Below are 57,671 nucleotides of genomic sequence, written 5' to 3'. Positions count from 1 at the left end.
ACCGATGAGCTTTTCGTCCACCAGCTGCTCGATGGTCTTGTCGCCCAGCCCTTCGATATCCATCGCCCGACGGGAAACGAAGTGAATGATCGCCTGCTTGAGCTGAGCGCCACAGGCCAGGCGACCGACGCAGCGGTACACCGCGCCCTCGCTGATGGTTTCCTTGCCCTTGCTGCGCTTGATCAGTTGCGTGCGTTCGACATGGGAACCGCACACCGGGCAGGTCTGCGGGATATGCACCGGGCGCGCATCCTGTGGCCGGCGCTCGGCCACCACCTGCACCACTTGCGGAATCACGTCGCCGGCGCGGCGGATAATCACGGTGTCGCCGATCATCAGGCCCAGGCGCGCCACTTCGTCCATGTTGTGCAGGGTGGCGTTGGAGACGGTGACGCCCGCCACCTTGACCGGTTTCAAGCGCGCCACCGGGGTCACCGCGCCGGTACGACCGACCTGGAATTCCACGTCCAGCAGCTCGGTCAGCTCTTCCATCGCCGGGAACTTGTGGGCGATCGCCCAACGCGGTTCACGGGCCCGGAAGCCCAGCTCACGCTGCGAAGCAACGCTGTTGACCTTGAACACCACACCGTCGATTTCATAGGGCAATCCATTACGGCGCTCGCCGATATCGCGGTAGTAATCCAGGCATTCGTCGATGCCCTTGGCCAACTTCAGCTCGCGACTGACGGGCATGCCCCAGTGCTTGAGCTGCTCCAGATTGCCGATATGGGTGTCAGCAATGTCAGCGGTGACCTGGCCAATCCCGTAGCAGCAGAATTCCAGCGGACGGCTGGCGGTGATCTTCGAATCCAGCTGGCGCAAGCTGCCCGCCGCGGCGTTCCGCGGGTTGGCAAAGGTCTTGCCGCCAACTTCCAGCTGCGCGGCATTGAGTCGCTCGAAACCGGCCTTGGACATGTAGACCTCGCCGCGCACCTCCAGGGTCGCCGGCCAGCCGCTGCCGTGCAGCTTCAGCGGAATGTTGCGCACGGTGCGCACGTTGACGCTGATGTCTTCGCCGGTGGTGCCGTCGCCGCGGGTCGCGCCGCGCACCAGCACACCGTCCAGATACAGCAGGCTGACCGCCAGGCCATCGAGCTTCGGCTCGCAGCTGTACTCCACCGCCGCCCCGCCACCGAACAGATCGCCCACCGGCAGGTCGAGCCCCTCGGTCACCCGGCGATCGAACTCGCGCATGTCGGTTTCTTCGAAGGCGTTGCCCAGGCTGAGCATGGGGATTTCGTGGCGCACCTGGGTGAAGACCGAGAGCGCCGCGCTGCCCACGCGCTGGGTGGGCGAATCGCTGCTGACCAGCTCCGGATGCTCGGCTTCCAGCGCCTTGAGTTCGTGGAACAGGCGATCGTATTCGGCGTCGGGAATGCTCGGCTCGTCGAGTACGTGGTAGCGGTAGTTGTGCTGATCCAGCTCAGCGCGCAGCTCAAGAATGCGGGTTTCGACGGCGGTCATGATGTTCTCTCAAAAAGCAAAAGAGCAGCCTAGGCTGCTCAATATTTGTCTGGAGGGTCTTGCGACCCTGTCGCGAGCCTGCTCCGGCAGGCCAAGGGTTATGCCGGAGCGGCTGGCTCGCGAAGCGCTCAGCGCTTCTGGGTCAGGGCGCGACGCTCGAATTCGACGATGCGCTGACGGTAGTGTTCGATGGTCTGGGCGGTCAGCACGCTGCGCTGGTCGTCCTTCAGTTCGCCGTTCAGCTCCTGGGACAGCTTGCGCGCCGCGGCCACCATCACGTCGAAAGCCTGCTTCGGATGACGCGGGCCTGGCAGGCCGAGGAAGAAGCTCACGGCCGGAGTGCTGAAGTGGTCGATGTCGTCCAGGTCGAATACGCCCGGCTTGACCGCGTTGGCCATGGAGAACAGCACTTCGCCGTTACCGGCCATGCTTTCGTGACGGTGGAAAATATCCATCTCGCCAAAACGCAGGCCGCTTTCCAGGATGTTCTGCAACAGCGCCGGGCCCTTGAAGCCGCCGGAATCACGGCAGATCACGCTGATCACCAGCACTTCTTCGGCTTGCGGCTGGTCCTTGTCGGCGTAACCGGAAGCCTTGGTTTCATCCGGGAAATCGTCGTCACGACTGCTGAAGCTCGGGCCGCCGTCCAGATCCAGGTTGAGGTTCAGGTCGCCCTGCTGTGGCTCGCTGGCACGTTTGCCACGCTTGGAACCGGATTCGCGCGGTTCGCGCACCGGCGCGCTCATCGACGGCAGGTCGTGCTCATCGAGTTGCGGTTCCTTATGGGTATCCAGCACGCGGGGCGGGCCCAGCAGCTCGGCACTGCTGTCGTCGTCCGGCAGGTTGGACAGGCTGCGATCCAGACGGAATTTCAACTTTCCTTTGCCGCCGCGCATACGGCGCCAGCCATCAAAAAGAATACCGGCAATGACAATGATGCCGATGACGATCAGCCACTCGCGCAGACCGATTTCCATGTAATCCCGTGCCTCTATGAAAAATGCTGAAAAATAAGAGGTTTAGCAAACTGCAAACCGCTTTAAAACGTGGCGCCAACTCTATGTTCTGACTGGCGTTTTGCCCACGTATAGGAAAAATTGACATTAAACTAGCACGACCAAAGACAACTTTACACCGTCTGTCGCAACGGCTTCATTCAATATGTCAATCAGCCAGTACTCGGCACAGGTAAAAACCTCTTACTTGTCACTTACATACCGGCTTTGGTCGCCCGGATATCAGGCGTCCACCATCGCCATCGCCTCCTCGACATCCACCGCTACCAGGCGCGAACAGCCAGGCTCGTGCATCGTCACGCCCATCAACTGATCGGCCATTTCCATGGCGATCTTGTTGTGGGTGATATAGATGAACTGCACCGTCTGCGACATCTCTTTAACCAGCCTTGCGTAGCGTCCAACGTTAGCGTCATCCAGCGGGGCGTCAACTTCGTCGAGCATGCAGAACGGCGCCGGGTTCAACTTGAAGATGGCAAATACCAGCGCCAGGGCCGTCAATGCTTTCTCACCACCGGACAACAAATGAATGGTGCTGTTCTTCTTCCCTGGCGGACGCGCCATGATCGTTACCCCTGTATCGAGTAGATCTTCGCCCGTCAGTTCCAAATAAGCGCTGCCGCCACCGAAAACTTTTGGAAAGAGCGCCTGTAAACCGCCGTTAATCTGATCAAAGGTATCCTTGAAACGATTACGGGTTTCCTTGTCGATCTTGCGAATCACGTTTTCCAGGGTTTCCAGGGCTTCCACCAGATCGGCGTCCTGGGCATCCAGATAACGCTTGCGCTCGGACTGCTGCTGGTACTCATCGATGGCCGCGAGGTTGATCGCCCCCAGGCGCTGAATGCGCGCGGCAATCCGCTCGAGTTCTTCCTCGGCTTCTTTCTCGCTGGCCTGTTCGGTCAGCGTGGCAAGCACGCCCTGCAAGTCGTAGCCGTCTTCCAGCAACTGGTCCTGCAAGGTCTTGCGGCGCACGCTCAGGGCCTGCCACTCCATGCGCTGCTGTTCGAGCTGACCACGGATCAATTGCGATTGCTGCTCGGCCTGGGTCCGACGTTTTTCCGCGTCGCGCAATTCGCGGTCGGCATCTTCCATGGCGATCTGCGCGCTCTTGAGCTCGACGTCGACGGTCATGCGTTTTTCCAGCAATTCCTCGAGTTTCAGGCGCAGCTCTTCCAGCGGTGCGGCACCCTCCTCCAGGTTCAGGCTGAGCTGTTCGCGCTTCTCTGTCAGACGCTCCGATTGCAGCTCCAGGCGCTCCAGGGCCTGACGGGTGGAGTCGTGCTGGGCCTTGAGCGAACCCAGGCGTACCGCCAGCTGGTGAGCATGATCCTTGTGCTGGCGCGCCTCCTGGCGCACCCGGTCCAGGCGCTCGCGCAAACTGTCGCGCTGGGCCAGCAGCAATTCGCGCTGCTCGGTGTCCAGGGCCATGCTGTCGAGGGCTTCCTGCAGTTGCAGACGGGCTTCGCCCACCTGCTCGTGTTCCACGGCGCGCTGCTCGCCCAGCTCCGCTACTTCTTCATCCAGACGGGTACGGCGCAGGGCCAGCTGTTCGGCCTTGGCCTTGCCGGCGGAAAGCTTGGCCTTCAATTCACCCTGCTGACGGGCTTCGTCCTGCAGCAGGCGGCGCAGGTGTTCGCGACCGTTCTCCTGCTGCCGCTGCTGGGCACGCAGGTTCTGCAAGTGGGTTTCCAGGTCTTCCACGCTGGCTTCGCGCTCATCGCGCTCCTGGCTCAGCTGCTCGATTTCCTGATTGCGCGCGAGCATGCCGCTCTCCGCTTCGCTGGCGCGACGCACCCGCAGGAAATGCCGGCCGACCCAGAAACCGTCGCGGCTGATCAGGCTCTCGCCTGCCGCCAACTGGCCGCGCAGAGCCAGGGCCTGCTCAAGGCTTTCCACCGGTTTGACCTGGCCCAGCCAGGGCGCCAGATCGACCTGGGCATCGACCTTATCCAGCAGGCTGCCGGGTATCCGCGCGCCCTCGCCCGCCAGTTGGAGCAGGCGCAGGTCGCCCTGCTCGAACCCGGCCAGGTCGAAGCCGGCAAAGTCGTCGACCAGCACCGCTTGCAGGTCGGCGCCGAGCACGGTTTCCACCGCCAACTCCCAACCCGCCTCGACCTTCAAGCCTTCGGCCAGACGCGGACGCTCGGCCAGCTGTTGCTCGCGCAACCACTCCGCCGCGCCGGTCCCCGGATTGAGCGCCGCCTGCTGCAAAGCCTCCAGCGAGGCCAGGCGCCCATTGAGACGCTGCAATTCGCCCTGGGCCTGCTGCTGGGCCTGGGTCGCCTGATGCAGCTCCTGACGCAACTGCTCCAGGCGCTCGACCTGACCGTCTTCGCTGGCCTGCAAATCTTCCAGGGTCGCCTCGCTGGCCGCGAGTTGTTCGTTGAGTTCGAGGATTGCCGCGTCTTCCGGATCGGCGGCCAGCAACGCGCGCTCCTCCACCAGACGCCGCTGGCGCTCACCCAGACGCTCCATGCTGCCTTCGAGCTGCTGGATGCGCGACTGCTGCACCTCGGCCTGGCGCCGCGGCTCGGCAGACTTGAGGTTGAAACCGTCCCACTGCTCCTGCCAGCCGTGCATGGTGGTTTCGGCTTCTTCCAAGGCCGCGGCAGCCTCTTCGGCGGCGGCGCTGCTGACTTCCTGCTCGGGCTCGAGCATTTCCAGCTCTTCGCCGAGGGTGGCGAGCAAGGTGCGGTCGTGGCCCAGGTGGGATTCGGTTTCCAGGCGCGCGCGCTCGGCCTCGCGCAGGTCGTCCTGCAACTGGCGCAAACGCTGCTGGCCGTGCTGGATGCTCTGCTCGACCCGGGCGATATCGCCGCCGACCGAATAGAAGCGCCCCTGCACCAGATTGAAGCGCTCGGACAGCTCATGGTGGCCATCACGCAAGCGCTCGATGGCGGCATCGGCATTGCGTTGCTCCGCCACCAGGGCTTCGAAGCCGACTTCCTGGTTGCCGATGATCGATTCGCGCTGCCCGACCTGCTCGTTAAGCTCCTGCCAGCGCAGTGCCGACAGTTGGGCCTTGAGCTGACGCTCCTCGGCTTTGTATTCCTGGTACTTCTCGGCCGCCTGGGCCTGACGGTGCAGGCGTTCGAGCTGGCGCTCCAGCTCTTCGCGCAGGTCGGTCAGGCGCGCCAGGTTTTCGTGGGTACGACGGATGCGGTTTTCGGTTTCCCGGCGGCGCTCCTTGTACTTGGAAATCCCCGCCGCTTCTTCGATAAAGTTGCGCAGGTCTTCCGGTTTGGCCTCGATCAGCTTGGAGATCATGCCCTGCTCGATGATCGAGTAGCTGCGTGGCCCCAGGCCGGTACCGAGGAAGATGTCGGTAATGTCACGACGGCGGCACTTGGCGCCGTTGAGGAAATAGCTGTTCTGGCTGTCGCGGGTAACCTTGCGGCGGATGGAGATTTCCGCGTAGGCCGCGTACTCGCCGATCAGGGTGCCGTCGGAGTTGTCGAAGACCAGCTCGATGCTGGCCTGGCTCACCGGCTTGCGGCTGGTGGAGCCGTTGAAGATGACGTCGGTCATCGACTCGCCGCGCAGGTTCTTGGCCGAGCTCTCGCCCATTACCCAGCGCACGGCATCGATGATGTTCGACTTGCCGCACCCATTGGGCCCGACCACCGCCGCCATGTTACTGGGGAAGTTCACCGTGGTCGGATCGACGAAGGACTTGAACCCCGCCAGCTTGATGCACTTGAGCCGCACGCTCAGGCAACCGTCAAGGCGGCGACTACCAGGTCGCAACTGCGCCGGGCATAGGCCGTCAGCACCACGCGGATGGTCGGCAGGTCACGGGCCAGCACGGCGGCCAGCAGTTGCTCGAACAGGTCGAGGAATTCGCTCATTTCCGCCTTGCGCTGCTCCAGGGCCAGGAAATAGGCACGGCTCATCGCCGGCTGCAGGTTCTCGACGGTTTCCTGCAGGTACGGGTTGTCGGCGAACGGATAGGCGGCGCGCATCACGTTGAAGCTGTCTTCGACGAAGCTGCGAATGTCCTGGCGCTCGTAGGCGGCGATCAACCGTTGCTGGATCTGCAGGAACGGCGCCATGTCGGCCTGCAGTTCCCAGCCGTTGGCCACCGAGTTACCCAACAGGATGTACAGCTCGCTCATCAGGGTGCACAGGCTCTGCACCTTGTGCGGGGTGAGTTCGGTCACATGGGCGCCACGACGCGGCAGGATCGCGATCAGGTGGCGGCGTTCGAGGATCAGCAGGGCTTCGCGGACCGAGCCGCGGCTGACGTTGAGGGCCAGCGTGACCTTCTGTTCCTGAATCCGCTCCCCAGGCTTGAGCTCGCCGCGAATGATGCGTTCGGCGAGGTGGTGAGCGATTTGCTCGGCGAGGCTGTCCGGCGCCTTGAACGTCATGGTTTTCCTTCAAACTCTTAGATCGGTACAAGCGGCGCAGTGTAGCGCAATTGCTACCTCATCGCGGAGTGCCCAAGGGCCTGAATTTGGCACGGAATAAGCAAAAAGCACTGCGGCCCGGGAGGGTCAATACTGTTTGAAAGCGCTTGTTGATCGGCAAAAAGCAATTTCCTGACCCTTAAGTCAGAAATTCATTGACCGAAAAGTCAGACATGACTAAATTCGGCCCCAGTCGGTTAACAACAATAATGAGTCTGCGAGGCCTTCCGTGATCCAGTTTTTACTCAACCAGGAACTCCGTAGCGAGCACAGCCTGGACCCGAATCTGACGGTGCTCAATTATCTGCGCGAGCATCTGGGCAAGCCCGGCACCAAGGAAGGCTGCGCCAGTGGCGACTGTGGCGCCTGCACTGTGGTGGTCGGCGAATTGCAGACCGACGACACGGGCGCGGAGCACATCCGTTATCGCAGCCTCAACTCGTGCCTGACCTTCGTCTCATCCTTGCACGGCAAACAGCTGATCAGCGTCGAAGACCTCAAGCACCAGGGCCAGTTGCACAGCGTGCAGAAGGCCATGGTCGAGTGCCACGGCTCGCAATGCGGCTTCTGCACGCCGGGCTTCGTCATGTCGCTGTTCGCCCTGCAGAAGAACTCCGAGCAACCCGACTCGCACAAGGCCCATGAAGCCCTGGCCGGCAACCTGTGCCGCTGCACCGGCTACCGCCCGATCCTCGCCGCCGCCGAGCAGGCCTGTTGCGGCAAACAGCCGGACCAGTTCGACGCCCGCGAAGCCGAGACCATTGCGCGCCTGAAAGCCATCGCCCCCAGCGACACCGGCGAGCTGAACAGTGGCGACAAACGTTGCCTGGTACCGCTGACCGTATCCGACCTGGCCGACCTGTATGACGCCTACCCGCAAGCCCGGCTGCTGGCCGGCGGCACCGACCTGGCGCTGGAAGTCACCCAGTTCCACCGCCCGCTGCCGGTGATGATCTACGTCGGCAACGTCGCCGAAATGAAACGCATCGAACGCTTCGACGATCGCCTGGAAATCGGCGCCGCCACCGCCCTCTCCGATTGCTACGACGCCCTCAAGGCCGAATACCCGGACTTCGGCGAACTGCTGCAACGCTTCGCCTCGTTGCAGATCCGCAACCAGGGCACCCTGGGCGGCAACATTGGCAACGCCTCGCCCATCGGCGACTCGCCACCCTTGCTGATCGCCCTGGGCGCGCAGATCGTCCTGTGCAAGGGCAACACCCGTCGCACCCTGGCCCTGGAAGACTATTTCATCGACTACCGTGTCACCGCGCGCCAGGAAAGCGAGTTCATCGAAAAGATCATCGTGCCGCGGGCCAGCGCCCAGCAGCTGTTCCGCGCCTACAAGGTGTCCAAGCGTCTGGACGATGACATTTCCGCGGTCTGCGCAGCCTTCAACCTGCGCATCGAGAACGGCGTGATCGCCGACGCTCGCGTGGCCTTCGGCGGCATGGCCGCCACCCCGAAACGCGCCAAGCACTGCGAGGCCGCGCTGCTCGGCGCGCCCTGGAGCGAGGCCACCGTCGAGCGTGCGTGCGCCGCCCTGGGCGAGGACTTCACCCCGCTTTCGGACTTCCGCGCCAGCAAGGAATACCGCCTGCTCAGCGCCCAGAACCTGCTGCGCAAATACTTTATCGAACTGCAAACACCGCACATCGAGACCCGGGTGACCGCTTATGTCTAATCATCACAAAGTCGAGAAGACTCAAGCCGAACTGAGCGCCCTGTTTCAACAGGACCTGACCACCGGCGTCGGACGCAGCGTCAAGCACGACAGCGCCGTCAAGCACGTGTCCGGCGAAGCGGTGTACATCGATGACCGGCTGGAATTCCCCAACCAGCTGCATGTCTATGCGCGCCTCTCCGACCGTGCCCACGCGAAGATCCTCAGCATCGACACCGCGCCTTGCTACGCCTTCGACGGCGTACGCATCGTCATCACCCACAAAGACATTCCGGGGCTGAAAGACATCGGTCCGCTGCTGCCCGGCGACCCGCTGCTGGCCATCGACGATGTGCAGTTCGTCGGTCAGCCGGTGCTGGCCGTGGCCGCCCGCGACCTGGAAACCGCGCGCAAGGCGGCCATGGCCGCGATCATCGAATACGAGGACCTGGAGCCGGTGCTGGACGTGGTCGAAGCCCTGCGCAAACGCCACTTCGTCCTCGACAGCCACACCCACCAGCGCGGCGACTCGGCCAAGGCCCTGGCCAGCGCCGAGCATCGTATCCAGGGCACCCTGCACATCGGCGGCCAGGAACACTTCTATCTGGAGACCCAGATTTCCTCGGTGATGCCCACCGAAGACGGCGGCATGATCGTCTACTGCTCGACCCAGAACCCCACCGAAGTGCAGAAGCTGGTGGCCGAGGTGCTGGACGTGTCGATGAACAAGATCGTGGTCGACATGCGCCGCATGGGCGGTGGTTTCGGCGGCAAGGAAACCCAGGCCGCCAGCCCGGCGTGCCTGTGCGCGGTGATCGCGCACCTCACCGGCCAGCCGACCAAGATGCGCCTGCCGCGGGTCGAAGACATGCTGATGACCGGCAAGCGCCACCCCTTCTATATCGAGTACGACGTCGGCTTCGACAGCACCGGGCGCCTGCATGGCATCCAGCTGGAGCTGGCCGGCAACTGCGGTTGCTCGCCGGACCTGTCGGCCTCGATCGTCGACCGGGCGATGTTCCACGCCGACAACTCGTACTACCTCGGCGACGCCACCATCAACGGCCATCGCTGCAAGACCAACACCGCATCGAACACCGCCTACCGCGGCTTCGGCGGCCCGCAAGGCATGGTCGCCATCGAGGAAGTGATGGATGCCATCGCCCGCCATCTGGCGCTCGACCCGCTGGCCGTGCGCAAGGCCAACTACTACGGCAAGACCGAACGCAACGTCACCCACTACTACCAGACCGTCGAGCACAACATGCTCGAAGAAATGACCGCCGAGCTGGAAGCCAGCAGCCAGTACGCCGAGCGCCGCGAAGCGATCCGCCGCTATAACGCAGACAGCCCGATCCTGAAAAAGGGCCTGGCGCTGACTCCGGTGAAATTCGGCATTTCCTTCACCGCCAGCTTCCTCAACCAGGCCGGCGCGCTGGTGCATGTCTACACCGACGGCAGCATCCACCTCAACCACGGCGGCACGGAAATGGGCCAGGGCCTGAACACCAAGGTGGCGCAGGTGGTGGCCGAGGTGTTCCAGGTGGAAATCGACCGGGTGCAGATCACCGCGACCAACACCGACAAGGTGCCCAACACCTCGCCAACCGCCGCCTCTAGCGGCGCCGACCTGAACGGTAAGGCCGCGCAGAATGCCGCCGAGACCATCAAGAAACGCCTGGTGGAATTCGCCGCCCGGCAGTACAAGGTCAGCGAGGAAGATGTGGAATTCCACAACGGCCATGTGCGGGTCCGCGACCAGATCCTGAGTTTCGAGGCACTGATCCAGCAGGCCTATTTCGCCCAGGTCTCGCTGTCCAGCACCGGCTTCTACAAGACCCCGAAAATCTACTACGACCGCGCCCAGGCCCGTGGCCGACCGTTCTACTACTACGCCTACGGCGCCGCCTGCGCCGAGGTGATAGTCGACACCCTGACCGGCGAGTACAAGATGCTGCGCACCGACATCCTGCATGACGTCGGCGCCTCGCTGAACCCGGCCATCGACATCGGCCAGGTGGAAGGCGGCTTTATCCAGGGCATGGGCTGGCTGACCATGGAAGAGCTGGTGTGGAACGCCAAGGGCAAGCTGATGACCAACGGCCCGGCCAGCTACAAGATTCCCGCGGTGGCCGACATGCCGCTGGACCTGCGGGTCAAACTGGTGGAAAACCGCAAGAACCCGGAAGACACGGTGTTCCATTCCAAGGCCGTGGGCGAGCCGCCGTTCATGCTCGGCATCGCCGTCTGGTGCGCGCTCAAGGACGCCGTGGCCAGCCTTGGCGATTACCGGCACCAGCCAAGGATCGACGCGCCGGCCACGCCGGAGCGGGTGTTGTGGGGCTGCGAGCAGATGCGTCAGCTGAAGGTGACCAAGGCCGTCGAGGCCGAGTCTGAACTGGCGCCGCTCTAGAACCGAGGTGCGCCCATCGCGGGCAAGCCTCGCTCCTACAGACCCGTGCAGATCTGTAGGAGCGAGGCTTGCCCGCGATGACGGCCGAACAGACAACAGCGATGTTGAGGTGAAACATGTACAACTGGATCAGCGCCCTCGCCGACCTGCAAACCCGTGGTGAACCCTGCGTACTGGTGACCATCATCGAAGAGCTGGGTTCGACGCCACGCAATGCCGGCTCGAAGATGGTCATCAGCGCCACCCAGAGTTTTGACACCATCGGCGGCGGCCACCTGGAATACAAGGCCATGCAGATCGCCCGCGAGATGCTCGCCAGCGGCAAGCAGGACACCCATCTGGAGCGCTTCAGCCTGGGCGCCAGCCTCGGCCAGTGCTGCGGCGGTGTGACGGTGTTGCTGTTCGAGCCCATGGGCCAGGTCCAGGCGCAGATCGCCGTCTTCGGCGCCGGCCATGTCGGCCGCGCCCTGGTGCCGCTGCTGGCCAGCCTGCCGTGCAAGGTGCGCTGGATCGACTCGCGGGAACAGGAATTCCCCGAACAGATCCCCCAGGGCGTGCGCAAGATCGTCAGCGAAGAGCCCGTCGATGAAATCGACGACCTGCCCGCCGGCAGCTACTGCATCGTCATGACCCATAATCATCAGCTCGATCTGGAGCTCACCGCCGCGATCCTCAAGCGCAACGACTTCGCCTACTTCGGCCTGATCGGCTCGAAGACCAAGCGAGTGAAGTTCGAACACCGCCTGCGCGAGCGCGGCTTCGACAACAGCCTGCTGCAACGCATGCGTTGCCCGATGGGGCTGGGCGAAGTCAAAGGCAAGCTGCCTGTGGAAATCGCCATCTCCATCGCCGGCGAAATCATCGCCACCTATAACGCCAATTTCGGCCAGCACAGCGTCCGCGCCGAACCCATTGCCAAGCTGCTGCCGGCCTCGCGCCGCAGCCATGCCGCCCATTAAAAAGCCACGAACCGAGACTGCCTCATGCCTCTGACTCGCAAAGCCTACCGTGCCGCCATCCTGCACAGCATCGCCGACCCCGCCGAGGTCGGCATCGAAGCCTCCTACGAGTATTTCGAGGATGGCCTGCTGGTGGTCGACAACGGCCAGATCAGCGCCCTCGGCCACGCCAGCGAATTGCTCGCCAGCCTGCACGCCGATACCGAGATCACTCACTACCAGGATGCGCTGATCACCCCAGGCTTTATCGACACCCATATCCACCTGCCGCAGACCGGCATGGTCGGCGCCTACGGCGAGCAGTTGCTGGACTGGCTCAATACCTACACCTTCCCTTGCGAAAGCCAGTTCGCCGACCAGGCCCATGCCGAGGAAGTGGCGGAGATTTTCATCAAGGAGCTGCTGCGCAACGGCACCACCACCGCCCTGGTCTTCGGCAGCGTGCATCCGCAATCGGTTCACGCCTTTTTCGAAGCGGCCGAGAAACTCGACCTGCGGATGATCGCCGGCAAGGTGATGATGGACCGCAACGCTCCCGACTACCTGACCGACACCGCCGAATCCAGCTACCTGGAAAGCAAGGCGCTGATCGAGCGCTGGCACGGCAAGGGTCGCCTGCACTACGCGGTGACGCCGCGTTTCGCCCCGACCAGTACCCCGGAACAACTGACCCTCGCCGGGCAGTTGCTCGGTGAATACCCCGACCTGTACATGCAGACCCACATCAGCGAGAACCTGCAGGAAGTCGAATGGGTCAAGGAGCTGTTCCCGGAGCGCAAGGGCTACCTGGATGTGTACGACCACTATCAGTTGCTGGGCGAACGCTCGGTATTCGCCCACGGCGTGCACCTGTGCGACGACGAATGCGCGCGCCTGGCGCAGACCGGTTCGGCCGTGGCCTTCTGCCCGACCTCGAATCTGTTCCTCGGCAGCGGCCTGTTCAACCTGCCGATGGCCGAGAAGCACAAGCTGAATGTCGGCCTGGGCACCGACGTCGGCGGCGGCACCAGCTTCTCGCTGCTGCAGACCCTGAACGAAGCCTACAAGGTCATGCAGCTGCAGGGCGCGCGCCTGAGTCCGTTCAAGTCGCTGTACCTGGCCACCCTCGGCGGCGCCCGCGCACTGCGCCTGGAAGAGCGGATCGGCACCCTGCAACCGGGCACCGACGCCGACTTCCTGGTGCTCGACTACAACGCCACGCCGCTGCTGAGCTATCGCCTGAAACAGTCCAAGAGCATCGCCGAAACGCTGTTCGTCCTGATGACCCTGGGCGACGACCGCACCGTGGCGCAGACCTATGCCGCGGGCAATCTGGTGCACCAGCGCTAAGTTTTTCCAGGCATAAAAAATCCCCCGCGATCCTTGGATTCCGGGGGATTTTTTGTGCCTTTCAGGCCGTCATCGCGGGCCCGCTGCGATGTCTCAGAGTTTGGCGGGAGAACGGCCCGGCTTCTTGGTTTGCAGCAGGTGCGAGAACACCGCGTGCAGGTCGTCCGAGGCGCTTTCTTCGTCGAGGTTGAGCTTGCTGTCGATGTGATCCATGTGATGCATCATCAGGGTCACCGCCAGCTCCGCGTCGCGGGCCTCGATGGCGTCGATCAACTGGGTGTGCTCATCGTAGGAACAGTGCGAGCGGTTGCCGCTTTCGTACTGGGCGATGATCAGCGACGTCTGCGACACCAGGCTGCGCTGGAAGCTGATCAGCGGGGCATTCTTCGCCGCTTCGGCAAGCTTCAGGTGGAACTCGCCCGACAAGCGGATACCGGCGCCGCGATCGCCACGGGAGAAGCTGTCGCGCTCGTCATTGACCATCTGCCGCAGCTCGGCAAGCTGCTCGGCCGTGGCGTGCTGCACCGCCAGCTCGGTGATCGCCCGCTCCACCAGCCGCCGCGCCATGAACACCTGGCGGGCTTCCTCGACACTCGGGCTGGCCACTACCGCGCCACGGTTGGGCCGCAGCAGCACCACGCCTTCATGGGCCAGGCGCGACAGCGCACGACGAATGATGGTACGGCTGACCCCGAAAATTTCCCCCAGCGCCTCTTCGCTCAACTTGGTGCCGGGCGCCAGGCGCTGTTCGAGGATGGCCTCGAAGATATGCGCATAGACAATATCGTCCTGGGTCCCGCTGCGACCGGCCTTGCCTGCTCGCGGTTGTTTCTTGAGGGGTTGCAACTGTTCGTTCATGGGCACTCGAGTCGGGAGAACTGCGGCGAATTGACCGTGACTGTAATACGGCACAGTGGGTCGCTGACAAGTATCGCGTAAAAACAATGGCACATTGTACACAACCCATAGGGTTTATTCGCAATAACTGTATGGTCCACAGGCTGTCGCAACGACTGTACGGCCATTTGCCGCCCTGGCTGTATTGCAATGAATAGTTACTTTTACGTTTAGGCTTGGCCCCTGCTTTCGCCACCCAACGCCCCTGCGCCGGGCTTTCGGCTGGCAGATATCTTCATCAGAACAAGGAACAGTGCTCCATGTCCGACGCCTCCCTCGCGCCGTTACGTCCCCTGGCCGATACTTCGCCCTCGGCCATAGTCGCCGGCTTCATCGCCATGATGACCGGCTACACCAGCTCCCTGGTGCTGATGTTCCAGGCCGGACAAGCCGCGGGGCTGACCAGTGGACAGATTTCCTCCTGGATCTGGGCCATCTCCATCGGCATGGCAGTGTGCAGCATCGGCCTGTCCCTGCGTTACCGCACCCCGATTACCGTCGCCTGGTCGACCCCCGGCGCCGCGCTGCTGATCACCAGCCTGTCCGGGGTGAGCTACGGCGAAGCCATCGGCGCCTATATCACCTGCGCGGTGCTGGTGACCATCTGTGGCCTGACCGGCAGCTTCGAACGCCTGGTCAAACGCATCCCTGCCTCGCTCGCCGCGGCACTGCTGGCGGGCATCCTGTTCAAGATCGGCAGCGAGATCTTCGTCGCGGCGCAGCACCGCACCGGCCTGGTGCTGGGCATGTTCTTCAGCTATTTACTGGTCAAGCGCCTGTCGCCACGCTACGCGGTGCTCGCCGCGCTGCTGATCGGCACCGCGCTGGCCGGAGCGATGGGCCTGCTGGACTTCAGCGAGTTCCACCTGGAAGTCGCCACGCCAGTGTGGACCACCCCGCACTTCTCCCTGGCGGCGACCATCAGCATCGGCATCCCGCTGTTCGTGGTGGCCATGACCTCGCAGAACATGCCCGGGGTCGCGGTGCTGCGCGCCGACGGCTACAACGTGCCGGCCTCGCCGCTGGTCACCACCACCGGTATCGCCTCCCTGCTGCTGGCGCCGTTCGGCTCCCACGGCATCAACCTGGCGGCCATCAGCGCGGCGATCTGCACCGGCCCCCATGCCCACGAGGACCGCAACAAACGCTACACCGCGGCGGTCTGGTGCGGGATTTTCTACGGCATCGCCGGGATCTTCGGCGCCACCCTGGCGGCCTTGTTCGCGGCACTGCCCAAGGAGCTGGTGCTGTCGATCGCCGCCCTGGCGCTGTTCGGCTCAATCATCAACGGCCTGAGCATCGCCATGAGCCAGGTGAAGGAACGCGAGGCGGCACTGATCACCTTTATGGTGACCGCCTCGGGCCTGACCCTGTTTTCCGTCGGCTCGGCATTCTGGGGAATAGTGGCCGGCGTGCTGACCCTGATGATCCTGAACTGGAACAACGAATAAGCCTGTAGCCGCCCACGCGAAATCCCGGGAAACAGGCCCGAGGCATATAAAGGTTCTGTGGGGAATAAACAGATAAAGGCTGTACAGCGACAGCCGTGAGTCGGCGGCCCGGACGGGCCACCGACTCAGCACATCAGGCTACCGGATTGATCGAGTTTTCCGGGTACCAGACGTCCAGCAGCGGGCTGACTTCTACGCTGGTCAGCTCGGTGCGGGCCTTGAGCCAGGCTTCGACCTTGGCACGTTGCTCTTCGCTGACCGAACCGCGTTTGCTCAGGCAAACCAGGCCGAAGTCATCGCCACCAACATAGCCGAGGCCGTTGGCTTCCATCGCTTCTTTCAGGAACGCGTCGAGGAAAGCGTCAATAGCCTCTTCGGCCAGATCTTCTTTGAAATCCAGGTTCAGCTCAAAACCCAGCTCCTGAAATTCATCTACGCACAGTTTTTTGCGCAGACGGCGGGAACGGTTAGTGGCCATGGAACAATCCTCATAAGTAATATCGGGCGGCACTTTACCAGTTTAAGCAACCGATTGCCTGACTCTATGAGGGCCTCAGCCTGCCATTGGGAAAAAAATAGCGGATTAGCTCGCCGCGGCACGGCACAAGCCGCTATACCTTGGGGCATAATGCCGACACTTTCGTGACCACTGAGGGAATTTATCGTCATGCCCTCGTCTTTTCTCCCCTCGGCTGTAGGGTTTTACTTCACATGATCAAATCTTTGCGTCCACTTTTTCTTGCCGGTCTTCTTCTGCCCCTGGCCATTTCCGTTTCCGCCGCCCCCGTCAACACCACCCTTTCGCCCAAGGTTCAACAGGCCCTCAAGGCCAGCAAACTGCAAGACAACGCCCTGTCGCTGGTGATGATTCCGCTCAACGGCCCGGGCACGGCCACCGTTTACAACGCCGACGTGTCGGTCAACCCGGCCTCCACCATGAAACTGGTCACCACCTACGCCGCCCTGGAAATGCTCGGCCCGACCCACCAGTGGAAAACCGAGTTCTACACCGACGGCACCCTGAGCGGCGGCATCCTCAACGGCAACCTGTACCTCAAGGGCGGCGGCGACCCCAAGCTGAACATGGAAAAACTCTGGTTGCTGATGCGCGACCTGCGGGCCAACGGCGTGCAGCAAGTGACCGGCGACCTGGTGCTGGACCGCAACTTCTTCGTGCAACCGCAACTGCCGCAGTTCAACGACGACGGCAATGACGAGAACAAGCCGTTCCTGGTCAAGCCCGACTCGCTGCTAGTCAACCTCAAGGCCCTGCGCTTCGTGGCGCGCAATGACTCGGGCAAGGTGCTGATTTCCGTCGAGCCGCCGATTGCCAGCATTCGCATCGACAATCAGGTCAAGGCCATCGGCGGCAAACAGTGCACCGGCAACGTTCGCTACAACCCGGTGCCACAGCCGGACGGCGGCGTGACCGTAACCGTCAACGGCCAGTTGGGCGACGGCTGCAGCTCGCAGACCTACCTGTCGCTGCTAGACCACGCGACCTACACCGCCGGCGCCGTACGCGCCATCTGGAAGGAACTGGGCGGCAGCATCCAGGGCAAGGACCGCCTGGCCGCCGTTCCATCCAGCGCCAAGGTGCTGGCCCGGGCCTTCTCGCCGGACCTGGCGGAGATCATCCGCGACATCAACAAATACAGTAACAACACCATGGCCCAGCAGTTGTTCCTCAGCCTCGGCGCGCAATACCGCACCGAAGCCGATGGCGACGATGCCAAGGCAGCGCAACGGGTGGTGCGTCAGTGGCTGGCCAAGAAAGGCATCACCGCGCCGCATCTGGTGATGGAGAACGGTTCGGGCCTGTCCCGCGCCGAACGGGTCAGCGCCCGGGAAATGGCCTCCATGCTGCAAGCGGCCTGGAGAAGCCCGTACTCGGCGGAGTTCATCAGCTCGATGCCGATCGCCGGCATGGACGGCACCATGCGCAAGCGCCTGAAGCGCACCGCGATGTCCGGTGAAGCCCACGTGAAGACCGGGACCCTGAACACCGTGCGCGCCATCGCCGGCTACAGCCGCGACAGCAACGGCAACACCTGGGCCGTGGTGGCGATCCTCAACGATCCGAAGCCCTGGGGCGCGTCCTCGGTGCTCGATCAGGTGCTGCTGGATCTGTATCGCCAGCCGAAACTGGCAGACACCGCCTCGACCCTGTAAGCCGTCACTCGCAGATGGCGCGGCAACCCCGCGCCTCTGCCCTCTCCCGCCTCAAGCCATTTCGGCCTCGACCCGGTCGCGCCCTGCCTGCTTGGCCGCATAGACCCCGGAATCCGCCCGCAGCAACAGCCCGTCGGCCCCTTCGTGCTCCCGCCAGCTGGCGATGCCGAAACTGGCCGTGACAACGCCCACGCCATCGATCGGCGAGCTGCGCAGCCCGCGCCACAGCTCCTCGGCCAGGACATAGGCCTGCCGGCCATCGGTGTCCGGGCACAGCACCATGAACTCTTCGCCGCCCAGCCGGCAAAACACATCCGTGCGCCGCAGACGAAGACTGATGCGCTCACAGACACCGCGCAGCACCATGTCGCCAATGGCATGCCCATGCTGGTCGTTGATCCGCTTGAAGTGGTCGATATCCAGCATGATCACCGCCAGATTGCCCACCCCGCGCTCGACCCGCGCCATTTCGGTCTGCAGGCGCTCCTGGAAATAGCGGCGGTTGTGAATGCCGGTCAGCGAGTCGGTGACCGACAGGGCCCGCAACTCTTCCTCGACCCGCTTGAGGTCGGAGATGTCCGACAGATAGCCATGCCACAGCACCCCGCCCCCTGCCAGCCTTTCCGGGGTTGCCTCGCCGCGCACCCAGCGCAGGCCGCGTTGCGGTAGCTGCACCCGGTATTCCTCGCGCCAGGGGCTGAGTCTCTTCGCCGATGTCCAGATCGAGGTACGCACCCTGGCCACATCGCCGGGGTGAATACGCTCGAACACCGGCTCGGCATCCAACTGCAGCTGTTGCGGCTCGATCTCGTAAATGTCGCGGATGCCGTCACTGACGTAAGGGAAACTGGCATGACCTTGGACATCCACCTGGAACTGGTAGATACCGCCAGGCACATGGGCACTGAGTTTTTTCAGCAGGCGATCGCGGGCCGCCAGCGCCTCATGGACCCGCTTGCGTTCGGTGATATCGATGCAGACGGCCAGGTGCCCGACCCATAGCCCGTGATCGTCCAGTACCGGAGTGGCCAGCATGTTCACCACCAGATGGCTGCCATCCTGGCGCACCAGGGTCCACTCGCGGGTTTCATCGCCACTTTCTTCGGAACCGTCCACCAGCATCGCCTGGCACATCGGAATCTGCCGGCCGTAACGCTGGCTGAGCGCCTGCGCACGCACATTCAGCTCCGCGGGCAGATGCAGGCTTTCCAGGGTCAGATGGCCCACCACCTCGGCGCCCTTATAGCCGAGCATGCGTTCGGCCCCGGCATTGAAGGTGCTGATCACGCCGCGCAGGTCCGTGGCGATGATCGCCACCTGGGTCGCCGCATTGAGCACGCTGCGCAGTTGCCCATGGGTGCCGCGCAACTCCTGCTCCCTGACCCGCAGCTCCTCGGTGCGCTGTTCCACCAGCCGCAGCGCGCGCTGCCGCTGGCTGACCAGGACATACAGCAAGGCACTGAGCAGCAGGCTCAGCAGAGTGCCGAGGATCACCTGGCTGGACACCGAAGAATGGTTGGCCTGGAGAAACAACGCGCTGGGGCGGATGTTCACCCGGTAATCATGGTCAGCCAGGCTCAACACCCGGCTCACCGCCAGCGGGCTGTCCCCCGGGCCGTTGCTCGACTCATAGAGCTTGCCGTACGACTCGGCGGTCGACAGGTCGATGATCTGCACGAACAGGTTGTCCTGACTCTGCTCGGGCAGGCCATCGACCACCAGTTGGCGCATGCTGATCACCGCGATCACATAACCGTAAGGCTCGGGTGTCGACATGGCCACATCGGCGCGCAGGCTGACGGGGCTCGCGAGGATGATGCCGCGCGCGTAGGAAGGCTCGACCCCCACCAAGCGCACCGGCTGCGAAACCGCCACGCCGCCGCGCAACCGCGCCCGCTCGAGGGTGTCGCGACGCATCGGCTGGGCCAGCAGGTCGAACCCCAGGGGCGAGCCCAGCGGGCTTTGGGTCTGGCTGTAGAGCACCGGGATGTACTCATCGCGCTCGACAGCCCGCTGCAGCTTGCCCTCGGCATTCAGGTCGGCAATGAAATAATCCGGTGCCCCCTGTTCCTGCGCCAGGCGCTCGAACGATGCACGCTCGGTACCGCTGACGCGCGGCGCCCAGGCGTAGGCCTGGGTGCGATGCAAGAGAGGTTTGGTGTAGCCGTCGAAGTCCTGGCGCGAGACCTCGCCGGAATTGATGAAGAAGCGCTTGAGACCATCCAGGCGCTGCTCCTGATCTTCGAAGCGCTCTTCGATGCGGCTATAACGCTCGCTGGCCAGCAGCTGGAAGCGTTGGCGCAACTGCTGCTGATACAGATTGAGGGTCGACCAGGCCAACAGCCCGGTCAATACACAGCCAAACAGCAATACCAGTAACGCGACCAGCCAGGCCGACACGTCTTCGCTGATGAAGCCCAAGATTTTCGGGCGTACCGAGTGCAACGACATAAGCAGAACTCATAACGCCAGCGAACGTAAGCGTCACATGGGCTTGCATTGAGTTATAGCTATTAGCCACTAATTTGGCTAGAGCAAAGAGCCTTGAAAATCAAGGCTCTGTGGATCCAATCGACCTTCAGCGGGCGGTGATTTTCCAGGCCCGGTGGATCTTGCCGTTACGGGCAAAATCCGGGTCGATGGTCTTGGCGGTAATCTCCTCGACGGTGTAACGCGCCGCCAGGTTTTCCTCGAGCTGGAACTTGCGGAAGTTGTTGGAGAAATACAGCACGCCACCGCTGGCCAACCGGGCCATGGCCAGGTCGAGCAGTTGCACGTGATCGCGCTGCACGTCGAACACCCCTTCCATGCGCTTGGAGTTGGAGAAGGTCGGCGGGTCGATGAAAATCAGGTCGAACTCATCGCGGCTGGTCTCCAGCCAGGCCATGACATCGCCCTGCTCCAGACGGTTCTTGTCGGAGAAACCGTTGAGCGACAGGTTGCGCCGCGCCCAGTCCAGGTAGGTTTTCGACAGGTCGACGCTGGTGGTGCTGCGCGCGCCGCCTTTGGCCGCGTGCACACTGGCGGTGGCGGTGTAGCAGAACAGGTTGAGGAAACGCTTGCCGGCGGCTTCTTTCTGAATCCGCAGGCGCATCGGCCGATGGTCGAGGAACAGCCCGGTATCGAGATAGTCGGTGAGGTTGACCAGCAGCTTCACGCCGCCTTCGCTGACCTCGGTGAACTTGCCCTGGGCGCTCTGGCGTTCGTACTGCTTGGTGCCGCTCTGGCGCTCGCGACGCTTGATCACCACCCGGCTCTTGTCGACGTTCAACGCCTGCGGAATGGCCGCCAGGGCATCGAACAGACGGGCCTGGGCCTTTTCCGGGTCGATGGATTTCGGCGCGGCGTATTCCTGCACGTGCACCCAGTCGTGGTACAGGTCGATGGCCAGGGAGTATTCCGGCATGTCGGCATCGTAGACGCGATAGCACTCGACACCTTCGCGCTTGGCCCACTTGCCCAGCAACTTGAGGTTCTTCTGCAGCCGGTTGGCGAACATCTGCCCGCCTTCGCTCAGGCGCGCCTGCTCGACTACGGGAGCTGGGGCCGGCGCCGGTTTGATCGGGTTGCCGTTCTTGTTGTACTGGCGCTCCTGCGGAACCAGCGGCGCCTTGTCGGCCTCGGCCTGTTCACGCTCGATCTGCCGTTGTTCCGGGGTACGGCGCTCGCCGGTGACGAACTGATCCGGTTGCACCTTGATCAGCAGCAGCTTGCACGGCAAGGCGCCGTTCCAGAACGAATACTGCTTGTGGCTGCGGATACCCATGCGCTTGCCCAGGTCCGGCGCGCCGGTGAACACCGCCGCCTCCCAGCCCAGGCAGGCCTGACGCAGGCGCTCGCCGAGGTTCTGGTAGAGATACAGCAGGCTGGCTTCGTCACCCAGGCGCTCGCCGTAGGGTGGGTTGCTGATCACCAGGCCTTTCTGGTTCTGGTCCGGGCGCGGCTCGAAGGTCGCCACTTCGCCCTGGTAGATCTTGATCCACTCACTGAGGCCGGCGCGTTCAACGTTGTTGCGCCCTGGCTGGATCAGCCGCGGGTCGGCTTCATAACCGCGAATCCACAGCGGCGGCTTGGCCAGGCCGGCCTGGGCCCGTGCCAGGGCTTCTTCGTGCAGCTTGCGCCACAGGGCCGGGACGTGACCGAGCCAGGCGGTGAAGCCCCATTGCTCGCGCTTGAGGTTGGGGGCGATGTCGGCGGCGATCATCGCCGCCTCGACCAGGAAGGTCCCCACGCCGCACATCGGGTCGGCCAGGGCGCCGCCATTGGCCGCGATGCGTGGCCAGCCGGAACGGATCAGGATCGCCGCCGCGAGGTTTTCCTTCAGCGGCGCCGCGCCCTGCTGCAGGCGATAGCCGCGCTGGTGCAGGCTGTGGCCGGACAGGTCGAGGGAGAGGATGGCTTCGCCGCGGTCCAGGCGCAGGTGAATGCGCAGGTCCGGGTTGAGCTTGTCGATGGACGGGCGCTCGCCGGTCGGCGTGCGCAGCCGGTCGACGATGGCATCCTTGACCTTCAAGGCGCCGAAGTGGGTGTTGTCGATGCCCGAGCCATGGCCGCTGAACTCCACCGCCAGGGTGCCGTCCGCCAGCATGTGGTCCTGCCAGTCGACGTCATGCACGCCGTGATAGAGGTCTTCGGCGTCCTTCATCGGGAAGCGTTTGAGCACCAGCAGTACCCGGTTGGCCAGACGCGACCAGAGGCACAGACGGTAGGCGGTCTCCATGTCGGCCATGCCGCGCACGGCCGAGGTATGTTCGCGCGCGTCTTCAAGGCCAAGCCCGGCGGCTTCCTCGATGAGCAGGCCTTCAAGGCCTTTGGGACAGGTGAGGAAGAGTTCGTAGCGATCCGACATGGGAGTTCAGGGCCTTTAGCAATAAGTGAACGGACAACGCATCGTCCGCCCGGTTTTCAATCAAGCGCTTTTCTTGAAGAGCGCTCGCGTGGCACGAATCTGTGCCGTCCCGCCCCTGCTGTTCAGCTCGCCGCTAGCGGTGACCACTGGGGTCAAAAGAGCTTAGATGCCGGGGCAGATAATAAAGTCAGCGAAACAAAAGGTCATAACTCGACCTTTCATCGAATAATACCTGAGTGCAACGGGATGGAATTCTCACTAAAGCATTAAGCCCATCATCCAGTAAGAGGCTGATCAGAGCGAGGTTTGCCTGATTGACCCGATAAAAAACAGGCCGTTCTTATGGCCTCAACATCATTATCGTTACGTCCTTATGACAAAACGATCATTCCCACGCTGTGGCGCATTGGTTAGAAATCAACTCAGGTTGGCGCCGCAATGACGCCAACGCCACGCTCGCGACGCCGGCAGCGAGCACCAACGGCAGAAGCATTCTGCCCGACCTCAAACGAGGTCGACGGGACATAAGACAGTCAACAAGTGAGGGAAACACCCTATGAGAAGACTTAAGCGTGATCCGTTGGAAAGAGCATTTTTGCGCGGATATCAGTATGGCGTTCATGGCAAGTCCCGTGAGCTTTGCCCATTTACTCTACCGTCAGTACGCCAAGCCTGGATCAATGGCTGGCGCGAAGGACGCGGCGACAACTGGGACGGTATGACCGGCACTGCGGGAATCCACAGACTCAACGAACTTCACGCCGTCGGCTAAAACAGGGCACACATTCCGACACCAAAATCTGAATATGTAACGACTTAACCACGCACGTCCCATCCGGACGGCGGGCTGCGGCCCAGGGGCTCCTTTCAGGAGCCCTTTTTATTGGCCGCGCAAAAAACTCAGCGCAACGCCGCGATCGCGTCCACCGACTCGCGAATCAGCGCCGGGCCCTTGTAGATGAAGCCCGAATACAACTGCACCAGGCTGGCGCCGGCGGTGATCTTTTCCGCCGCATGCTTGCCTTCGGTGATACCGCCCACCGCAATGATCGGCAAACGCCCAGCCAACTCGCCCGCCAGCACCTTCACGGTGTGGGTGCTCTTGTCGCGTACCGGTGCGCCGGACAGGCCGCCCGCCTCGTCGCCATGCTCCATGCCTTCGACGCCGACACGGCTCAGGGTGGTGTTGGTGGCGATAACCGCGTCCATCCCGGTCTCGATCAGCGCTTGCGCCACTTCGGCGGTTTCTTCGTCGGTCATGTCCGGGGCGATCTTGATCGCCAGTGGTACCCGCTTGCCATGCTGCACCGCCAGCTCCTGCTGACGCTGGCTGAGGGCGCCGAGCAGCTGCTTGAGCGACTCGCCGAACTGCAGGCTGCGCAGGCCTGGAGTGTTGGGCGAACTGACGTTGACCGTCACGTAGCTGGCATGGGCATACACCTTGTCCAGACAGATCAGGTAGTCATCCACCGCGCGCTCGACCGGGGTGTCGAAGTTCTTGCCGATATTGATCCCCAGCACGCCCTTGTACTTGGCGGCCGCCACCCGGGCCAGCAAGTGATCGACGCCCAGGTTGTTGAAGCCCATGCGGTTGATGATCGCTTCGGCTTCCGGCAGGCGGAAGATCCGTGGCTTGGGGTTGCCCGGCTGTGGGCGCGGGGTGATGGTGCCGATTTCGACGAAACCGAAACCCAGCTGGGCGAAACCGTCGATGGCCGCACCGTTCTTGTCCAGGCCGGCCGCGAGGCCGACCGGGTTCGGGAAGTCCAGGCCCATGACCTTCACCGGCATCTGCGCCGGCGCCTTGCACAGCAAGCCATTGAGGCCCAAACGCCCGCCCGCGCCGATCAGGTCCAGGGACAGATCATGGGAGGTTTCCGGGGAGAGTTTGAACAACAGCTGGCGGGCCAGGGTATACATGGGCGGACTTGACTCGGTGGCGGCGAAATGAGGCGGCGATTATAGCCGGGCCTGGGGCTCGCAGGCGAGGCACGCGGCGAAATCAGCAGTGAATGGCATATGCCTTGCACCACAACCTGCATCAGTACCCAGGCCAATGGCGGCGTGGGTCGAAAGACAAAGGCGTCGTTACCCCGCCGGCTCTGCCTGGCACGCGGGTGCGACGTTTTTTTATGGAAGCCTTGTATGGACGGTGCTACCCCATGAACGAACTCCCCGTCAGCCCACTGGCCTGGGTCAACGGCAGCGATGCCCCGGAAAAGACCGCGATCAACTTAGGCTTCATGGCCTTGAGCGACTGCGCCTCGGTGGTGGTCGCCGCCACCCAGGGCTTCGCCCAGCCTTACGGCCTGACCCTGAACCTCAAGCGCCAGGCGTCCTGGGCCAACCTGCGGGACAAGCTGGTGAGTGGCGAGCTGGATGCCGCCCACAGCCTGTACGGCCTGATCTACGCCGTGCACCTGGGCATCGGCGGGGTCAACGCCAGCGACATGGCGGTGCTGATGGGCCTGAACCAGAACGGCCAGAGCATCAACCTCTCGCGGGAACTGCAGGCCCTGAACGTGACCAGTCCTGAAGCGCTTCACCTGCACGTGCACCAAAGCCGGGCAAGGTTGACCTTCGCCCAGACCTTCCCCACCGGCACCCACGCCATGTGGCTGTATTACTGGCTGGCCGCCCAGGGCATCCACCCGTTGCGGGACGTCGACAGCGTGGTGGTGCCACCGCCGCAAATGGTCGCGCACCTGCAGGCCGGGCGCATCGACGGCTTTTGCGTGGGCGAGCCCTGGAGCGCCAGCGCGGTGAACCAGAACCTGGGCTTCACCCTGGCCACCAGCCAGGCGATCTGGCCCGACCACCCGGAAAAAGTCCTCGGCTGCACCCGCGCCTTCGTCGAGCAGTACCCGAACACCGCGCGGGCCCTGGTCATGGCGATCCTCGAGGCCAGCCGCTTCATCGAGCAGAGCCGCGAGAACCGCCAGAGCACCGCGCAACTGCTGAGCGCCAGCGACTACCTCGATGCGCCGCTGGACTGCATCGAGCCGCGCCTGCTCGGCGAGTATGCCGACGGCCTCGGCAGCCGCTGGCAGGACCCGCACGCGCTACGCTTTCATAATGAAGGCGCGGTCAACCTGCCGTATCTGTCCGACGGCATGTGGTTCATGACCCAGTTCCGCCGCTGGGGCTTGCTGCGCGAAGACCCGGACTACCTGGGCATCGCGCGCCAGGTACAGCAACTTGAGCTCTATCGTGAAGCCGCCACCGCCGTCGGTGTCGCGCCCTGGGGCCAGGACATGCGCAGCAGCCAGTTGATCGACGGCAAGCTGTGGGACGGTTCGGACCCGGCCGCCTATGCCCGCAGTTTCCCGCTGCACGCCATGAGCGACAGCTCCCCTCTTCTCGCCAGCCGCTGACAGGAGCCCGAGACCATGTTGCGTATCCTGCTGATCAACGACACCGCCAAGAAGGTCGGTCGGCTCAAGGCGGCCCTGATGGAAGCCGGTTTCGAGGTGATCGACGAGTCGGGCCTGACCATCGACCTGCCGACGCGCGTCGAAACGGTGCGTCCAGACGTGATCCTGATCGATACCGAGTCACCGAGCCGCGATGTGATGGAGCAAGTGGTATTGGTCAGCCGCGACCAGCCACGGCCAATCGTGATGTTCACCGACGAGCACGACCCCGACGTGATGCGCCACGCCATCAAGTCCGGGGTCAGTGCCTACATAGTCGAAGGCATCCAGGCCCAGCGCCTGCAGCCCATTCTCGATGTGGCCATGGCCCGCTTCGAGAGCGACCAGGCCCTGCGCGCGCAACTGCAGGCCCGCGACCAGCAGCTGGCCGAGCGCAAGCGCATCGAGCTGGCCAAGGGCCTGTTGATGAAGATGAAAGACTGCAACGAAGAACAGGCCTATACCCTGATGCGCCGCCAGGCCATGAGCCGGCAGCAGAAGCTGATCCAGGTGGCGGAACAGATCATCGCCATGAGCGAGTTGCTGGGCTGAATCCCACGGCTGCGGTGTGGCGGCTTATCGCGGGCAAGCCTCGCTCCTACGGAAGAAGATCGTGAGTTTCCGTAGGAGCGAGGCTTGCCCGCGATCAGGGACAGCAGGACTGCAACTTTTGGCACAGATCTGGCTATGTAATCGACACAGGTAACCAACGGCGGTTGCCCCACCTACGACAAAGACGTCGCACACCCTTCTCGCCCTAGCGAAACGGGTTGCGGCGTTTTTTCGTTTTGGCCCCACAGCCCGGGGCCGGTGGAGCGGCCGTAATGGCGCCCCACGCAAAAGCTCATGACTCCTTTCGAGATTCTTAACAGCTGAGGTGCGCGATGAATTCAAGCTTCTGGAAATCCGGCCACACCCCGACATTGTTCGCGGCCTTCCTCTACTTCGACCTGAGCTTCATGGTCTGGTACCTGCTCGGCCCGTTGGCCGTGCAGATCGCCGCCGACCTGCAACTGACCACCCAGCAGCGCGGGCTGATGGTGGCCACGCCTATCCTGGCCGGCGCGGTGCTGCGCTTCGCCATGGGCCTGCTGGCCGATCGCCTGTCCCCCAAGACCGCCGGGCTGATCGGCCAGGTGATTGTCATCGGCGCGCTGTTCTGCGCCTGGAAGCTGGGCATCCACAGCTATGAACAGGCCCTGCTGCTGGGGCTGTTCCTGGGCATGGCCGGCGCCTCGTTCGCCGTGGCCCTGCCGCTGGCCTCTCAATGGTATCCACCACAGCACCAGGGCAAGGCGATGGGCATCGCCGGGGCCGGCAACTCCGGCACGGTATTCGCGGCCCTGTTCGCCCCCTTGCTGGCCGGCGCCTTCGGCTGGAGCAACGTGTTCGGCTTCGCCCTGATCCCGTTGGTCCTGACCCTGGTGCTGTTCGCCTGGCTGGCCAAGAACGCCCCGGAACGGCCCAAGGCCAAATCCATGGCCGACTACTTCAAGGCCCTGGGCGACCGCGACAGCTGGTGGTTCATGTTCTTCTACAGCGTGACCTTCGGCGGCTTCATCGGCCTGGCCAGCGCCCTGCCCGGCTACTTCAACGACCAGTACGGCCTGAGCCCGGTCACCGCCGGCTACTACACCGCCGCCTGCGTGTTCGGTGGCAGCCTGATGCGGCCGCTGGGCGGAGCCCTGGCCGATCGTTTCGGCGGCATTCGCACCCTGCTGGTGATGTACAGCGTCGCGGCAGTCTGCATCGCCGCGGTCGGTTTCAACCTGCCGAGTTCCTACGCGGCCCTGGCCCTGTTCGTATGCACCATGCTCGGCCTGGGTGCCGGTAACGGCGCGGTGTTCCAGCTGGTGCCCCAACGTTTCCGCCGCGAGATCGGGGTGATGACCGGGCTAATCGGCATGGCTGGCGGCATCGGCGGTTTCGCCCTGGCCGCGGGCATGGGCGCGATCAAGCAGAGCACCGGCAGCTATCAACTGGCCCTGTGGCTGTTCGCCAGCCTGGGCGTGCTGGCCTGGTTCGGTCTGCACGGGGTGAAACGCCGCTGGCGGACCACCTGGGGCTCCGCCGCCGTCACCGCGGCGCGGGTCTGAGCCGTCCATGAGCCTGCGACTGAGCCACGCCCAGGCCAGCGCCATCGGGCCGCGCGCGGAAAACCAGGATGCCTTGCGCCTGGTCACCCCGGCGCCGACCCTGGCCGCCAGCAAGGGCCTGCTGTTCGCCATCGCCGACGGCGTCAGCCAATGCGCCGACGGCGGCCTGGCCGCGCGCTCGACCTTGCAGGCACTGGCGCTGGACTACTACGCCACCCCGGAAACCTGGGCCGTGGCCCAGGCCCTGGAACGCCTGCTGCTGGCACAGAATCGCTGGCTGCAGGCCAACGGCGGCGGTCAGCCGCTGCTGACCACCGTCAGCGCCCTGGTGCTGCGCGGCCGGCGCTTTACCCTGGCCCATGTCGGCGATTGCCGGGTCTATCGCTGGCACGCCGATCAGTTGCAACGGATCAGCGACGACCACGTCTGGGACCAGCCTGGCATGCAGCACGTGCTCAAGCGTGCCCTGGGCCTGGACCAGCACCTGGTGGTGGACTTCCTCGACGGTGAGCTGCGGGAAAACGAAAGTTTCCTGATGCTCAGCGACGGGGTCTGGGCCACCCTGGGCGACACCGCCATCGCCGCGATCCTGCGCGACCAGCCCGACCTCGACAGCGCGGTGCAGACCCTGGTCAGCGCCGCGCACCTGGCCGGCAGCCAGGACAATGCCAGCGCCCTGCTGGTGCGGGTCGAAGCCTTGGGCGAAAGCTCCATTGGCGACGCCCTGATTCATTTGCAGCAATGGCCTCTGCCGCCGGCCCTCAAGCCGGGCCAGCACTTCGAAGGCTGGCAGGTCGCCGAGGTGGTCGGGCAGAGCCAGCAATCCCTGCTGTACCGCGTACTCGATGCGCAACAACAACCCTGGCTGCTGAAAACCCTGCCCGGCCATCTGCACGACGATCACCAGGCCGGGCAAGCGCTGCTGTCAGAGGAATGGTTCCTGCGGCGGGTGGCCGGCCGGCACTTTCCCGAAGTGCATGCCGCGACCGCCCGCCAGCATCTGTATTACGTGATGCGCGAATACCCGGGGCAGACCCTGGCCGATTATCTGCAACAGCATGGCCCCTTGCCGCTGGCGCAGTGGCAGGACCTGGCTGAGCGTCTGCTGCGGGCCGTGGGCCTGTTGCACCGTCGGCAGATCCTGCACCGCGACATCAAGCCGGAAAACCTGCTGCTCGGCGACGACGGCGAGTTGCGCCTGCTGGACTTCGGCCTGGCCTATTGCCCCGGCCTGTCCGAGGATCAGGCGCACCTGCTGCCCGGCACCCCGAGTTATATCGCCCCGGAGGCTTTCAACGGCGTGGCGCCGACACCGCGCCAGGACCTGTACGCGGTGGGCGTGACCCTCTACCACTTGCTGACCGGGCATTTTCCCTACGGCGAAATCGAAGCCTTCCAACGCCCGCGCTTTACCACCCCGGTCAGCGCCAGCCGCTATCGCCCGGACCTGCCGGACTGGCTCGAACAGAGCCTGGAACGCGCGGTACAGGCCGATCCGGCCCAGCGTTATGAAACCGCCGAAGAGTGGTTGCTGGTGCTGGAACAGGGCGAACGCCGCAGCCTCAGCGTACGCCCCAGGCCACTGCTGGAACGCGAGCCCTTGAAGGTCTGGCGCACCCTGGCGCTGGTCTCGCTGTTGCTCAACCTGCTGTTGCTGTACCTGTTCCTGCATCAATGACAATCCCTGCTCCAGAAACGGGCAAGACGCGTTGAATCGGTGCAGTTTTTACCCTTCTCGCCTGCGCAAGCCGCGCCAACCCCGCTAAAACCGCCATTGGCGGAACTTGGCACAACCACTGCATTAACTCTCCCAACAGCACATACGACCCGGCCTTCAACGACGAAGGATGGGTTTTTCCCGAGAGAACGGGACCGGACAAAGGCGTCCTGCCAGGCAACTGGCGGGACGCCTTTTTTGTTTGCGCAACCTTTATCGAGCCAGACCCGGCATGCCCGACGGCCTGTCTACGCGGAGAGCGAAATGAAGAAACTCAAACTGGTGATGATCGGCAACGGCATGGCCGGGGTTCGCACCCTGGAAGAGCTGCTCAAGCTGAGCAATGAGCTGTACGACATCACAGTCTTCGGCGCGGAACCCCACACCAACTACAACCGCATCCTGCTCTCCCCGGTACTGGCCGGCGAACAGACTTTCGAAGAGATCGTGCTCAACGACCTGAGCTGGTACCTGGACAACGACATCAAGCTGCTGCTCAACCGCAAGGTGGTGGAGATCGACCGGGTCAAGCGCCGGGTGATCGCCGAAGACGGCAGCGAAGCCGAGTACGACCGCCTGCTGATCGCCACCGGCTCGACCCCGTTCATCCTGCCGATTCCCGGCAACGACCTGCAGGGCGTGATCGGCTACCGTGATATCGCCGACACCCAGGCGATGATCGACACCGCCAAGACCCACAAGCACGCGGTGGTCATCGGTGGCGGCCTGCTCGGCCTGGAAGCCGCCAACGGCCTGATGCTGCGCGGCATGGACGTGACCGTGGTGCACATCGGCGAATGGCTGCTGGAGCGCCAGCTGGACAAGACCAGCGGCCAGCTGCTGCAAACCGCCCTGGAAAGCCGCGGCCTGAAGTTCCGCCTGAGCGAACAGACCCAGGCCCTGCATGATGCGGGCAATGGCCGGGTCGGCTCGGTGCAGTTCAAGAACGGCGACATCATCCCCGCCGACCTGGTGGTGATGGCCGCGGGCATCCGGCCCAATACCGAGCTGGCGGAAAAAGCCGGCCTGCCCTGCAGCCGCGGGATCCTGGTCAACGACACCCTGCAGACCTACGACCCGCGCATCTATGCCATCGGCGAATGCGCCAGCCACCGCGGTATCGCCTACGGCCTGGTGGCGCCGCTGTTCGAACAGGCCAAGGTCTGCGCCAACCACCTGGCGCAACTGGGCTTCGCCCGCTACCAGGGTTCGGTGACCTCGACCAAGTTGAAAGTCACCGGCATCGACCTGTTCTCCGCCGGCGACTTCATGGGCGGCGAAGGCACCGAGACCATCACCCTCTCCGACCCCATCGGCGGCGTGTACAAGAAGCTGGTGATCAAGGACGACGTCCTGGTCGGCGCCTGCCTGTACGGCGACACCGCCGACGGCGGCTGGTACTTCCGGCAGATCCGCGAGAACCACGCCATCGGCGAGATCCGCGACCACCTGATGTTCGGCGAGAACGCCTTGGGCGACGTCGGCCACCAGGGCCAGGACAAGGCCATGAGCATGGCCGACAGCGCCGAGGTCTGCGGCTGCAACGGCGTGTGCAAGGGCACCATCGTCAAGGCGATCCAGGAGCACGGCCTGTTCAGCGTCGACGAGGTCAAGAAGCACACCAAGGCCGCCAGTTCCTGCGGCTCCTGTGCCGGCCTGGTGGAACAGATCCTGATCAACACCGTAGGCGGCGCGGCCGACGTCAAGCCGAAAAGCGAGAAAGCCATCTGCGGCTGCAGCGACCTCAACCACGGGCAGATCCGCCAGGCAATCCGCGAACAGCATCTGCTGACCGTAGCAAGCACCATGAGCTACCTGAACTGGCGCACGCCCAACGGCTGCGCCACCTGCCGCCCGGCGCTGAACTACTACCTAATCTCCACCTGGCCGGGCGAGGCCAAGGACGATCCGCAATCGCGGCTGATCAACGAACGGGCCCACGCCAATATCCAGAAAGACGGCACCTATTCGGTGGTACCGCGGATGTGGGGCGGCGTCACCACGCCTTCCGAACTGCGACGCATCGCCGACGTGGCGGACAAGTACCAGGTGCCGATGGTCAAGGTCACCGGCGGCCAGCGCATCGACCTGTTGGGTATCAAGAAGCAGGACCTGCCCGGGGTCTGGAAGGACCTGGACATGCCCTCCGGCCATGCCTACGGCAAGTCCATCCGCACCGTGAAAACCTGCGTCGGCAGCGAGTTCTGCCGCTTCGGCACGCAGAACTCCACCCAGCTGGGCATCGAGCTGGAGCACGACCTGTTCAACATGTGGTCGCCGCACAAGGTCAAGCTGGCGGTCTCCGGCTGCCCACGCAACTGCGCCGAGGCCGGAATCAAGGACCTCGGCATTATCGGCGTCGACTCGGGCTGGGAGATGTACATCGGCGGCAACGGCGGGATCAAGACCGAGGTCGCGGAGTTCTTCGTCAAGCTGAAGACCGCCGACGAGGTGCGCGAATACAACGGCGCCTTCCTGCAGCTGTACCGCGAGGAAGCTTTCTATCTGGAGCGCACCGTGCACTACCTGCAACGGGTCGGCATGGCGTACATCAAGCAAGCCATCATCGAAGATCCAGAGCGGCGCAAGGCCCTCAACGAACGCCTGCAATTCTCTCTGTCCTTCGAACAGGACCCGTGGAAGGAGCGCCTGGAACAACCGCTGCTGAAAAAAGAGTTCGAGCCGATCCGCGTCAAGCAACTGGAGGTGCAGCCATGAACTGGCTGGATATCTGCGCCCTGGACGAGATCAACGCCCTGGGCTCGCGCATCGTCAACGGCCCCAAGGGCGACATCGCAATCTTTCGCACCAGCGACGACGAAGTCTTCGCCCTCGACGACCGCTGCCCGCACAAAGGCGGGCCGCTGTCCCAGGGACTGATCTACGGCAAGAAGGTCGCCTGCCCGCTGCATAACTGGCAGATCGACCTGGAATCCGGCGAGGCGCAGGCGCCAGATATCGGTTGCGCCCATCACCACCTGGCGCGGGTGGAAAACGGCCGCGTGCTGCTGGCCCTGCGGGATGCCGACTGATGAACCGCCAGACGACCGCCTCGACCTGCTGTTACTGCGGCGTTGGCTGTGGCGTGCTGATCGAGCACGACGGCGAACGCATCCTCGGCGTCAGTGGCGACCCGAGCCACCCGGCCAATCACGGCAAACTGTGCAGCAAGGGTTCCACCCTGCACCTGACCGGCGACCTCACGGCCCGCGCCCTGTACCCGGAATTGCGCCTGGGCAAGGCCCTGGCCCGCAGCCGCACCGACTGGGACACCGCGCTGGAGCACGCGGCCAACGTATTTGCCGAAACCATCGCCGAACACGGCCCGGACAGCGTGGCCTTCTATATCTCCGGGCAATTGCTCACCGAGGACTACTACGCCTTCAACAAGCTGGCCCGGGCCCTGGTGGGCACCAACAACATCGACAGCAATTCGCGGCTGTGCATGTCCTCGGCGGTGGTCGGCTACAAACGCAGCCTGGGCGCCGACGCCCCGCCCTGCAGCTACGAAGACCTCGAACTGAGCGACTGCGTGATGATCGTCGGCAGCAACATGGCCTACGCCCACCCGGTGCTGTTCCGCCGCCTGGAACAGGCCAAACGCCTGCGCCCGCAGATGAAGGTGATCGTCATCGACCCGCGGCGCACCGACACTTGCGATCTGGCCGACCTGCACTTGGCGATCCTGCCTGGCACCGATGTCGCGCTGTTCCACGGCATCCTGCATCTGCTGCTATGGCAGGACTGGATCGATCGCGACTTCATCCAGGCGCACACCGAAGGCCTGGCCGAGCTGAAGAACCTGGTCCACGACTACAGCCCGCACATGGTCGCGCAGTTGTGCGGCATCAGTGTCGAGCAGTTGCGCCAGTGCGCCGAATGGGTCGGCACCTCGCCGAGCTTCCTGTCGCTGTGGTGCATGGGGCTGAACCAGTCCAGTGCTGGCAGCGCGAAAAACAGTGCGCTGATCAACCTGCACCTGGCCACCGGGCAGATCGGTCGCCCCGGCGCCGGCCCCTTCTCCCTCACCGGCCAGCCGAATGCCATGGGCGGCCGGGAAACCGGCAGCCTGTCGAACCTGCTGCCAGGGCACCGGGACGCCGCCAACCCGGAGCATCGGGCTGAAGTCGCGGCCTACTGGGGCGTCGAGCAAATGCCGGCCAACCCCGGCCTGACCGCGATCGAGCTGTTCGAGCAACTGCGCGGCGGCAAGATCAAGGCGCTGTGGATCGCCTGCACCAACCCGGCGCAGTCGCTGCCCGACCAGAACGCGGTGCAAGAGGCCTTGCTGACCTGCCCGTTCGTGGTCCTGCAGGAAGCCTTCCGCACCACCGAGACCGCGGCCTTTGCCGACCTGCTGCTGCCCGCCGCCAGCTGGGGCGAGAAGGAAGGCAGCGTGACCAACTCGGAGCGGCGCATCTCCCATGTGCGCCGCGCCGTGGCCGCTCCAGGCGAAGCACGCCCGGACTGGGCCATCACCCTGGATTTTGCCCGGCGCCTGGAACAGCGCCTGCGCCCGCAACAACCCAGCCTGTTCGCCCTGGATACGCCTGCTCAGCTGTTCGATGAATACAAACTGCTGACCCGTGGCCGTGACCTGGACCTTTCCGGCATCAGTCACGCGCTGATCGACCAACTTGGCCCGCAGCAATGGCCCTTCCCCGCCGGTGTCGAACAGGGGACGCCGCGGCTGTACGTTGACGGCCGCTTCCCGACCGCCAGTGGGCGAGCGCACTTCGTCAGCGACCCGTATCGCGCGGCCAAGGAACAGCGGGATGCGCGCTTCCCCCTGACCCTGATCACCGGCCGCCTGCGGGATCAATGGCACGGCATGAGCCGCACCGGCACCGCGGCCCAGCTGTTCGGGCACGTCAGCGAAGCCGTCCTCAGCCTGCACCCGGACGAACTACGTCGGCAGAACCTGCAAGCGGGGGATCTGGTGTCGCTGAAAAGCCGTCGTGGCAGCGTGATAGTCGCAGTGACGGACGACGACAGCGTGCGTCCGGGCCAGGCTTTTCTGCCGATGCATTGGGGCGATCGTTTCCTTAAGGGCGGCGTCAATGCCGTGACCCAGCCGGCGTTCGACCCGCTGTCCAAACAGCCGGAGCTCAAGCACAGCGGCGTGCGCCTGGAGCCGGTGCAGCTACCGTGGCAGCTGTTCGCCCTGATCGAGGGAGACGTACAGCGGCACTTCGAAGCCCTGCGTCCGCTCTGCGAAAGTTTCGCCTACGTCAGCCTGAGCCTGGCCGGTCGCGAACGCCCGGCCCTGCTGCTGCGGGTGGCCAACGCCGAGGCGCCGGCACCACAACTGCTCAAGGACATCGACCAGTTGCTGGGGCTCAACGAAGGCCCGGTACTGGCCTATGACGATCCGCGGCGCTCCATCGGCAAGCGGGTACGCATCGAACAGGGGCGTATCACTGCCATTCGCCTGGCCGGTGAAACCCTGGCCCAGCACTGGCTGCAGAACCTGTGGCTGGAAGGCAAGGCCGATGAGCAACTGCGCCGCTGGCTGCTGGCGCCAATGAGTGCACCGCCAGGGGCCGCCGGGCTGATCGCCGCGAGTGGCAAGACCTTGTGCAACTGCAAGAACGTCAGCCAGAGCGCGGTCTGTGCCGGGATCTCCCGCGGCCTGGACCTCGATGGCCTGAAACAGGAACTGGGCTGCGGCACTCAATGCGGCTCCTGCGTCCCCGAAATCAAACGTCTGCTGGCCAGCTCGGCACAGCCCGTCGCAATCCCCCTGTGAGGAAACAAACATGAGCGCAAAAGTCTGGCTGGTGGGTGCGGGCCCTGGCGATCCTGAACTGCTGACCCTCAAGGCCGTGCGGGCCCTGGGCGAGGCGGATGTGGTGCTGATCGACGATCTGGTGAATCCGGCGGTGCTGGAGCACTGCCCCCGGGCGCGGGTGATTGCCGTGGGTAAGCGCGGCGGCTGCCGCTCGACGCCCCAGGCGTTCATTCACCGGCTGATGCTGCGCTACACCCGTCATGGCAAGTGCGTGGTACGCCTCAAGGGCGGCGATCCGTGCATCTTCGGCCGTGGCGGTGAAGAAGCGCAGTGGCTGCAGGAACGTGGTGTCGAGGTGGAACTGGTGAACGGCATCACGGCCGGCCTGGCGGGAGCTACCCAGTGCGGGATCCCGCTGACCCTGCGCGGTGTCGCCCGTGGCGTCACCCTGCTGACGGCCCATACCCAGGACGACAGCAGCCTGAATTGGCAGGCCCTGGCGCAAAGCGGTACGACGCTGGTGATCTATATGGGAGTGGCCAAACTGGACGAGATACGCGAACAGCTGATCGCTGGTGGCCTGGCGCCGCATACCCCGGTGGCCATGATTGAAAACGCATCCCTCCCCGCGCAGCGCCTGTGCCGGAGCGATCTGCACGCCATGCAGGACGATGCCCACGCCTTCCAGCTGAAAAGCCCGGCCATCCTGGTCGTTGGCGAGGTGGCCGCTTGCGGCGCACAACTGCCCGCCCTTTCCGAGGCGGCCCTGGCGGCCGCACTCTCGGCCTGATTCCAGGCCTTTTCAGCAAATCGCAGGCAAAGAAAAACCCGGCCTAGGCCGGGTTTTTCAAAGCTGCAAGCTACAGATTACTGAGCTGGCTGAGCTTGTGCTTCAACCTGCGCTTCTACGCGACGGTTTACAGCGCGGCCAGCTTCAGTTGCGTTGTCAGCAACTGGGCGGGACTCACCGTAACCAACGGATTGAACGCGGCTCGACTCAACACCGTACTGGCTGGTCAGAACTTGCTTAACGGCGTTTGCACGACGCTCAGACAGTTTCTGGTTGTAAGCGTCAGGACCGACGGAGTCAGTGTGACCTTCAACAACGGTGGTGGTTTGTGGGTACTGCTTCATGAAGTCAGCGAGGTTCTTGATGTCAGCGTAGCTGTTAGGCTTAACGACCGACTTGTCGAAGTCGAACTTCACGTCCAGCTCAACACGAACAACTTCAGCAACCGGAGCTTCTGGTTCTGGAGTTGGCTCTGGAACTGGAGCAGGAGCTGGAGCAACCTTGCCAGCGTTGCCGCCGAAGTTCACACCCAGACCAACCAGAGCGGAGTAGTCCCACTTGCCGTTGTCCATTGCGTAGTCGGCTTCAACGCCGGCACGAGCGAACAGGTTGTCGGTGAAGTAGTACTTAACGCCGGTACCGATGATAGCCAGGGTCGACTGGTCGCGACCGCTGTGGCCGTCAGCCAGGACGTTGGTACGGCTCTGGTGACCGAAACCACCCGAAACGTATGGACGCAGGGAGTCCACGCCAGCTTGACCGAAGTGGTAGGTAGCCAGCAGGCTGCCGGTGTCACCTTTGATCTTCTGGTTGCCAGTGCCGTCGTTCGAACGGGTGTGGTTGGTTTTGTCGTAGTTCAGGTCCAACGACAGGTCATCGGTCAGGAAGTAGCCGATACGAGCGCCTGGGTTGAAGCCGTCTTCGATGTGCTTAACGCTGTCGTTGTACTGTTTTTTGTAAAACAGTTCACCCTCGACCGCGCCTTGGCCTTGCGCCAGAACGCCGAACGAAGTCACGGCAACAATAGAACCAATGGCAATGCCCAAGGTGTTTTTCAGTTTCATCCGTTAAATCCCCATCTGGTGATTGTAAAGCAGTCCCACATACCGGGGGACAACTCGGCGGTAAGTCTATCAGAACTTACCTAGACGTAAGAGATATTTGCGCCGAACTAAGTTTCAGCAATGCCTGCAAATTTCTCACGCAATTTATCAAGCGCACGCTTGTACCGCATTTTCGTAGCACTCAAACCCATGTGCATGATGTCTGCGATCTCCTGGAACTCCAGTTCTGCGACGAATCGTAGCACCAGAATTTCCCGATCGATCGGGTTCACATGCACCAACCAGCGGTCAAGTCCGCCCTTTTCCTCAGGTTTCGGCGCCTTATCTTCAGACGCTTCCTCGAGGGGATCAAGACTTAACGCATCCATCAAGCGACGCTTGCGCCGTTCTTTCCGATACTGCGTGATGCATTCGTTGTACGTGATGCTATAGAGCCATGTCTTGAACTTCGATTTCCCCTCGAAGTTCTTGAGGCCATACAGCACCTTCAACATCACCTCCTGACAGACATCATCAGCATCACGATCGTTCCCTAAATAACGTGCACAAACGTTGAAGAGGGTTCGCTGATAGCGTCGCATCAACTCTTCATACGCACGCGTTACGTGAAACAGCTCCGTGTGCGAGCGCGCAACCAACTCCTCGTCAGAGAGCTCACGGGGGTCATAGCGCGTGGATAGCGATTGGGCTTTATTCAAAACGAGTCGGGCCGACAGTCAGGTCAATGTCCACCGCAGCCCAGGCATGGGCATTTTGCGGCGGCATACATTAGCAGGGTTTGCCGGGTTAGCGGCTACTTACATGCTGTTCCAGCAGGATCCGATTGGAGAGAGAGACCAGCTCGCCCTCATCGGTCAGCAGTGTAGTCTTAACCGTGCCGATCTCCTCGATCTGCCCTTCGACCTCGCCAATTCGCACTTGTTGCCCAACCTGATACAGCTCACGCACATAGATTCCCGCAAGAATCTGACCGGCAATATCCCGGCTTCCCAACCCCATGGCCAAGGCAACAGCCAGACCAACGGTAATCAAAACGATCACGATCACATGGTTGAGCAGGTCGGTTTTGACCTCCAACTGACTGATCGCAACAGAAATACTGATGATGATCACCAGCCCCTGGGCGATTCGCCCCAGGCCGCTGGCGTAATCCAGACCGACCCCTTCGGCGGCTCCACGCACCAGCCCATTGGCCAGTTGCGCCAGCAATACCCCCACCAACAGCACCAGCGCGGCCCCGAAAACCTTCGGTACATACAGCGCCAACATGTCGAGCGTAGCCGAAACCCGCTCCAGGCCAAGGGATTCTGCAGCAGAAACCAGAAAAATCAGTAATACGAACCAATACACGATTTTACCGATCAAGGTAGAAATCGGCACCTGCAGGCCCGCACGGGACAGCAGCTTGGTCAAACCGGTACCGCCCATCAAGCGGTCCAGGCCCAGCTTGGCGAGCAATTTCGAAAGCAGGGTATCAAGCAGCTTGGCAACCACGAAACCCAGCAGCAGCACGACCAGCGCGCCAAACAGGTTGGGAATGAAGTTCGCTACCTTGGTCCACAACGCAGTCATCGCAGTGACGAGGCTCTGAGTCCAGAGATCAAGTTCCATATTCAATCAGCCTTATCAGCAGTGCGAGCAGTAGGTTTACGACGGGAAACCGGCGAGATATGGGCCGATCCGTTATTCAGAGCAATCATCAGCGCCGGCAACCAGCGGCCGAGCAGGCTGAACAGATCCCCCGCCCCCACCTGCCGGTTGGCGGTTTTCAGTACGCGGCCCAGGCACGCATCGTCGTCCCGGGTGGACGGTGTGGCCTTGAGCATGTCACGCAACGACTGTTCAAACGGATCGTGCATACGCACCTCTCGATATGTCTGTGAAAGACGCGATCAAAATTCCTTGGGTCACATAGTTCATGATCAGACCCAGCGCAAACGTCGGAATAACCACCACTGTCCCAGCGCTACCAGCACCATCAGCAGGCAGGCCACCAGAAACCCGTAGGGGCTGTTGGAAAGCGGAATGCCTCCCACGTTGATCCCCAGCAAGCCGGCCAGAAAACTCATCGGCAAAAAGATCCCAGTGATGATCCCGAAGCGAAACATGATGCGATTCATACGCACGCTCAGGCGCCGGTCTTCGGCCTCCAGCACAAGCCCCACGCGCTCCCGGGTCAATTCGAGCTCTTCCAGGTAGCGGGTCAGGCTGTTGTTCAATTCGTTCCAGTAATCGCCATCGTCATCGGCGAACCAAGGCAGCCTGATGCGGCTGAGCTGACCAAAAATATCCCGCTGCGGAGCGAGGAAACGCTTGAGTCCGGCAGCCCGTCGACGAATCTGCAAAATGTTGCTGTGCTCGGGGGTATACCGTTCGTCGGCATCCAGTTTTTCTTCCTCGGCATCGACCACTTCCGACAGGTCGCTGACCAAGTCCTGCACCTTATGGGTCAGGTACTCAGCCATATAAAGGATGAGTTCGGAGGCGGTTTTCGGCCCCTTGCCTTCACCCAGCTGCACCAGCAGCTCATCGGTCGCGCGCAATGGTCGCAGGCGCAGAGAGATCACTCGCTGGGCCGAACCGAAGATGCGTACCGAAACCATGTCCTCCGGCTCCGCGCCGGGGTTGAGGTTGATGCCGCGTAAAAACAGCAGGAACTCGGAATCCGGCAGCGCCAACAGGCGCGGCCGGGTGTTTTCTTCGAGTAGGAGGTCACAGCTGAACTCGCTCAGACCGCTGGATTTACGCAGCCAGGTCTGGGTTTGCGGATGACTGCGATCCCAATGCAGCCAGAGGCTCTCATGGGTTTGCAGCTGCAGGTCGTCCAGTTCAGTTCGGGCAATCGCACGCGCACCACCTTTACCGTCCAGCACCAGGGCATGTACCAGCCCCCATTGCGCGTTGTCTTCCTCGAACATCCTCATCCCTTGCTTGGTCGACTGCTTATTCAGGCATTTTCAGCGGGCTTGGCGAAACGATCACGCCATTGTTGTCGGCATAGACATATTCGCCCGGACGGAACGTCACCCCGGCAAAAGTCACCGCCACGTTGAGATCGCCAATGCCGCGCTTGTCGGTTTTCATCGGGTGGCTGGCCAGCGCCTGCACGCCCAGGTCGGTTTGCGCGATGACATCGACGTCACGGATGCAACCGTAGATCACCAGCCCTTCCCAACCGTTCTTGGCGGCCTTCTCGGCCAGCATGTCGCCCAGCAGCGCGCGGCGCAGGGAACCGCCACCGTCGACCACCAGCACCTTGCCGTGGCCCTTGAGCTCGACCTGTTCCTTGACCAGCGAGTTGTCTTCGAAGCATTTGATGGTCACGATTTCGCCGCCGAAGGAGTCGCGGCCACCGAAATTGCTGAACATCGGTTCAACCACCTGTACCAGATCCGGGTAGGCGTCGCACAGGTCGGGAGTGAGGTAATGGTTCATCGAGAAACTCCTGTAATGGAAAGAACACGTCGCGGTGTCGGAATTCGCAGGGTTCATGCTGAGTGACGAGCGCTGGCGGCGAATGTTTAACGCCTTGCCTTGGCCCTCGCCCCCCCATGCAGCCACCACCATACGCCAATTCCAGCAGGTGCAATGGGCACGAACGGGATACCGAACCAGCGACCGAATGTGACCAGAACCGCTCAATGCGTCATATCTTAGCCGCAAGCGCACCGGAACGAAATGCCCCTGTCAGAGCCCTTGAACTCAACTCGCGGCAGCCAGTTCGCTACCCGACGCCAACAACGGGCTCCGCTGATCCTTCAACCAACGCGCCACCAAAGGCCAGACTTCGGCTTGGGCGGCTTTGCTTACCAGCATCTCGACGTGGCCGAAATTGCCACTGAACCCTTGTTCGCGCCCCAGGCAGACAAACTGTTTGTGCTCGGAACTCAACTGGTCAAACAGCTTGCGACAAGCCCAGGTCGGATCCTGATGATCCCCGGCCGCGCTCACCGCCAATACCGGCAGCGAAACATCGGACAAACCGGCCCACCAGTCCTTCTGCCCATCCCCGAAACGTCCGAACAACCCATACCAGCGCATGCCTTCCAAGGCCAGGCCAATGGGTTCGTCTTCGGGGCCACGCTTGAGCCGCGAGCCGGACAACTGGGCAAAACGCTTGAGAATGAAACGACCGCCCCACTCCACCGCCGGGATTTTCAATGGCCAATAGGTGCGGCTGACCTGACAGCCGAACAGCGCCGCCGACGCCACTGCCGGCTCTCCCAGGTACTGGCCGCCCAGGGCCGCCGCCAGGGTAATGCCGCCCAGGGAGTGGCCGATCCAGTGTGGAACCTGGCCGCTTTGTTCACGCACGAAGGCGCCGATGGCGGGCAGATCGTATTGCGCATAGTCGGCGACGCGATTCTTGCGGTAGTCGGCATTGCGTCGCGACAGACCGTGACCGCGCATCTCGGGGATCCATACATCGAAGCCCTGGCGCGCCAGATACGCGCCCAGGCCGATGCCCTTGGGCGAATACCAGAAACGCCGATTGGAGAAACTGCCGTGCAGCAAGATTACCGGCACGCCACGGGATTCGGGCTCGTCCGCCATCCCCAGGCGGGTGACGGCCAGCTCGACCGTGGCGTCCGGGCTGTTGCCGGGCTTCAGGCGGTAGACGTCTTCACTCAGGTCGCCTCGACGTTCGGCACTGATCAAGGCGACGGGAAATAGGTTGCTGCTGCTTTGCATAATGCTCTTGCACAAAAAAGGGCGGCATCCAGATGGAGCCCGCCCTACTTGAATCTCAAAGCACCGGCCAGCCCGAAGGCTGGCCGGTGCTTCATTCCGCTTAGACCGCACCCTGCCCCTCGGCCAGGAAGAACCAGGTTTCCAGCACGGAATCCGGGTTCAGCGAGACGCTTTCGATGCCCTGCTCCATCAGCCATTTGGCCAGGTCCGGGTGGTCGGACGGGCCCTGGCCGCAAATACCGATGTATTTGCCGGCCTTGTTGCAGGCGGCGATGGCGTTGGCCAGCAGCTTCTTGACTGCCGGATTACGCTCGTCGAACAGGTGCGCGATGATGCCCGAATCACGGTCCAGGCCCAGGGTCAGCTGGGTCAGGTCGTTGGAGCCGATGGAGAAACCGTCGAAGAACTCGAGGAACTCTTCGGCCAGGATCGCGTTGGAAGGCAGCTCGCACATCATGATCACGCGCAGGCCGTTTTCACCGCGCTTGAGACCGTTTTCGGCCAGCAGATCCACCACCTGGCTGGCTTCGCCCAGGGTACGGACGAACGGCACCATGATCTCGACGTTGGTCAGGCCCATGTCGTTGCGCACGCGCTTGAGGGCGCGGCACTCGAGCTCGAAGCAGTCACGGAAGGATTCGCTGATGTAACGCGAAGCGCCGCGGAAGCCCAGCATCGGGTTTTCTTCTTCCGGCTCGTAGAGCTTGCCGCCGATCAGGTTGGCGTATTCGTTGGACTTGAAGTCCGACAGGCGCACGATGACCTTTTTCGGCCAGAAGGCCGCGGCCAGGGTGCTGATGCCTTCAACCAGCTTGTCGACGTAGAAACCGACCGGCTCGTTGTAGCCGGCGATGCGCTTGTCGACGCTTTCCTTGATTTCCAGCGGCAGGCCGGCGTAGTTCAGCAGCGCCTTGGGGTGCACGCCGATCATGCGGTTGATGATGAACTCCAGGCGGGCCAGGCCGACACCGGCGTTCGGCAACTGGGCGAAGTCGAAGGCACGGTCCGGGTTGCCGACGTTCATCATGATCTTGAACGGCAGTTCCGGCATGGCGTCGACGGAGTTTTTCTTCACGTCGAAGCCCAACTCACCCTCGAAGATGAAACCGGTATCGCCTTCAGCACAGGACACGGTCACGCCCTGGCCGTCTTTCAACAGCTCGGTGGCGTTGCCGCAACCGACAACGGCCGGAATCCCCAGCTCACGCGCGATGATCGCGGCGTGGCAGGTACGGCCGCCACGGTTGGTGACGATGGCGCTGGCGCGCTTCATCACCGGTTCCCAGTCCGGGTCGGTCATGTCGGATACCAGCACGTCGCCGGCCTGGACCTTGTCCATCTCCGACACGTCCTTGATGATCCGCACCTTGCCGGCGCCGATGCGCTGGCCGATGGCGCGACCTTCCACCAGCACGGTGCCGGTTTCCTTCAACAGGTAACGTTCCATGACGTTGGCCTGGGTGCGGCTCTTCACGGTTTCCGGACGGGCCTGGACGATGTACAGCTTGCCGTCGTCGCCGTCTTTGGCCCACTCGATGTCCATCGGGCACTTGTAGTGCTTCTCGATGATCATCGCCTGCTTGGCCAGTTCGCTGACTTCGGCGTCGGTCAGGCAGAAACGCGCGCGATCGGCCTTGTCGACGTCGACGGTCTTGACCGAGCGACCGGCCTTGGCTTCATCGCCGTAGATCATCTTGATCGCCTTGCTGCCCAGGTTACGGCGCAGGATGGCCGGGCGACCGGCTTGCAGGGTGCCCTTGTGGACGTAGAACTCGTCCGGGTTCACCGCACCTTGAACGACGGTTTCACCCAGGCCGTAGGCGCCGGTGATGAACACCACGTCACGGAAGCCCGACTCGGTGTCGAGGGTGAACATCACGCCGGCGGTACCGGTTTCCGAACGCACCATGCGCTGCACGCCGGCAGACAGGGCGACCAGCTTGTGGTCGAAGCCCTGGTGCACGCGGTAGGAAATGGCACGGTCGTTGAACAGGGAAGCGAAGACTTCCTTGGCGGCGCGAATGACGTTCTCGACGCCACGGATATTGAGGAAGGTTTCCTGCTGGCCGGCGAAGGAAGCGTCCGGCAGGTCTTCGGCGGTGGCCGAGGAGCGCACGGCCACGGCCATGTCAGGGTTGCCCGCGGACAGCTTGGCGAACGCGGTGCGGATTTCGCTATTCAGTTGCTCGGGGAACTCGGCTTCCATGATCCATTGACGGATCTGGGCACCGGTCTTGGCCAGGGCATTCACGTCATCGACGTCCAGGGCGTCGAGCGCGGCGTGGATCTGGTCGTTAAGACCGCTCAATTCGAGAAAATCACGATAGGCCTGAGCCGTCGTGGCAAAGCCTCCAGGGACCGATACACCGGCGCCTGCAAGGTTACTGATCATCTCGCCCAGGGATGCGTTCTTGCCCCCCACATGCTCTACATCATGGACGCCGAGCTTATCGAGGGAAACTACGTACTCTACCAAGGTGATCTCTCCACTAACTGTGTTGGAAAAGCTCAGAAGCCGGCTGCTCGGGGGAGCGCTTGCCGGCTGTATGGCCTGGACCTGGAAAATAAGTGAGAATGCGGGCCATTGGAGGCCGGCAAATCGCGCCTATCATATCCAAGATTCGTCACTAGCTTAAGGCCCAAGGTGCAAATGAAACGATCTGCTTTCTTTATCTCCGACGGTACCGGCATCACCGCTGAAACCCTCGGCCAGAGCCTCCTGGCGCAGTTCGAAAACATTACCTTCAGCAAAATCACGCGGCCGTACATCGACAGCGTAGATAAAGCGCGGGCCATGGTACAACAAATCAACATCGCCGCCGAAAAGGACGGATTTCGCCCGATTATCTTCGACACCATCGTCAATCAGGACATCCGTGAGATCCTCGCGACGTCCAATGGTTTCATGATCGACATCTTCTCGACCTTCCTCGCCCCCCTGGAGCTGGAGTTGAGCGAGCACTCGTCGTACTCGGTCGGCAAGTCCCACTCCATTGGCGGTAACTCCAACTATATGGAGCGGATCGAGGCGGTGAACTTCGCCCTCGACAACGACGACGGCGCCCGTACCCACTACTACGACAAGGCCGACCTGATCCTGGTCGGCGTGTCGCGCTGCGGCAAGACCCCGACCTGCCTGTACATGGCCATGCAGTTCGGGATCCGCGCCGCCAACTACCCGCTGACCGAAGACGACATGGAACGCCTGCAGCTGCCGACCGCCCTGCGCGCCCACCAGCACAAGCTGTTCGGCCTGACCATCGACCCCGACCGGCTCACCGCCATCCGCAACGAACGCAAGCCCAACAGCCGTTATTCGAGCTATGCCCAGTGCGAGTTCGAAGTGCGCGAGGTGGAAAACCTGTTCCGCCGCGAGAACATTCCGCACATCAATTCCACCCATTTCTCGGTGGAAGAGATCTCGGCGAAGATCCTGGTGGAAAAAGGCGTCGAGCGGCGCTTCAAGTAGCGTTATCTGACCAATAGAAGGCTATCGCGAGCAAGCTCGCCCCTGCTGACCTACAAGATCTTGTAGGAGCGAGCTTGTCGCGATCGGACCAAGGGTCCACCCTGCCCTCAGATCACCAACAGATCCACGAACCGGTGCACCGCCGTGGCTTCCAGCCGCGCCTGGTCCTTGCACAGGACAAAGATCTGCGCCGAACGCTGGGCCGTGAAGCGGGTGGCCAGGTTGGCCTTGAACTTGTCCTCCAGCAGAGGAATGCCTTCGGCGCGGCGCCGGCGGTGGCCGATCGGGTATTCCACCACCACCTGCTCGGTGCTTGAACCATCCTTGAAGAACACCTGTAGCGCATTGGCGATGGAGCGCTTGTCGGCCTCCAGATACTCGCGGGTGTAGCGCGGCTCCTCGACGACCTGCATCTTCTCGCGCAACTGATCGATGATCGGGTGGGCGGCATGGAAGTCGTCTTCATAGTGCTCGGCCACCAGGTTGCCGAACGCCAACGGCACGGCGGTCATGTACTGGATGCAGTGGTCGCGATCGGCGGCGTTGGCCAGCGGGCCGACCTTGGAAATGATGCGGATCGCCGACTCATGGGTGGTGATGACGATCCTGTCGATCTCGTGCAGGCGATTGCGCACCAGGGGGTGCAGAGTCACTGCCGCTTCACAGGCGGTCTGCGCATGGAATTCGGCCGGGAAGCTGATCTTGAACAGCACGTTTTCCATCACATAGCTGCCGTACTGCTGCGACAGGCTGAAGCGGCGCTTGTCTTCGGGCTTGAGCGCCAGGTCCTTGTTGGTGTGGCTGAACAGCACGTCGTAGAACCCCCACTGCGGCGCGCTCAGCACTCCCGGAATGCCCATCTCGCCGCGCAGGACGATGTCCGCCAGGCGCACACCACGGCTGGAGGCATCCCCCGCCGCCCAGGACTTGCGCGAACCGGCGTTCGGCGCATGCCGGTAGGTGCGCAGCGCCTGGCCATCGACAAAGGCATGGGACAGCGCCGCCAGCAACTGCTCGCGGTTGGCGCCCATCAGCTTGGCGCAGACCGCGGTCGAGGCGACTTTCACCAGCAAGACATGGTCGAGGCCGACCCGGTTGAAGGAGTTCTCCAGGGCAATCACCCCCTGGATCTCATGAGCCATGATCATGGCCTCGAGCACCGCGCGCATGGTCAGCGGCGCCTCGCCATTGGCCACGCGCTTTTGCGACAGGTGATCGGCCACGGCGAGGATGCCGCCGAGGTTGTCGGAAGGATGGCCCCACTCGGCGGCGAGCCAGGTGTCGTTGTAATCCAGCCAACGGACGATGCAGCCGATATCCCAGGCTGCCTTGACCGGATCCAGGCGGAAGCTGGTGCCCGGCACTCGCGCGCCAAAGGGTACGACCGTGCCCTCGACCATGGGCCCCAGGTGCTTGGTGCACTCGGGAAAGCGCAGGGCCAGCAGACCGCAGCCGAGGGTGTCCATCAGGCAGTTGCGGGCGGTATCCAGAGCCTCGTGGGACTCGATCCGGTAGCTCAGAACGTAGTCGGCGATGTCCTGCAGGACCTGGTCGTAATCGGGGCGTTCGTTCAGATCAACGTTGGCGCTCATGGGCAGTTCACTCCATCAAGGGTTAGGTGTGCGTTGCATCCTCAAGGTCAGGCCGATCGGGTTATTTTGTTATTCATCCCATTGTAGGAGCGAGCTTGCTCGCGATGACGGGATGGACTGTCGACATCGCTGTCGACATCGCTGTCGAGCTTGGTATCGCTATCGCGAGCAAGCTCGCTCCTACAGGGGCTGTTTATGATTTAGAAAGCGTCGCCAGGCACACGCACCCAGCCTTCCATCAAGACCCGCGCGCTGCGGCTCATGATGGCCTTGGTCACGCTCCATTCGCCGTTGTCCTGCACGGCTTCGGCGCCGACGCGCAAGGTCCCCGACGGGTGACCGAAACGCACCGCGCTGCGCTCACCGCCGCCGGCCGCCAGGTTGACCAGGGTCCCGGGAATCGCCGCCGCCGTGCCGATGGCCACCGCGGCGGTGCCCATCATCGCGTGGTGCAGCTTGCCCATGGACAGCGCGCGCACCAGCAGATCGACATCGGCGGCCTTCACAACCTTGCCGCTGGAAGCCTGGTAGTCCGCGGGCGGCGCAACAAAGGCAACCTTGGGCGTGTGCTGGCGCTTGGCCGCTTCGTCCAGGTGCTGGATCAGCCCCATGCGCAGTGCGCCGTGGGCGCGGATGGTCTCGAACATCGCCAGCGCCTTGGGGTCGCCGTTGATATCGCCCTGCAGCTCGGTACCGCTGTAGCCGATGTCTCGGGCATTGATGAAGATGGTCGGGATCCCGGCATTGATCATGGTGGCCTTGAAAGTCCCGACGCCCGGCACCTCCAGATCGTCCACCAGGCTGCCGGTGGGGAACATCGAACCACCGGCGCCCTCTTCCTCGGCTGCTGGGTCCATGAACTCCAACTGCACCTCGGCCGCCGGGAAGGTCACGCCATCCAGTTCGAAATCGCCGGTTTCCTGCACCGCGCCGTTGGTCATCGGCACATGGGCGATGATGGTCTTGCCGATATTGGCCTGCCAGATGCGCACCACGGCCACGCCGTTCTGCGGGATACGCTCGGCATCCACCAGACCGCTGCTGATAGCGAAGGAACCGACCGCCGCCGACAGGTTGCCGCAGTTGCCGCTCCAGTCGACGAAAGGCTTGTCGATGGACACCTGGCCGAACAGGTAATCCACGTCGTGACCGGGCTTGATGCTTTTCGACAGGATCACCGTCTTGCTGGTGCTGGACGTGGCGCCGCCCATGCCATCGATCTGCTTGTCGTACGGGTCGGGGCTGCCGATCACCCGCAACAGCAATGCATCGCGGGCCGCCCCCGGCAACTGCGCCGCCTCGGGCAGGTCTTGCAGGCTGAAGAACACGCCCTTGCTGGTGCCGCCGCGCATGTAGGTGGCGGGAATCTTGATTTGCGCTACGAAAGCCATGAATTTCGGTCCTGATAAAGACCGAGGGCGGCGCCTTGCGGCCCGCCCCCGGTACGTCACTTAACTGGCGACAGCCGATTCGAGGAAGTCCTGGGCAAAGCGCTGCAACACGCCGCCCGCTTCGTAGATCGACACCTCTTCAGCGGTGTCGAGACGGCAGGTCACCGGCACCTCAATGCGCTCGCCGCTCTTGCGCTGGATCACCAGGGTCAGGGTGGCGCGCGGCTTGCGCTCGCCCACCACATCGAAGGTTTCGGTACCGTCGATGCCCAGGGTCTTGCGGTCGGTGCCCGGCTTGAACTCCAGCGGCAGCACGCCCATGCCCACCAGGTTGGTGCGGTGGATGCGTTCGAAGCCTTCGGCGGCGATGGCTTCCACCCCGGCCAGGCGCACCCCCTTGGCCGCCCAGTCACGGGACGAACCCTGGCCGTAGTCGGCACCGGCGATGATGATCAGCGGCTGCTTGCGCTGCATATAGGTCTCGATGGCTTCCCACATCCGGGTGACCTGGCCTTCCGGCTCGATCCGCGCCAGCGAACCCTGCTTGACCTTGCCGCCTTCCTGGACCATTTCGTTGAACAGTTTCGGGTTGGCGAAGGTCGCCCGCTGCGCGGTCAGATGGTCGCCGCGGTGGGTCGCGTAAGAGTTGAAGTCCTCTTCCGGCAGGCCCATTTTCGCCAGGTACTCACCCGCCGCGCTGTCGAGCATGATGGCGTTGGACGGCGACAGGTGATCGGTGGTGATGTTGTCCGGCAGCACCGCCAGCGGACGCATGCCGGTCAGGCTGCGCGCGCCGGCCAGGGCGCCTTCCCAGTACGGCGGACGACGGATGTAGGTGCTCATCTCGCGCCAGTCGTACAGCGGCTCGACCTTGGGCCCGGTGTCTTCGTGAATGGCGAACATCGGGATGTACACCTTGCGGAACTGCTCGGGTTTCACCGAAGCCTTGACCACCGCGTCGATCTCTTCGTCGCTCGGCCAGATGTCCTTGAGGCGGATTTCCTTGCCGTTGGCGTCCAGGCCCAATACATCCTTCTCGATGTCGAAGCGGATGGTCCCGGCAATCGCATAGGCCACCACCAGCGGCGGCGAAGCGAGGAACGCCTGCTTGGCATAGGGGTGGATACGCCCGTCGAAGTTGCGGTTGCCCGACAGCACCGCGGTGGCATACAGGTCGCGGTCGATGATCTCTTTCTGGATCACCGGGTCCAGCGCGCCGGACATGCCGTTGCAGGTGGTGCAGGCAAAGGCCACGACGCCAAAGCCCAATTGCTCCAGTTCGTGGGTCAAACCCGCTTCGTCCAGGTACATGGCCACGGTCTTGGAACCCGGCGCCAGCGACGACTTGACCCAGGGTTTGCGGGTCAGGCCGAGCTTGTTGGCGTTACGCGCCAGCAGGCCGGCGGCGATCACGTTGCGCGGGTTGCTGGTGTTGGTGCAGCTGGTGATGGCCGCGATGATCACCGCGCCATCGGGCATTTGCCCCGGCACCTCCTGCCACTGGCCGGCGATGCCCTTGGCCGCCAGGTCGCTGGTCGCCACCCGGGCGTGGGGGTTGCTCGGGCCCGCCATGTTGCGCACCACCGAGGACAGGTCGAACTGCAAGCCACGCTCGTACTGCGCATCTTTCAGGCTGTCGGCCCACAGGCCGGCCTGCTTGGCATAGGTCTCGACCAGTTGTACTTGCTCGTCTTCGCGACCAGTGAGCTTGAGGTAGTCGATGGTCTGCTGGTCGATGTAGAACATTGCCGCGGTGGCGCCGTATTCCGGGGCCATGTTGGAGATGGTCGCGCGGTCACCCAGGGTCAGCGCCGCGGCGCCTGCGCCGAAGAACTCCAGGTAGGCACCCACCACCTTCTGCTTGCGCAGGAACTCGGTCAGCGCCAGCACCATATCGGTGGCGGTGATGCCCGGTTGCAGCTTGCCAGTCAGCTCGACGCCGACGATTTCCGGCAGGCGCATCCAGGACGCTCGACCGAGCATCACGCTTTCGGCTTCCAGGCCGCCGACGCCGATGGCGATCACGCCCAGGGCATCCACGTGCGGGGTGTGGCTGTCGGTACCGACGCAGGTATCGGGAAAGGCCACGCCATCGCGCGCCTGGATCACCGGCGACATTTTCTCCAGGTTGATCTGGTGCATGATGCCGTTGCCCGGCGGGATCACGTCGACGTTCTTGAAAGCCTTCTTGGTCCAGTTGATGAAGTGGAAACGGTCTTCGTTGCGCCGGTCTTCCACCGCGCGGTTCTTGGCGAACGCGTCCGGGTCGAAGCCGCCGCACTCCACCGCCAGCGAGTGGTCAACGATCAACTGGGTCGGCACCACCGGGTTGACCTGGGCCGGGTCGCCGCCCTGGTCGGCGATGGCATCGCGCAGGCCGGCCAGATCCACCAGGGCGGTCTGGCCGAGAATGTCGTGGCATACCACCCGGGCCGGAAACCAGGGGAAGTCGAGGTCGCGCTTGCGCTCGATCAGTTGCTTCAGGGAATCGGTCAGGGTCGCAGGATCGCAACGACGCACCAGGTTTTCCGCGAGCACGCGCGAGGTGTACGGCAGGCTGTCGTAGGCGCCGGGCTGGATCGCCTCGACGGCCGCGCGGGTGTCGAAGTAGTCCAGTCGGGTACCGGGTAACGGTTTACGAAATTCTGTGTTCATCGTCAGGGCTCGGTCACGGTGATTGCAAAAGGTGGTGCTGCTGAAATCGCTCCCTGTAGGAGCGAAGCTTGCTCGCGATAGCGGTGTAACGGCCAACATCGATGTTGAATGTCAGTCCGTCTTCGCGGGCAAGCCTCGCTCCTACAGGGCTCTGGGTTTATCCAGGGCGTTCAAGCAGCCACCATTCAGCGACGTTCGATTGGCACGAACTTGCGCTGTTCGACGCCGACGTACTCGGCGCTTGGACGAATGATGCGGTTGTTGGCGCGCTGTTCGAACACGTGGGCCGCCCAGCCGGTCAGACGCGAGCAGACGAAGATCGGGGTGAACAGCTTGGTCGGGATGCCCATGAAGTGGTACGCCGAGGCATGGTAGAAGTCGGCGTTGGGGAATAGCTTCTTCTGCTCCCACATAGTCTTGTCGATGGCTTCAGAAACCGGGAACAGCACCTTGTCGCCCACTTCATCGGCGAGTTTTTTCGACCAGCCCTTGATCACCTCGTTGCGCGGGTCGTTGTCTTTGTAGATCGCATGGCCGAAGCCCATGATCTTGTCCTTGCGCTCGAGCATGCCGAGAGTGCCCTTGATCGCCTCTTCCGGCGAAGAAAAACGCTCGATCATCTCCATCGCCGCCTCGTTGGCGCCGCCGTGCAGCGGGCCGCGCAGCGAACCGATGGCCGCGGTGACGCAGGAGTACAGGTCGGACAGGGTCGAGGCACAGACCCGGGCGGTGAAGGTCGAGGCGTTGAATTCGTGCTCGGCATAGAGGATCAGCGACACGTTCATCACCTTGACGTGCAGCTCGCTCGGCTTCTTGTCGTGCAGCAGGTGCAGAAAGTGGCTACCGATGCACGGCTCGTCGGTCACGCAATCGATGCGCTTGCCGTCGTGGCTGAAGCGGTACCAGTAGCACATGATCGCCGGGAACGCGGCCAGCAGGCGGTCGGTGACATCGCGCTGCTGGGAGAAATCCTGTTCCGGCTCGATATTGCCGAGGAACGAGCAGCCGGTGCGCATCACATCCATCGGATGGGCGTCGGCCGGAATGCGCTCCAGCACTTCTTTCAGTGCCTGCGGCAGGTCGCGCAGTTTGCTCAGCTTCTGGGCGTAGGCGTCCAGTTGCGCCTGGGTCGGCAGCTCGCCGTACAGCAGCAGGTAGGCCACTTCCTCGAACTGCGCGTCGGCCGCCAGTTCGCGGACGTCGTAACCCCGGTAGGTCAACCCGGCACCGGCCTGGCCCACGGTCGACAAGGCAGTCTGCCCGGCCACCTGGCCACGCAGGCCAGCGCCACTCAATACTTTTGCTTCGGCCATTGCTCTCTCCAATCTTGAATTTGTTAGGGAATCGGCAACTTCATGGGTCGGGGCTCAGCCCGACCCTGTAGGAGCGAGCTTGCTCGCGATGCTGGTCGGCACACCCCGGTGTATCAGGGGCTGCGCGTTGTCGTTGACGTCCATCGCGGGCAAGCCTCGCTCCTACAAAGGTTGGTTCAGCTTTTCTTCTGGGCGAACAGCGCATCGAGCTTCTGCTCGAAGGTGTGGTAGTCGATGCGGTCGTACAGCTCCATGCGGGTCTGCATGGTATCGATCACGTTCTGCTGGGTACCGTCGCGACGGATCGCGGTGTAGACGTTTTCCGCCGCCTTGTTCATGGCGCGGAACGCCGACAGCGGGTAGAGCACCAGGGAAACATCCACGGACTTCAGTTGTTCGGTGGTGTACAGCGGCGTGGCACCGAACTCGGTGATGTTGGCCAGGATCGGCGCTTTCACCCGGCTGGCGAAGATCTTGTACATCTCCAGCTCAGTGATGGCTTCCGGGAACACCATATCGGCACCGGCCTCGATACAGGCGGCGGCGCGGTCCAGGGCCGACTCCAGCCCCTCCACCGCCAGGGCGTCGGTACGGGCCATGATCACGAAGCTGTCGTCGGTGCGGGCATCCACCGCGGCCTTGATGCGGTCGACCATTTCCTGCTGGGAGACGATCTCTTTGTTCGGACGGTGGCCGCAGCGCTTGGCGCCGACCTGGTCCTCGATGTGAATCGCCGCCGCGCCGAACTTGATCATCGACTTGACGGTGCGCGCCACGTTGAACGCCGACGAACCGAAACCGGTGTCCACGTCCACCAGCAGCGGCAGGTCGCAGACGTCGGTGATGCGGCGCACGTCGGTCAGCACGTCGTCGAGCCCGGTGATGCCCAGGTCCGGCACGCCGAGGGAGCCGGCCGCCACCCCGCCACCGGACAGGTAGATCGCCTTGAACCCGGCGCGCTTGGCCAGCAGCGCATGGTTGGCATTGATGGCGCCGACCACCTGCAAGGGTCGTTCGCTGGCGACCGCATCGCGGAAGCGCTGGCCTGGAGTGCTCTTGTTGTTGGAACTCATGACTCACCTCGTGGAGTGGCTGTCTGCTTGGCGCCGTCCTGGTAATGACGGGCAATGTTGCGTTTGGAAGCACCGATGTGACGGCGCATCAACAACTCGGCCAGTTCGCCGTCGCGATCGGCAATGGCATCGAGAATCCGGTGGTGCTCGGCGAACGCCTGGTGCGGGCGGTTGGGCGTGGCGGAAAACTGGATGCGGTACATGCGCACCAGTTGGTACAGCTCGCCGCAGAGCATCTGCGTGAGGGTGCGGTTGCCGGCGCCCTGGATAATCCGGTAGTGAAAGTCGAAATCGCCTTCCTGTTGGTAGTAGCCGACACCGGCCTGGAACGCCGCATCGCGCTCATGGGTATCGAGGACCCGGCGCAGCTCGTCGATTTCCTCGTTGGTCATGCGCTCGGCGGCCAGGCGGCAGGCCATGCCTTCCAGGGACTCGCGGATTTCGTAGAGTTCGATCAGCTCGGCATGACTCAGGGACACCACCCGCGCCCCGACATGGGGCACCCGCACCAGCAGGCGCTGGCCTTCCAGGCGGTGGATCGCCTCGCGCAACGGGCCGCGGCTGATACCGTAGGTGCGCGCCAGTTCCGGCTCGGAAATCTTGCTGCCCGGGGCGATCTCGCCCTTGACGATGGCCGCCTGAATGCGCCTGAAGACGTTTTCGGACAAGGTTTCCGAATCGTCCTGCGTCACGGCGGGGGGATCGAGCTGATCCAGCATATTGTCGACACCTTGAAAATCAATGCGACAAAAACTAGCCAATACAACTCATGCAGTCAAAGGAAAAATAGATATTGTCGACAATCGTCTAATAACCCTTTGCACCAAACCGGCACAAAAGCCCCGCCCCGCCGCTGGCGCCATAAAACCAGCATGCTAGAATGCCGCCCGCATTTGCCTGTCATATTAATAAGGCAGCACACGAGGGAGCTTGCGCAGCAATGCCAGTCGCCTTGAACTGAAGAACCCATGCAACGCACCAGGATCTATGAGACTCAAGGCCTTCTCCATACTGTTCTGCCTGCTCGCCCTGCCGGGCCTGAGTGCCGCCGCCGGCAAGACCGTTTACGGCCTCAATGAATACGCCAGACTGTCCGGGATCGACCTGGAAGTCGCCGCCAAGCTCGACACTGGCGCCAAGACCGCCTCCCTCAGCGCCCGCGATATCAAGCGCTTCAAGCGCAATGGCGAATCCTGGGTACGCTTCTACCTGGCCATCGACGCCGCCCATTCCCACCCTATCGAGCGTCCGCTGGCCCGCGTCAGCAAGATCAAGCGCCGCGCCGGCGACTACGACCCCGATGAGGAAAACAACAAGAAGTACACCGCGCGCCCGGTCATCGAGCTGGATATCTGCATGGGCGGAGCCCTGCGCAGCATAGAAGTGAACTTGACCGACCGCAGTGCATTCCAATACCCGCTCTTGATCGGCTCCGAAGCGCTCAAGCGCTTCGATGCACTGGTCGACCCCAGTCTTAAATACGCTGCTGGCAAACCTGCCTGCGCCACCGACGCTCATACCGCAGAGTAATTCCAATGCGCTCTCTTACCCTCCATCTGAAAATGCTGATCGCCATCCTGGTGGTGCTGGGCATTTCGGTCACGGCCTATCAGATTTTCGTGCTCGGCATCCCGGTGACCGAAGACGCCACCGACGACCTGTGGAACATCGACGCCAAGGTCGAATTCGTCGCCAACGCCAAGGACCCGATCAAGATCCAGATGTTCGTGCCGCCATTGAGCCGCGACTACGTCAGCCTGAACGAGAGCTTCATCTCCAATAACTACGGGGTGGCGGTGAACCGCGTCGACGGCAACCGCAAGGTCACCTGGTCGGCACGCCGCGCCAAGGGCAACCAGACCCTCTACTACCGCCTGGTGCTGACCAAGCGCTACACCGCGGAAAAAGCCAAGATCAAGGGCCCGACCTTCCGCGACAGCATCGCCGTCGAAGGCCCAGAAAAGATCGCCGCCGAAGCCCTGCTCGCGCCGATCCGCCAGCACTCGGCCGACGTCGAGACCTTCATCAGCGAAGCCATCAAGCGGGTCAACAACAGCAGCGACGACAACGCCAAGATGCTCCTGGCAGGCGATCCGTCGCCGGCGAACAAGGCCAAGATCGTCGACCTGCTGCTGTCCATCGCCCACGTGCCGATGGAAAAGGTCCACACCATCCGCCTGGTGGCCGACCAGCCACAGGCCCCGGAACTGTGGCTGCGCAGCTTCAACGGTACCGACTGGCTGTACTTCAACCCGGAAACCGGCGAACAGGGCCTGCCCAGCGACCGCCTGCTGTGGTGGATCGGTGACGACAGCCTGATCACCGTCGATGGCGGCAAGAAAGCCACCGTCACCTTCAGCCTGAACAACAGCGAAATGAACGCCATTCGCCTGGCCAAGCTGACCGACGAGAACACCGACGCCAACTTCCTCGAATACTCGCTGTACGGCCTGCCGCTGCAGACCCAGCAGACCTTCATGATCATGGTGATGATCCCGATCGGCGTGCTGGTGATCCTGGTGCTGCGCAACCTGATCGGCCTGCAGACCCTGGGTACCTTCACCCCGGTGCTGATCGCCCTGGCCTTCCGCGAAACCCAGCTGGGCTTCGGCATCGTGCTGTTCACGGTGATCACCGCGCTAGGGCTGTCGCTCAGGTCCTACCTGGAACACCTGAAGCTGCAGATGCTGCCGAGGCTGTCGGTGGTACTGACCTTCGTCGTGGTACTGATCGCCGCCATCAGCCTGTTCAGCCACAAGCTCGGCCTGGAACGCGGCCTGTCGGTCGCCCTGTTCCCGATGGTGATCCTGACCATGACCATCGAACGCCTGTCGATCACCTGGGAAGAACGCGGCGCCGGCCATGCGATGAAAGTCGCCATCGGCACGCTGTTCGCCGCCTCCCTGGCACACCTGATCATGAGCGTGCCGGAGCTGATCTACTTCGTCTTCACCTTCCCGGCGATGCTGCTGATCCTGGTGGGCTTCATGCTGGCGATGGGTCGCTACCGCGGCTACCGCCTGACCGAGCTCATGCGTTTCAAAGCCTTCGTCAAGGCTGATTCGTAATGTTCGGCCTGTGGAAGACCTGGAAGGCCCTGGAAGCCCGGGGCATCATGGGGATCAATCGGCGTAACGCGGACTACGTGCTCAAGTACAACAAGCGCAGCCTGTACCCGATCGTCGACGACAAGATCATCACCAAGGAACGCGCGATCAAGGCCGGCATCCATGTGCCGGAACTCTATGGCGTGATCTCCACCGAGAAGGAAATCGACAAACTCGGCGAGATCATCGGCGGGCGCAACGACTTCGTGATCAAGCCGGCCCAGGGCGCCGGCGGCGACGGCATCATCGTGATCGCCGACCGTTTCGAGGGTCGCTATCGCACGGTGTCGGGCAAGATCATCAGTCATGAAGAAATCGAGCACCACATCTCCAGCATCCTCACCGGCCTCTATTCCCTGGGTGGCCACCGCGACCGGGCGCTGATCGAATACCGGGTGACCCCGGACCAGATCTTCAAGAGCATCAGCTACGAAGGCGTGCCGGACATCCGCATCATCGTGCTCATGGGCTACCCGGTGATGGCCATGTTGCGCCTGCCGACCCGCCAGTCCGGCGGCAAGGCCAACCTGCACCAGGGCGCCATCGGCGTCGGTGTCGACCTGGCTACCGGCCTGACCTTGCGCGGTACCTGGCTGAACAACATCATCGCCAAGCACCCGGACACCACCAACGCGGTGGACGGCGTGCAACTGCCCTACTGGGACGGCTTCATGAAGCTGGCGGCCGGCTGTTACGAGTTGTGCGGCCTGGGCTACATCGGGGTCGATATGGTGCTGGACCAGGAAAAGGGCCCGCTGATCCTCGAGCTCAACGCCCGCCCCGGCCTGAACATCCAGATCGCCAACGACTGCGGCCTGACCCAGCGCACCCATGCGGTCGAAGCGCACCTGGCAGAACTGAAAGCCCGCGGCATCAGCGAAACCGTCGAGCAGCGCGTGCAGTTTGCCCAGGACCTGTTCGGCCATATCCCGGCGGTGGAAGG

Annotated in this window: 41 protein-coding genes and 1 pseudogene (1 of these 42 running past the window's edge); 19 read left to right on the top strand and 23 right to left on the bottom strand. The window is 63.0% G+C overall.

From position 1 onward, the window contains the following. From ligA to J4D52_RS14750, 4 genes are all read right to left on the bottom strand, one after another. Positions 1–1,464: the 5' portion of an NAD-dependent DNA ligase LigA gene (gene ligA, locus J4D52_RS14765; RefSeq protein ID WP_102677638.1), read on the bottom strand. It extends 903 nt beyond the left edge of the window; 1,464 of the gene's 2,367 nt are visible here — the first part of the coding sequence; the start codon lies at positions 1,462–1,464; the stop codon falls past the left edge of the window. A 128-nt stretch (positions 1,465–1,592) separates the two neighbouring features. Next, positions 1,593–2,441 carry a cell division protein ZipA gene (gene zipA / locus J4D52_RS14760; protein ID WP_053278127.1) on the bottom strand — a complete coding sequence of 283 codons (849 nt, stop codon included), beginning with the start codon at positions 2,439–2,441 and terminating at the stop codon, positions 1,593–1,595. Positions 2,442–2,702: 261 nt separating this feature from the next. Further along, positions 2,703–6,191 (bottom strand): chromosome segregation protein SMC, encoded by a 3,489-nt coding sequence (smc, locus tag J4D52_RS14755; protein WP_097302661.1) that lies wholly within the window; start codon positions 6,189–6,191, stop codon positions 2,703–2,705. Between the two features lie 2 nt (positions 6,192–6,193). After that, a complete protein-coding gene (locus J4D52_RS14750; protein WP_025804264.1) occupies positions 6,194–6,853 on the bottom strand; it encodes a GntR family transcriptional regulator in 660 nt (219 codons plus the stop codon). A 268-nt stretch (positions 6,854–7,121) separates the two neighbouring features. Between J4D52_RS14750 and xdhA the strand changes: the two genes are divergently transcribed. From xdhA to guaD, 4 genes are all read left to right on the top strand, one after another. After that, positions 7,122–8,576: a xanthine dehydrogenase small subunit gene (xdhA, locus tag J4D52_RS14745; RefSeq protein ID WP_102677639.1), complete on the top strand. Its 1,455-nt coding sequence runs from the start codon at positions 7,122–7,124 to the stop codon at positions 8,574–8,576. Then, the gene (gene xdhB / locus J4D52_RS14740; protein ID WP_102677640.1) at positions 8,569–10,968 is read left to right on the top strand and encodes a xanthine dehydrogenase molybdopterin binding subunit; all 2,400 of its coding nucleotides are present in this window, start codon (positions 8,569–8,571) and stop codon (positions 10,966–10,968) included. The genes xdhA and xdhB overlap by 8 nt, the downstream gene beginning before the upstream one ends. 116 nt (positions 10,969–11,084) lie before the next feature. Further along, positions 11,085–11,927, top strand: coding sequence for a xanthine dehydrogenase accessory protein XdhC (gene xdhC / locus J4D52_RS14735; RefSeq protein WP_025804267.1), 843 nt, complete (start codon positions 11,085–11,087; stop codon positions 11,925–11,927). A gap of 24 nt (positions 11,928–11,951) precedes the next feature. Next, on the top strand, positions 11,952–13,256 hold the full coding sequence (guaD, locus tag J4D52_RS14730; RefSeq protein WP_102677641.1) for a guanine deaminase: 1,305 nt from the start codon (positions 11,952–11,954) through the stop codon (positions 13,254–13,256). Positions 13,257–13,349: 93 nt separating this feature from the next. Here guaD and J4D52_RS14725 read toward each other — a convergent pair whose 3' ends face one another. Beyond that, entirely contained in the window at positions 13,350–14,114 is a 765-nt protein-coding gene (locus tag J4D52_RS14725; RefSeq protein WP_007932193.1) for a GntR family transcriptional regulator, read from the bottom strand. Positions 14,115–14,413: 299 nt separating this feature from the next. Between J4D52_RS14725 and J4D52_RS14720 the strand changes: the two genes are divergently transcribed. Beyond that, entirely contained in the window at positions 14,414–15,604 is a 1,191-nt protein-coding gene (locus tag J4D52_RS14720) for a benzoate/H(+) symporter BenE family transporter (protein ID WP_102677642.1), read from the top strand. A gap of 133 nt (positions 15,605–15,737) precedes the next feature. On the opposite strand, the gene J4D52_RS14715 is transcribed toward J4D52_RS14720, so the two are convergent. Further along, complete coding sequence (locus J4D52_RS14715) at positions 15,738–16,082, bottom strand: YggL family protein (RefSeq protein ID WP_007932191.1); 345 nt, start codon at positions 16,080–16,082, stop codon at positions 15,738–15,740. 233 nt (positions 16,083–16,315) lie between these two features. Here J4D52_RS14715 and dacB point away from each other — a divergent pair, with 233 nt between their 5' ends. Next, positions 16,316–17,776 carry a D-alanyl-D-alanine carboxypeptidase/D-alanyl-D-alanine-endopeptidase gene (gene dacB / locus J4D52_RS14710; RefSeq protein WP_102677643.1) on the top strand — a complete coding sequence of 487 codons (1,461 nt, stop codon included), beginning with the start codon at positions 16,316–16,318 and terminating at the stop codon, positions 17,774–17,776. A gap of 51 nt (positions 17,777–17,827) precedes the next feature. On the opposite strand, the gene J4D52_RS14705 is transcribed toward dacB, so the two are convergent. Both J4D52_RS14705 and rlmKL read right to left on the bottom strand, forming a co-directional pair. After that, positions 17,828–20,227 (bottom strand): diguanylate cyclase, encoded by a 2,400-nt coding sequence (locus J4D52_RS14705; protein ID WP_102677644.1) that lies wholly within the window; start codon positions 20,225–20,227, stop codon positions 17,828–17,830. 127 nt (positions 20,228–20,354) lie between these two features. Then, positions 20,355–22,625 carry a bifunctional 23S rRNA (guanine(2069)-N(7))-methyltransferase RlmK/23S rRNA (guanine(2445)-N(2))-methyltransferase RlmL gene (gene rlmKL, locus J4D52_RS14700; RefSeq protein ID WP_102677645.1) on the bottom strand — a complete coding sequence of 757 codons (2,271 nt, stop codon included), beginning with the start codon at positions 22,623–22,625 and terminating at the stop codon, positions 20,355–20,357. Positions 22,626–23,181: 556 nt separating this feature from the next. Here rlmKL and rmf point away from each other — a divergent pair. Beyond that, positions 23,182–23,397 carry a ribosome modulation factor gene (rmf, locus tag J4D52_RS14695; protein ID WP_002553055.1) on the top strand — a complete coding sequence of 72 codons (216 nt, stop codon included), beginning with the start codon at positions 23,182–23,184 and terminating at the stop codon, positions 23,395–23,397. Positions 23,398–23,525: 128 nt separating this feature from the next. Here the strand turns inward: rmf and J4D52_RS14690 are convergent, their stop codons facing one another. Further along, entirely contained in the window at positions 23,526–24,545 is a 1,020-nt protein-coding gene (locus J4D52_RS14690) for a quinone-dependent dihydroorotate dehydrogenase (RefSeq protein WP_025804273.1), read from the bottom strand. A 242-nt stretch (positions 24,546–24,787) separates the two neighbouring features. On the opposite strand from J4D52_RS14690, the gene J4D52_RS14685 reads away from it, so the two are divergent. The 8 genes and pseudogenes from J4D52_RS14685 (at position 24,788) to cobA (ending at position 36,372) form a co-directional block, all read left to right on the top strand. Continuing rightward, positions 24,788–25,999, top strand: a complete 1,212-nt coding sequence (locus J4D52_RS14685) for a CmpA/NrtA family ABC transporter substrate-binding protein (protein WP_102677646.1) — start codon at positions 24,788–24,790, stop codon at positions 25,997–25,999. Positions 26,000–26,014: 15 nt separating this feature from the next. Beyond that, entirely contained in the window at positions 26,015–26,590 is a 576-nt protein-coding gene (locus J4D52_RS14680) for an ANTAR domain-containing response regulator (RefSeq protein ID WP_007932173.1), read from the top strand. Between the two features lie 332 nt (positions 26,591–26,922). Continuing rightward, entirely contained in the window at positions 26,923–28,134 is a 1,212-nt protein-coding gene (locus J4D52_RS14675; protein WP_009047909.1) for a NarK/NasA family nitrate transporter, read from the top strand. Positions 28,135–28,141: 7 nt separating this feature from the next. After that, entirely contained in the window at positions 28,142–29,812 is a 1,671-nt protein-coding gene (locus tag J4D52_RS14670) for a bifunctional protein-serine/threonine kinase/phosphatase (protein ID WP_102677647.1), read from the top strand. Between the two features lie 303 nt (positions 29,813–30,115). Continuing rightward, positions 30,116–32,569 carry a nitrite reductase large subunit NirB gene (nirB, locus tag J4D52_RS14665; protein ID WP_102677648.1) on the top strand — a complete coding sequence of 818 codons (2,454 nt, stop codon included), beginning with the start codon at positions 30,116–30,118 and terminating at the stop codon, positions 32,567–32,569. Further along, positions 32,566–32,883 (top strand): nitrite reductase small subunit NirD, encoded by a 318-nt coding sequence (gene nirD / locus J4D52_RS14660; RefSeq protein ID WP_102677649.1) that lies wholly within the window; start codon positions 32,566–32,568, stop codon positions 32,881–32,883. Before nirB ends, nirD begins: the two co-directional genes overlap by 4 nt. Then, positions 32,873–35,600 (top strand): annotated as a pseudogene (locus J4D52_RS14655) (molybdopterin-dependent oxidoreductase). Before nirD ends, J4D52_RS14655 begins: the two are co-directional and overlap by 11 nt. 10 nt (positions 35,601–35,610) lie before the next feature. Continuing rightward, on the top strand, positions 35,611–36,372 hold the full coding sequence (gene cobA / locus J4D52_RS14650) for a uroporphyrinogen-III C-methyltransferase (RefSeq protein WP_102677651.1): 762 nt from the start codon (positions 35,611–35,613) through the stop codon (positions 36,370–36,372). 77 nt (positions 36,373–36,449) lie between these two features. Here the strand turns inward: cobA and J4D52_RS14645 are convergent, their stop codons facing one another. The 8 genes from J4D52_RS14645 to ppsA all read right to left on the bottom strand — a co-directional run bounded on the left by J4D52_RS14645 (position 36,450) and on the right by ppsA (position 44,604). Continuing rightward, positions 36,450–37,436, bottom strand: coding sequence for an OmpA family protein (locus J4D52_RS14645; RefSeq protein ID WP_025804279.1), 987 nt, complete (start codon positions 37,434–37,436; stop codon positions 36,450–36,452). 107 nt (positions 37,437–37,543) lie between these two features. Continuing rightward, positions 37,544–38,134, bottom strand: coding sequence for an RNA polymerase sigma factor SigX (sigX, locus tag J4D52_RS14640; protein ID WP_009042922.1), 591 nt, complete (start codon positions 38,132–38,134; stop codon positions 37,544–37,546). Positions 38,135–38,222: 88 nt separating this feature from the next. Next, positions 38,223–39,047, bottom strand: coding sequence for a mechanosensitive ion channel family protein (locus J4D52_RS14635; protein WP_025804281.1), 825 nt, complete (start codon positions 39,045–39,047; stop codon positions 38,223–38,225). A 2-nt stretch (positions 39,048–39,049) separates the two neighbouring features. Then, a complete protein-coding gene (locus tag J4D52_RS14630; protein ID WP_007927518.1) occupies positions 39,050–39,295 on the bottom strand; it encodes a hypothetical protein in 246 nt (81 codons plus the stop codon). A 63-nt stretch (positions 39,296–39,358) separates the two neighbouring features. Continuing rightward, positions 39,359–40,354 carry a zinc transporter ZntB gene (locus tag J4D52_RS14625; RefSeq protein ID WP_063429195.1) on the bottom strand — a complete coding sequence of 332 codons (996 nt, stop codon included), beginning with the start codon at positions 40,352–40,354 and terminating at the stop codon, positions 39,359–39,361. Between the two features lie 25 nt (positions 40,355–40,379). Then, positions 40,380–40,871: a ribonuclease E activity regulator RraA gene (gene rraA / locus J4D52_RS14620; protein ID WP_009042919.1), complete on the bottom strand. Its 492-nt coding sequence runs from the start codon at positions 40,869–40,871 to the stop codon at positions 40,380–40,382. Between the two features lie 267 nt (positions 40,872–41,138). Next, entirely contained in the window at positions 41,139–42,128 is a 990-nt protein-coding gene (locus J4D52_RS14615; protein ID WP_063429193.1) for an alpha/beta fold hydrolase, read from the bottom strand. 100 nt (positions 42,129–42,228) lie between these two features. Further along, a complete protein-coding gene (gene ppsA, locus J4D52_RS14610; RefSeq protein WP_063429191.1) occupies positions 42,229–44,604 on the bottom strand; it encodes a phosphoenolpyruvate synthase in 2,376 nt (791 codons plus the stop codon). Between the two features lie 174 nt (positions 44,605–44,778). Here ppsA and J4D52_RS14605 point away from each other — a divergent pair, with 174 nt between their 5' ends. Continuing rightward, positions 44,779–45,597: a pyruvate, water dikinase regulatory protein gene (locus tag J4D52_RS14605; protein WP_007927505.1), complete on the top strand. Its 819-nt coding sequence runs from the start codon at positions 44,779–44,781 to the stop codon at positions 45,595–45,597. Positions 45,598–45,704: 107 nt separating this feature from the next. Here J4D52_RS14605 and prpD read toward each other — a convergent pair whose 3' ends face one another. The 6 genes from prpD to J4D52_RS14575 form a co-directional block, all read right to left on the bottom strand. After that, positions 45,705–47,189, bottom strand: coding sequence for a 2-methylcitrate dehydratase (gene prpD / locus J4D52_RS14600; protein ID WP_102677652.1), 1,485 nt, complete (start codon positions 47,187–47,189; stop codon positions 45,705–45,707). A 200-nt stretch (positions 47,190–47,389) separates the two neighbouring features. Continuing rightward, entirely contained in the window at positions 47,390–48,580 is a 1,191-nt protein-coding gene (gene prpF / locus J4D52_RS14595) for a 2-methylaconitate cis-trans isomerase PrpF (RefSeq protein WP_063429187.1), read from the bottom strand. A 60-nt stretch (positions 48,581–48,640) separates the two neighbouring features. Beyond that, on the bottom strand, positions 48,641–51,235 hold the full coding sequence (acnD, locus tag J4D52_RS14590) for a Fe/S-dependent 2-methylisocitrate dehydratase AcnD (RefSeq protein WP_102677653.1): 2,595 nt from the start codon (positions 51,233–51,235) through the stop codon (positions 48,641–48,643). A 185-nt stretch (positions 51,236–51,420) separates the two neighbouring features. Beyond that, on the bottom strand, positions 51,421–52,548 hold the full coding sequence (prpC, locus tag J4D52_RS14585) for a 2-methylcitrate synthase (protein ID WP_102677654.1): 1,128 nt from the start codon (positions 52,546–52,548) through the stop codon (positions 51,421–51,423). A gap of 176 nt (positions 52,549–52,724) precedes the next feature. Then, positions 52,725–53,621 (bottom strand): methylisocitrate lyase, encoded by an 897-nt coding sequence (gene prpB, locus J4D52_RS14580; RefSeq protein ID WP_007930643.1) that lies wholly within the window; start codon positions 53,619–53,621, stop codon positions 52,725–52,727. Beyond that, entirely contained in the window at positions 53,618–54,340 is a 723-nt protein-coding gene (locus tag J4D52_RS14575) for a GntR family transcriptional regulator (RefSeq protein WP_009047896.1), read from the bottom strand. Before J4D52_RS14575 ends, prpB begins: the two co-directional genes overlap by 4 nt. Positions 54,341–54,608: 268 nt before the next feature. Between J4D52_RS14575 and J4D52_RS14570 the strand changes: the two genes are divergently transcribed. The 3 genes from J4D52_RS14570 to J4D52_RS14560 all read left to right on the top strand — a co-directional run. Beyond that, positions 54,609–55,151: an ATP-dependent zinc protease gene (locus J4D52_RS14570; RefSeq protein WP_025804290.1), complete on the top strand. Its 543-nt coding sequence runs from the start codon at positions 54,609–54,611 to the stop codon at positions 55,149–55,151. A 5-nt stretch (positions 55,152–55,156) separates the two neighbouring features. Then, a complete protein-coding gene (locus J4D52_RS14565; protein WP_025804291.1) occupies positions 55,157–56,689 on the top strand; it encodes an inactive transglutaminase family protein in 1,533 nt (510 codons plus the stop codon). Then, a partial coding sequence (locus tag J4D52_RS14560) for an alpha-L-glutamate ligase-like protein (protein WP_009047893.1) occupies positions 56,689–57,671 on the top strand: 983 nt, incomplete at its 3' end. The genes J4D52_RS14565 and J4D52_RS14560, both read left to right, overlap by 1 nt.

The organism is Pseudomonas sp. GW460-12-10-14-TSB1, from assembly GCF_017349775.1.
Taxonomy (GTDB): Bacteria; Pseudomonadota; Gammaproteobacteria; order Pseudomonadales; family Pseudomonadaceae; genus Aquipseudomonas; species Aquipseudomonas piscium.
Note: the sequence above shows the minus strand (reverse complement) of the source record. Positions and strands in the feature narration are given on the sequence as shown.

What these genes read in the sequence shown, in the direction of transcription:
- prpD (WP_102677652.1), bottom strand. Translation starts at nt 47,189, where the DNA reads ATGAGCGCCAACGTTGATCTGAACGAACGCCCCGATTACGACCAGGTC.
- J4D52_RS14630 (WP_007927518.1), bottom strand. Translation starts at nt 39,295, where the DNA reads ATGCACGATCCGTTTGAACAGTCGTTGCGTGACATGCTCAAGGCCACA.
- J4D52_RS14670 (WP_102677647.1), top strand. Translation starts at nt 28,142, where the DNA reads ATGAGCCTGCGACTGAGCCACGCCCAGGCCAGCGCCATCGGGCCGCGC.
- J4D52_RS14570 (WP_025804290.1), top strand. Translation starts at nt 54,609, where the DNA reads ATGAGACTCAAGGCCTTCTCCATACTGTTCTGCCTGCTCGCCCTGCCG.
- rmf (WP_002553055.1), top strand. Translation starts at nt 23,182, where the DNA reads ATGAGAAGACTTAAGCGTGATCCGTTGGAAAGAGCATTTTTGCGCGGA.
- J4D52_RS14565 (WP_025804291.1), top strand. Translation starts at nt 55,157, where the DNA reads ATGCGCTCTCTTACCCTCCATCTGAAAATGCTGATCGCCATCCTGGTG.
- J4D52_RS14715 (WP_007932191.1), bottom strand. Translation starts at nt 16,082, where the DNA reads ATGGCCACTAACCGTTCCCGCCGTCTGCGCAAAAAACTGTGCGTAGAT.
- J4D52_RS14675 (WP_009047909.1), top strand. Translation starts at nt 26,923, where the DNA reads ATGAATTCAAGCTTCTGGAAATCCGGCCACACCCCGACATTGTTCGCG.
- nirD (WP_102677649.1), top strand. Translation starts at nt 32,566, where the DNA reads ATGAACTGGCTGGATATCTGCGCCCTGGACGAGATCAACGCCCTGGGC.
- J4D52_RS14720 (WP_102677642.1), top strand. Translation starts at nt 14,414, where the DNA reads ATGTCCGACGCCTCCCTCGCGCCGTTACGTCCCCTGGCCGATACTTCG.
- xdhC (WP_025804267.1), top strand. Translation starts at nt 11,085, where the DNA reads ATGTACAACTGGATCAGCGCCCTCGCCGACCTGCAAACCCGTGGTGAA.
- dacB (WP_102677643.1), top strand. Translation starts at nt 16,316, where the DNA reads ATGATCAAATCTTTGCGTCCACTTTTTCTTGCCGGTCTTCTTCTGCCC.
- J4D52_RS14725 (WP_007932193.1), bottom strand. Translation starts at nt 14,114, where the DNA reads ATGAACGAACAGTTGCAACCCCTCAAGAAACAACCGCGAGCAGGCAAG.
- J4D52_RS14625 (WP_063429195.1), bottom strand. Translation starts at nt 40,354, where the DNA reads ATGTTCGAGGAAGACAACGCGCAATGGGGGCTGGTACATGCCCTGGTG.
- xdhB (WP_102677640.1), top strand. Translation starts at nt 8,569, where the DNA reads ATGTCTAATCATCACAAAGTCGAGAAGACTCAAGCCGAACTGAGCGCC.
- J4D52_RS14605 (WP_007927505.1), top strand. Translation starts at nt 44,779, where the DNA reads ATGAAACGATCTGCTTTCTTTATCTCCGACGGTACCGGCATCACCGCT.
- J4D52_RS14680 (WP_007932173.1), top strand. Translation starts at nt 26,015, where the DNA reads ATGTTGCGTATCCTGCTGATCAACGACACCGCCAAGAAGGTCGGTCGG.
- J4D52_RS14685 (WP_102677646.1), top strand. Translation starts at nt 24,788, where the DNA reads ATGAACGAACTCCCCGTCAGCCCACTGGCCTGGGTCAACGGCAGCGAT.
- J4D52_RS14635 (WP_025804281.1), bottom strand. Translation starts at nt 39,047, where the DNA reads ATGGAACTTGATCTCTGGACTCAGAGCCTCGTCACTGCGATGACTGCG.
- nirB (WP_102677648.1), top strand. Translation starts at nt 30,116, where the DNA reads ATGAAGAAACTCAAACTGGTGATGATCGGCAACGGCATGGCCGGGGTT.
- J4D52_RS14750 (WP_025804264.1), bottom strand. Translation starts at nt 6,853, where the DNA reads ATGACGTTCAAGGCGCCGGACAGCCTCGCCGAGCAAATCGCTCACCAC.
- rraA (WP_009042919.1), bottom strand. Translation starts at nt 40,871, where the DNA reads ATGAACCATTACCTCACTCCCGACCTGTGCGACGCCTACCCGGATCTG.
- guaD (WP_102677641.1), top strand. Translation starts at nt 11,952, where the DNA reads ATGCCTCTGACTCGCAAAGCCTACCGTGCCGCCATCCTGCACAGCATC.
- prpC (WP_102677654.1), bottom strand. Translation starts at nt 52,548, where the DNA reads ATGGCCGAAGCAAAAGTATTGAGTGGCGCTGGCCTGCGTGGCCAGGTG.
- rlmKL (WP_102677645.1), bottom strand. Translation starts at nt 22,625, where the DNA reads ATGTCGGATCGCTACGAACTCTTCCTCACCTGTCCCAAAGGCCTTGAA.
- J4D52_RS14615 (WP_063429193.1), bottom strand. Translation starts at nt 42,128, where the DNA reads ATGCAAAGCAGCAGCAACCTATTTCCCGTCGCCTTGATCAGTGCCGAA.
- acnD (WP_102677653.1), bottom strand. Translation starts at nt 51,235, where the DNA reads ATGAACACAGAATTTCGTAAACCGTTACCCGGTACCCGACTGGACTAC.
- J4D52_RS14690 (WP_025804273.1), bottom strand. Translation starts at nt 24,545, where the DNA reads ATGTATACCCTGGCCCGCCAGCTGTTGTTCAAACTCTCCCCGGAAACC.
- J4D52_RS14645 (WP_025804279.1), bottom strand. Translation starts at nt 37,436, where the DNA reads ATGAAACTGAAAAACACCTTGGGCATTGCCATTGGTTCTATTGTTGCC.
- J4D52_RS14575 (WP_009047896.1), bottom strand. Translation starts at nt 54,340, where the DNA reads ATGCTGGATCAGCTCGATCCCCCCGCCGTGACGCAGGACGATTCGGAA.
- J4D52_RS14705 (WP_102677644.1), bottom strand. Translation starts at nt 20,227, where the DNA reads ATGTCGTTGCACTCGGTACGCCCGAAAATCTTGGGCTTCATCAGCGAA.
- prpB (WP_007930643.1), bottom strand. Translation starts at nt 53,621, where the DNA reads ATGAGTTCCAACAACAAGAGCACTCCAGGCCAGCGCTTCCGCGATGCG.
- zipA (WP_053278127.1), bottom strand. Translation starts at nt 2,441, where the DNA reads ATGGAAATCGGTCTGCGCGAGTGGCTGATCGTCATCGGCATCATTGTC.
- cobA (WP_102677651.1), top strand. Translation starts at nt 35,611, where the DNA reads ATGAGCGCAAAAGTCTGGCTGGTGGGTGCGGGCCCTGGCGATCCTGAA.
- prpF (WP_063429187.1), bottom strand. Translation starts at nt 48,580, where the DNA reads ATGGCTTTCGTAGCGCAAATCAAGATTCCCGCCACCTACATGCGCGGC.